Annotated in this window: 60 protein-coding genes, 1 tRNA gene and 1 pseudogene (2 of these 62 only partly in view); 34 read left to right on the top strand and 28 right to left on the bottom strand. The window is 73.4% G+C overall.

The features are described 5' to 3' along the window. From AB0637_RS09070 to AB0637_RS09085, 4 genes are all read left to right on the top strand, one after another. Positions 1-148: the 3' end of an HDOD domain-containing protein gene (locus AB0637_RS09070; RefSeq protein ID WP_366171478.1), read on the top strand. Its footprint begins 1,145 nt before the window's first position; the window shows 148 of its 1,293 coding nt (coding positions 1,146-1,293); its start codon lies off the left edge, out of view; its stop codon occupies positions 146-148. Positions 149-257: 109 nt separating this feature from the next. Continuing rightward, complete coding sequence (locus tag AB0637_RS09075) at positions 258-680, top strand: ankyrin repeat domain-containing protein (protein ID WP_366171673.1); 423 nt, start codon at positions 258-260, stop codon at positions 678-680. Between the two features lie 104 nt (positions 681-784). Further along, positions 785-2,143, top strand: coding sequence for a potassium transporter TrkG (locus tag AB0637_RS09080; protein WP_366171480.1), 1,359 nt, complete (start codon positions 785-787; stop codon positions 2,141-2,143). Further along, on the top strand, positions 2,136-2,816 hold the full coding sequence (locus AB0637_RS09085) for a TrkA family potassium uptake protein (protein WP_366171482.1): 681 nt from the start codon (positions 2,136-2,138) through the stop codon (positions 2,814-2,816). Before AB0637_RS09080 ends, AB0637_RS09085 begins: the two co-directional genes overlap by 8 nt. Before the next feature lie 117 nt (positions 2,817-2,933). On the opposite strand, the gene AB0637_RS09090 is transcribed toward AB0637_RS09085, so the two are convergent. Further along, complete coding sequence (locus AB0637_RS09090) at positions 2,934-3,137, bottom strand: hypothetical protein (protein WP_366171484.1); 204 nt, start codon at positions 3,135-3,137, stop codon at positions 2,934-2,936. A gap of 83 nt (positions 3,138-3,220) precedes the next feature. Between AB0637_RS09090 and AB0637_RS09095 the strand changes: the two genes are divergently transcribed. From AB0637_RS09095 to AB0637_RS09105, 3 genes are all read left to right on the top strand, one after another. Next, positions 3,221-3,670, top strand: a complete 450-nt coding sequence (locus AB0637_RS09095) for a MarR family transcriptional regulator (protein WP_366171486.1) — start codon at positions 3,221-3,223, stop codon at positions 3,668-3,670. Next, positions 3,660-4,913, top strand: coding sequence for an MFS transporter (locus AB0637_RS09100; RefSeq protein WP_366171488.1), 1,254 nt, complete (start codon positions 3,660-3,662; stop codon positions 4,911-4,913). Before AB0637_RS09095 ends, AB0637_RS09100 begins: the two co-directional genes overlap by 11 nt. 183 nt (positions 4,914-5,096) lie before the next feature. After that, entirely contained in the window at positions 5,097-5,753 is a 657-nt protein-coding gene (locus AB0637_RS09105) for a thymidine kinase (RefSeq protein ID WP_366171490.1), read from the top strand. On the opposite strand, the gene AB0637_RS09110 is transcribed toward AB0637_RS09105, so the two are convergent. From AB0637_RS09110 to AB0637_RS09120, 3 genes are read right to left on the bottom strand one after another with little or no spacing between them, the layout of a single operon-like run. Next, positions 5,741-6,220 carry a MarR family transcriptional regulator gene (locus AB0637_RS09110; RefSeq protein ID WP_366171492.1) on the bottom strand — a complete coding sequence of 160 codons (480 nt, stop codon included), beginning with the start codon at positions 6,218-6,220 and terminating at the stop codon, positions 5,741-5,743. The genes AB0637_RS09105 and AB0637_RS09110 overlap by 13 nt on opposite strands. A 36-nt stretch (positions 6,221-6,256) precedes the next feature. After that, positions 6,257-6,700 (bottom strand): VOC family protein, encoded by a 444-nt coding sequence (locus tag AB0637_RS09115; protein WP_366171494.1) that lies wholly within the window; start codon positions 6,698-6,700, stop codon positions 6,257-6,259. Further along, positions 6,666-7,547 carry a helix-turn-helix domain-containing protein gene (locus AB0637_RS09120; RefSeq protein ID WP_366171496.1) on the bottom strand — a complete coding sequence of 294 codons (882 nt, stop codon included), beginning with the start codon at positions 7,545-7,547 and terminating at the stop codon, positions 6,666-6,668. The genes AB0637_RS09115 and AB0637_RS09120 overlap by 35 nt, the downstream gene beginning before the upstream one ends. 174 nt (positions 7,548-7,721) lie before the next feature. On the opposite strand from AB0637_RS09120, the gene AB0637_RS09125 reads away from it, so the two are divergent. From AB0637_RS09125 to AB0637_RS09140, 4 genes and pseudogenes are all read left to right on the top strand, one after another. Beyond that, a complete protein-coding gene (locus AB0637_RS09125; protein WP_366171498.1) occupies positions 7,722-7,967 on the top strand; it encodes a DUF2630 family protein in 246 nt (81 codons plus the stop codon). Between the two features lie 49 nt (positions 7,968-8,016). Next, positions 8,017-8,775, top strand: coding sequence for an SDR family oxidoreductase (locus tag AB0637_RS09130; protein WP_366171500.1), 759 nt, complete (start codon positions 8,017-8,019; stop codon positions 8,773-8,775). A 154-nt stretch (positions 8,776-8,929) separates the two neighbouring features. Next, positions 8,930-9,505: pseudogene (locus AB0637_RS09135) on the top strand (ATP-dependent Clp protease proteolytic subunit); the annotation flags it as partial. Beyond that, positions 9,505-10,107 (top strand): ATP-dependent Clp protease proteolytic subunit, encoded by a 603-nt coding sequence (locus AB0637_RS09140; protein WP_366171502.1) that lies wholly within the window; start codon positions 9,505-9,507, stop codon positions 10,105-10,107. The pseudogene AB0637_RS09135 and the gene AB0637_RS09140, both read left to right, overlap by 1 nt. A 3-nt stretch (positions 10,108-10,110) precedes the next feature. Here the strand turns inward: AB0637_RS09140 and AB0637_RS09145 are convergent, their stop codons facing one another. Continuing rightward, a complete protein-coding gene (locus AB0637_RS09145; RefSeq protein ID WP_366171504.1) occupies positions 10,111-11,064 on the bottom strand; it encodes an ABC transporter ATP-binding protein in 954 nt (317 codons plus the stop codon). 186 nt (positions 11,065-11,250) lie between these two features. Here AB0637_RS09145 and AB0637_RS09150 point away from each other — a divergent pair, with 186 nt between their 5' ends. After that, positions 11,251-12,030, top strand: a complete 780-nt coding sequence (locus AB0637_RS09150; protein ID WP_366171506.1) for a GntR family transcriptional regulator — start codon at positions 11,251-11,253, stop codon at positions 12,028-12,030. A 23-nt stretch (positions 12,031-12,053) separates the two neighbouring features. Here AB0637_RS09150 and AB0637_RS09155 read toward each other — a convergent pair whose 3' ends face one another. The 12 genes from AB0637_RS09155 to AB0637_RS09210 all read right to left on the bottom strand — a co-directional run bounded on the left by AB0637_RS09155 (position 12,054) and on the right by AB0637_RS09210 (position 26,800). After that, a complete protein-coding gene (locus AB0637_RS09155; protein ID WP_366171508.1) occupies positions 12,054-13,340 on the bottom strand; it encodes an NtaA/DmoA family FMN-dependent monooxygenase in 1,287 nt (428 codons plus the stop codon). Further along, positions 13,340-14,296 carry an LLM class flavin-dependent oxidoreductase gene (locus AB0637_RS09160; protein ID WP_366171510.1) on the bottom strand — a complete coding sequence of 319 codons (957 nt, stop codon included), beginning with the start codon at positions 14,294-14,296 and terminating at the stop codon, positions 13,340-13,342. Before AB0637_RS09160 ends, AB0637_RS09155 begins: the two co-directional genes overlap by 1 nt. Beyond that, the gene (locus tag AB0637_RS09165) at positions 14,293-15,582 is read right to left on the bottom strand and encodes an LLM class flavin-dependent oxidoreductase (protein ID WP_366171512.1); all 1,290 of its coding nucleotides are present in this window, start codon (positions 15,580-15,582) and stop codon (positions 14,293-14,295) included. The genes AB0637_RS09160 and AB0637_RS09165 overlap by 4 nt, the downstream gene beginning before the upstream one ends. Next, positions 15,582-16,865 (bottom strand): NtaA/DmoA family FMN-dependent monooxygenase, encoded by a 1,284-nt coding sequence (locus tag AB0637_RS09170; protein ID WP_366171675.1) that lies wholly within the window; start codon positions 16,863-16,865, stop codon positions 15,582-15,584. Before AB0637_RS09170 ends, AB0637_RS09165 begins: the two co-directional genes overlap by 1 nt. Positions 16,866-16,886: 21 nt before the next feature. Further along, positions 16,887-18,308, bottom strand: coding sequence for an MFS transporter (locus AB0637_RS09175; protein WP_366171514.1), 1,422 nt, complete (start codon positions 18,306-18,308; stop codon positions 16,887-16,889). Positions 18,309-18,313: 5 nt separating this feature from the next. After that, the gene (locus AB0637_RS09180; RefSeq protein WP_366171517.1) at positions 18,314-19,606 is read right to left on the bottom strand and encodes an NtaA/DmoA family FMN-dependent monooxygenase; all 1,293 of its coding nucleotides are present in this window, start codon (positions 19,604-19,606) and stop codon (positions 18,314-18,316) included. 28 nt (positions 19,607-19,634) lie between these two features. Beyond that, complete coding sequence (locus AB0637_RS09185; protein ID WP_366171519.1) at positions 19,635-20,945, bottom strand: NtaA/DmoA family FMN-dependent monooxygenase; 1,311 nt, start codon at positions 20,943-20,945, stop codon at positions 19,635-19,637. A gap of 14 nt (positions 20,946-20,959) precedes the next feature. Next, complete coding sequence (locus AB0637_RS09190) at positions 20,960-22,273, bottom strand: NtaA/DmoA family FMN-dependent monooxygenase (RefSeq protein WP_366171521.1); 1,314 nt, start codon at positions 22,271-22,273, stop codon at positions 20,960-20,962. Further along, positions 22,270-23,934: an ABC transporter substrate-binding protein gene (locus AB0637_RS09195; protein ID WP_366171523.1), complete on the bottom strand. Its 1,665-nt coding sequence runs from the start codon at positions 23,932-23,934 to the stop codon at positions 22,270-22,272. Before AB0637_RS09195 ends, AB0637_RS09190 begins: the two co-directional genes overlap by 4 nt. Before the next feature lie 117 nt (positions 23,935-24,051). Further along, complete coding sequence (locus AB0637_RS09200; RefSeq protein ID WP_366171525.1) at positions 24,052-24,957, bottom strand: ABC transporter permease; 906 nt, start codon at positions 24,955-24,957, stop codon at positions 24,052-24,054. Then, positions 24,954-25,997, bottom strand: a complete 1,044-nt coding sequence (locus tag AB0637_RS09205; RefSeq protein WP_366171527.1) for an ABC transporter permease — start codon at positions 25,995-25,997, stop codon at positions 24,954-24,956. Before AB0637_RS09205 ends, AB0637_RS09200 begins: the two co-directional genes overlap by 4 nt. Further along, positions 25,994-26,800, bottom strand: a complete 807-nt coding sequence (locus AB0637_RS09210; protein WP_366171529.1) for an ATP-binding cassette domain-containing protein — start codon at positions 26,798-26,800, stop codon at positions 25,994-25,996. Before AB0637_RS09210 ends, AB0637_RS09205 begins: the two co-directional genes overlap by 4 nt. Positions 26,801-27,154: 354 nt before the next feature. On the opposite strand from AB0637_RS09210, the gene AB0637_RS09215 reads away from it, so the two are divergent. The 7 genes from AB0637_RS09215 to AB0637_RS09245 all read left to right on the top strand — a co-directional run bounded on the left by AB0637_RS09215 (position 27,155) and on the right by AB0637_RS09245 (position 32,720). After that, entirely contained in the window at positions 27,155-28,462 is a 1,308-nt protein-coding gene (locus tag AB0637_RS09215; protein ID WP_366171531.1) for an NtaA/DmoA family FMN-dependent monooxygenase, read from the top strand. 38 nt (positions 28,463-28,500) lie between these two features. Beyond that, positions 28,501-29,019 carry a riboflavin kinase gene (locus AB0637_RS09220; protein WP_366171533.1) on the top strand — a complete coding sequence of 173 codons (519 nt, stop codon included), beginning with the start codon at positions 28,501-28,503 and terminating at the stop codon, positions 29,017-29,019. Continuing rightward, positions 29,016-29,327 carry a hypothetical protein gene (locus AB0637_RS09225; protein ID WP_366171535.1) on the top strand — a complete coding sequence of 104 codons (312 nt, stop codon included), beginning with the start codon at positions 29,016-29,018 and terminating at the stop codon, positions 29,325-29,327. Before AB0637_RS09220 ends, AB0637_RS09225 begins: the two co-directional genes overlap by 4 nt. Next, complete coding sequence (locus tag AB0637_RS09230; protein WP_366171537.1) at positions 29,324-29,935, top strand: flavin reductase family protein; 612 nt, start codon at positions 29,324-29,326, stop codon at positions 29,933-29,935. The genes AB0637_RS09225 and AB0637_RS09230 overlap by 4 nt, the downstream gene beginning before the upstream one ends. Continuing rightward, a complete protein-coding gene (locus tag AB0637_RS09235; RefSeq protein ID WP_366171539.1) occupies positions 29,932-30,486 on the top strand; it encodes an NAD(P)H-dependent oxidoreductase in 555 nt (184 codons plus the stop codon). The genes AB0637_RS09230 and AB0637_RS09235 overlap by 4 nt, the downstream gene beginning before the upstream one ends. A 96-nt stretch (positions 30,487-30,582) precedes the next feature. After that, positions 30,583-31,503, top strand: coding sequence for a helix-turn-helix transcriptional regulator (locus AB0637_RS09240; RefSeq protein ID WP_366171541.1), 921 nt, complete (start codon positions 30,583-30,585; stop codon positions 31,501-31,503). Next, positions 31,500-32,720 carry a multidrug effflux MFS transporter gene (locus AB0637_RS09245; RefSeq protein ID WP_366171543.1) on the top strand — a complete coding sequence of 407 codons (1,221 nt, stop codon included), beginning with the start codon at positions 31,500-31,502 and terminating at the stop codon, positions 32,718-32,720. Before AB0637_RS09240 ends, AB0637_RS09245 begins: the two co-directional genes overlap by 4 nt. A gap of 48 nt (positions 32,721-32,768) precedes the next feature. Here AB0637_RS09245 and AB0637_RS09250 read toward each other — a convergent pair whose 3' ends face one another. After that, a complete protein-coding gene (locus AB0637_RS09250; RefSeq protein WP_366171677.1) occupies positions 32,769-33,524 on the bottom strand; it encodes an SDR family NAD(P)-dependent oxidoreductase in 756 nt (251 codons plus the stop codon). A 125-nt stretch (positions 33,525-33,649) separates the two neighbouring features. Here AB0637_RS09250 and AB0637_RS09255 point away from each other — a divergent pair, with 125 nt between their 5' ends. Next, positions 33,650-34,237 carry a TetR family transcriptional regulator gene (locus AB0637_RS09255; RefSeq protein ID WP_366171545.1) on the top strand — a complete coding sequence of 196 codons (588 nt, stop codon included), beginning with the start codon at positions 33,650-33,652 and terminating at the stop codon, positions 34,235-34,237. Positions 34,238-34,369: 132 nt separating this feature from the next. Then, on the top strand, positions 34,370-35,488 hold the full coding sequence (locus tag AB0637_RS09260) for an ABC transporter substrate-binding protein (protein ID WP_366171547.1): 1,119 nt from the start codon (positions 34,370-34,372) through the stop codon (positions 35,486-35,488). A 12-nt stretch (positions 35,489-35,500) separates the two neighbouring features. Here the strand turns inward: AB0637_RS09260 and AB0637_RS09265 are convergent, their stop codons facing one another. From AB0637_RS09265 to AB0637_RS09285, 5 genes are all read right to left on the bottom strand, one after another. Further along, positions 35,501-35,857: a helix-turn-helix transcriptional regulator gene (locus tag AB0637_RS09265; protein ID WP_366171549.1), complete on the bottom strand. Its 357-nt coding sequence runs from the start codon at positions 35,855-35,857 to the stop codon at positions 35,501-35,503. Between the two features lie 101 nt (positions 35,858-35,958). Further along, a complete protein-coding gene (locus tag AB0637_RS09270) occupies positions 35,959-37,512 on the bottom strand; it encodes a methyl-accepting chemotaxis protein (RefSeq protein ID WP_366171551.1) in 1,554 nt (517 codons plus the stop codon). An 84-nt stretch (positions 37,513-37,596) separates the two neighbouring features. Beyond that, a complete protein-coding gene (locus AB0637_RS09275) occupies positions 37,597-38,124 on the bottom strand; it encodes a SigE family RNA polymerase sigma factor (protein WP_366171553.1) in 528 nt (175 codons plus the stop codon). Further along, entirely contained in the window at positions 38,121-38,942 is an 822-nt protein-coding gene (locus tag AB0637_RS09280) for a hypothetical protein (protein ID WP_366171555.1), read from the bottom strand. Before AB0637_RS09280 ends, AB0637_RS09275 begins: the two co-directional genes overlap by 4 nt. A 99-nt stretch (positions 38,943-39,041) precedes the next feature. Continuing rightward, positions 39,042-39,725 (bottom strand): NUDIX domain-containing protein, encoded by a 684-nt coding sequence (locus tag AB0637_RS09285; RefSeq protein WP_366171557.1) that lies wholly within the window; start codon positions 39,723-39,725, stop codon positions 39,042-39,044. A gap of 62 nt (positions 39,726-39,787) precedes the next feature. On the opposite strand from AB0637_RS09285, the gene AB0637_RS09290 reads away from it, so the two are divergent. Continuing rightward, positions 39,788-40,543, top strand: a complete 756-nt coding sequence (locus AB0637_RS09290) for a DeoR/GlpR family DNA-binding transcription regulator (protein ID WP_366171559.1) — start codon at positions 39,788-39,790, stop codon at positions 40,541-40,543. Positions 40,544-40,602: 59 nt separating this feature from the next. On the opposite strand, the gene AB0637_RS09295 is transcribed toward AB0637_RS09290, so the two are convergent. Both AB0637_RS09295 and AB0637_RS09300 read right to left on the bottom strand, forming a co-directional pair. After that, a tRNA-Glu gene (locus tag AB0637_RS09295) sits at positions 40,603-40,675 on the bottom strand. Positions 40,676-40,752: 77 nt separating this feature from the next. Next, positions 40,753-41,622, bottom strand: a complete 870-nt coding sequence (locus AB0637_RS09300) for an NAD(P)-dependent oxidoreductase (RefSeq protein WP_366171561.1) — start codon at positions 41,620-41,622, stop codon at positions 40,753-40,755. Between the two features lie 129 nt (positions 41,623-41,751). On the opposite strand from AB0637_RS09300, the gene AB0637_RS09305 reads away from it, so the two are divergent. The 12 genes from AB0637_RS09305 to AB0637_RS09360 all read left to right on the top strand — a co-directional run bounded on the left by AB0637_RS09305 (position 41,752) and on the right by AB0637_RS09360 (position 51,870). Beyond that, positions 41,752-43,098 (top strand): histidine kinase, encoded by a 1,347-nt coding sequence (locus AB0637_RS09305; protein ID WP_366171563.1) that lies wholly within the window; start codon positions 41,752-41,754, stop codon positions 43,096-43,098. A gap of 38 nt (positions 43,099-43,136) precedes the next feature. After that, positions 43,137-43,814, top strand: coding sequence for a response regulator transcription factor (locus AB0637_RS09310; RefSeq protein WP_366171565.1), 678 nt, complete (start codon positions 43,137-43,139; stop codon positions 43,812-43,814). 67 nt (positions 43,815-43,881) lie between these two features. Then, positions 43,882-44,049, top strand: a complete 168-nt coding sequence (locus AB0637_RS09315) for a CopG family transcriptional regulator (protein ID WP_366171567.1) — start codon at positions 43,882-43,884, stop codon at positions 44,047-44,049. Continuing rightward, positions 44,046-44,417 (top strand): VOC family protein, encoded by a 372-nt coding sequence (locus tag AB0637_RS09320; protein ID WP_366171569.1) that lies wholly within the window; start codon positions 44,046-44,048, stop codon positions 44,415-44,417. Before AB0637_RS09315 ends, AB0637_RS09320 begins: the two co-directional genes overlap by 4 nt. Before the next feature lie 330 nt (positions 44,418-44,747). Beyond that, positions 44,748-46,085 carry an MFS transporter gene (locus tag AB0637_RS09325; RefSeq protein WP_366171571.1) on the top strand — a complete coding sequence of 446 codons (1,338 nt, stop codon included), beginning with the start codon at positions 44,748-44,750 and terminating at the stop codon, positions 46,083-46,085. A 25-nt stretch (positions 46,086-46,110) separates the two neighbouring features. After that, positions 46,111-47,112: an aldo/keto reductase gene (locus AB0637_RS09330; RefSeq protein WP_366171573.1), complete on the top strand. Its 1,002-nt coding sequence runs from the start codon at positions 46,111-46,113 to the stop codon at positions 47,110-47,112. A 266-nt stretch (positions 47,113-47,378) separates the two neighbouring features. Continuing rightward, entirely contained in the window at positions 47,379-48,488 is a 1,110-nt protein-coding gene (locus AB0637_RS09335; RefSeq protein ID WP_366171575.1) for an alpha/beta hydrolase, read from the top strand. Positions 48,489-48,769: 281 nt separating this feature from the next. Continuing rightward, entirely contained in the window at positions 48,770-49,795 is a 1,026-nt protein-coding gene (locus AB0637_RS09340; protein ID WP_366171577.1) for a zinc-dependent alcohol dehydrogenase family protein, read from the top strand. 61 nt (positions 49,796-49,856) lie between these two features. Beyond that, complete coding sequence (locus AB0637_RS09345; protein ID WP_366171679.1) at positions 49,857-50,234, top strand: cupin domain-containing protein; 378 nt, start codon at positions 49,857-49,859, stop codon at positions 50,232-50,234. Between the two features lie 237 nt (positions 50,235-50,471). After that, positions 50,472-50,888, top strand: a complete 417-nt coding sequence (locus AB0637_RS09350; RefSeq protein ID WP_366171579.1) for a cyclophilin-like fold protein — start codon at positions 50,472-50,474, stop codon at positions 50,886-50,888. 173 nt (positions 50,889-51,061) lie between these two features. Next, positions 51,062-51,436 (top strand): VOC family protein, encoded by a 375-nt coding sequence (locus tag AB0637_RS09355; RefSeq protein ID WP_366171581.1) that lies wholly within the window; start codon positions 51,062-51,064, stop codon positions 51,434-51,436. 5 nt (positions 51,437-51,441) lie between these two features. Next, positions 51,442-51,870, top strand: a complete 429-nt coding sequence (locus AB0637_RS09360) for a hypothetical protein (RefSeq protein WP_366171582.1) — start codon at positions 51,442-51,444, stop codon at positions 51,868-51,870. A gap of 10 nt (positions 51,871-51,880) precedes the next feature. Here the strand turns inward: AB0637_RS09360 and AB0637_RS09365 are convergent, their stop codons facing one another. The 3 genes in view from AB0637_RS09365 to AB0637_RS09375 are tightly spaced (at most 46 nt apart) and all read right to left on the bottom strand, a layout consistent with a single transcriptional unit that may run on beyond the window. Then, on the bottom strand, positions 51,881-52,570 hold the full coding sequence (locus AB0637_RS09365; RefSeq protein ID WP_366171583.1) for an O-methyltransferase: 690 nt from the start codon (positions 52,568-52,570) through the stop codon (positions 51,881-51,883). A gap of 41 nt (positions 52,571-52,611) precedes the next feature. Further along, entirely contained in the window at positions 52,612-54,696 is a 2,085-nt protein-coding gene (locus tag AB0637_RS09370; RefSeq protein WP_366171585.1) for an alpha/beta fold hydrolase, read from the bottom strand. Between the two features lie 46 nt (positions 54,697-54,742). Further along, positions 54,743-55,876: the 3' portion of a methyl-accepting chemotaxis protein gene (locus tag AB0637_RS09375; RefSeq protein ID WP_366171587.1), read on the bottom strand. Its footprint extends 474 nt past the window's final position; 1,134 of the gene's 1,608 nt are visible here — the last part of the coding sequence; its start codon lies beyond the right edge, outside the window; it ends in the stop codon at positions 54,743-54,745.

The raw sequence follows: 55,876 nt of genomic DNA on the forward strand, positions 1-55,876 counted from the left end.
GGCCCTGCGCGCGGTCCTCGCGTACGAGGAGGACGACCCCTTCGTCATCACCGACGCCGGCCACGCGGTCTACGAGGTGTCCCGCGCGTACCTGACAGCGCTGAGTGGCGCCATGGTCACCGTCGGTTCGGTCATGGAGCGCGTGTGACCGCGGACACGCGACGGGCGTGCACACTGCGTGCAGCGGGACCTACCCTGACGCCGTGACACGCGAGCGGGAGGACCCCGGCTCCGGGTCGGCGGACGCCGGCACCGCGGTGGGAGCCGTCCCCTCGGGCCCGGCGGACGAGGGCGAGGAACGGGCGCTCGCGCTCGCCCACCGCGTCTTCGAGCACGCCCGCAACGGCCGGGTGCGCGAACTGTGCGGCTACCTCGACCTCGGCGTCCCGGTGAACTCCACCGACAGCGACGGCAACACGCTCCTCATGCTCGCGGCCTACCACGGGCACCCGCGGACGGTCCTGGCCCTGCTGGAACGCGGCGCCGACCCCGACCGCGCCAACAGCCGGGGCCAGACCCCCCTGGCCGGCGCCGTCTTCAAGGGCGAGGTGGAGGTCGTGGCCGCCCTCGTCGGCGCCGACGCCGACCCCTACCTCGGCTCCCCGAACGCGCTGGAGGCCGCGCGCTTCTTCGGCCGCGAGGACCTGCTGGAACTGCTCGAGGTCCCCGAACCGGACTGACCGTCCCTCCCCGCCGCCGCGGCCCCGTTAGCCTGGCCTCGGTCGGCGCGCCCGCGTCGTGCGCGGGCGCACCCGTGCTGGCACGATGCAGGCGGAGGCACCTCGTGGCGGAAGTCCCCGCGACCCGCCGGCGTCAGCGCATCTTCCGGCACCCCGCCCAGGTCGTGGCGATCGGCTTCGCCGCGGCCGTCGCGCTCGGGACCGCCCTGCTGTGGCTGCCCGTCGCGCGCCGGGGTCCGGGGTCGGCCACGTTCGTCGAGGCCCTCTTCACGGCCGTCAGCGCGCTGTGCGTCACGGGGCACGTCGTCGTCGACACGCGCGAGCACTGGTCGACGTTCGGCCTCGTCGTCATCCTCGCCCTCGCCCAGGTCGGCGGGTTCGGGATCATGACCTCGGCCTCGCTGCTGGGCGTCTTCGCCTCCCGCCGCCTCGGTCTGCGGTCGCGGATGCTCACGGCGACGGAGTCCCGGGGGCTGAACCTCGGGGACGTCCGCTCGGTGCTGCTGGGCGTCGTGCGCGTCTCCCTGCTCGTCGAGGCGGTCGTGGCGGTCCTGCTGACGTCCCGGCTCCTCGCCGGGTACGGCAGGACCCCGGGCCAGGCGGCGTGGGAGGGGTCGTTCCTCGCCATCTCGTCGTTCAACAACGCCGGGTTCGTGCTGCGCTCGGACAGCATGACGGACTTCGTGTCCGACCCCTGGATGTGCCTGCCGGTCATCGTGGGCTCGTTCCTCGGCGGGCTGGGTTTCCCGGTCCTGCTGGAGCTGCGCAAGCAGTTCCGCTTCCCGCAGCGCTGGTCCCTGCACACCAAGCTCACGCTCGTCACGACGATCCCGCTGCTGCTGATCGGGGCCGTCTTCCTGACGGTCAACGAGTGGCGCAACCCCGCGACGCTGGCCGGGTTGGACTGGTGGGCCCGGCCGCTGGCGGGCCTGTTCCAGGCTGCCGCGACGCGCAGTTCGGGCTTCAACTCGATCGACATCACGAGCATGAACGGCGGGTCCTGGCTCGTCATGGACGTGCTGATGTTCATCGGGGGCGGGTCGGCCTCGACCGCCGGCGGCATCAAGGTGACGACGTTCGCGCTCCTGGCCGTCGCGGTCTACGCCGAGTTCCGCGGCGAGCCCACCGTCACCCTCTTCCAGCGCAAGGTCGCCGACCGCGTCGTCCGGCAGGCGCTCACCGTGGCGCTGGCCTCGCTGGGTGTCGTCGTCGTGTCGACGGTGGTGCTCGTGGAGATGACGCGGGCCCCGCTGGACATGGTCGTCTTCGAGGTCGTGTCCTCGTTCGCCACGGTCGGCCTCAGCTCCGGGCTGCTGGTGCAGCTGCCGGACTCCGGACAGGTCATCCTGGCCCTGCTGATGTTCCTCGGCCGCATCGGGCCGATCACGCTCGGCGCCGCCCTGGCGCTGCGCGAACGCACGCGTCTGTACGAGTACCCCGAGGGAAGGCCGATCATTGGGTAGCAAGCGTTCCGCTCTGGCCAGCCCGCGGTCGGTCGTGGTCATCGGCCTCGGCCGCTTCGGCCGCTCGTTGGCCCTGGAGCTCATGGAGGACGGTCAGGTCGACGTCCTGGGCATCGACAACGACGCGAGCCTCGTCGACGAGCTCGCCGGCTCCCTGACCCACGCCGTCGTCGCCGACTCCACGAAGGAGGAGGCGCTGCGGCAGCTGTCGGTCCACGAGTTCGACCGCGCCGTCGTCGGCATCGGGACGAACCTCGAGGCGAGCATCCTGACGGTCTCGACGCTGCTGCAGTTCGGCATCCGGAACGTGTGGGCCAAGGCCATCAGCGAGTCCCACGCGCGGATCCTGACCCAGCTCGGCGCCCACAAGGTCATCCGCCCCGAGCACGAGATGGGACTGCGCGTCGCCCACCTCGTGCGCGGCCGGATGCTCGACTACATCGAGTTCGACGACGGCTACGCCATGGTCAAGACGACGCCGCCGAGCCCCATCGTCGGCAAGAGCCTGGGGCAGGTGAGGCTCCGCAGCACCTACAAGGTGACGGTCGTCGCCCACCACCGGGCGGGCGACGGCTTCACGTACGCCACGCCCGAGACGGTGCTCGCCGCCGACGACGTGATCATCGTGTCCGGGCAGATCCGGGACGTCGAGGCCTTCAGCGCCCTCTCCTGACCCCCGCTCGACCCCGCCACCCTCGCGGCGGAAAACACTCTTTCCGCCCCCTGGAACCGTTCCCGGAGGGCGGAAGGAGTGTTCTCCGCCGATGGGTGGGGGCGGGGTGGGGGCGGGTCAGCGGCCCTCGGTGTCCGGGTTGTCGCGGCGGTCGACGCCGGGGAGGCGGCGGCGTTCGGGCTCCCCGCGCTCGGCGCGCGTGAGGTCGATCGTCGTCCGGCGGTCGACGCGCTGGCGACGGTTCTCCTCGCTCTCGCCGGTCGCGTCGTCCACGTCCGAAGCCTCGACCTCGTCAGGCCGCTCGGCCCCTTCGTCACTCACGTCACCACCTCACCACGCAGCGTGTCCCCCTGTCACGCCGCCGCCGCATTGCTTGCCTGGGGCTACCGATCTATAGTGTCCCTATGCAACTTGATGAGGACCTGGCCGAGCGGCTGCTCCTCAGCTGCTCCGCCCTGACGCGGGGGGCCGCCGCCGTCGCCGACGGCACACGCCTGTCCCTCACCCAGGCCCGGGTCCTCGGCACCCTCCACCGCGACGGCCCCCTGCGCGTGAGCCGCCTCGCCGACCTGGAGGGCTGCGCGCAGCCGAGCATGACCGGGCTCGTCTCGCGCCTGGCCGACGCCGGCCTCGTCACCCGCACCACCGACCCCGCCGACGCCCGCGCCGTGCTCGTCGCGCTCACCGACGAGGGCCGGACCGCCCTGCTGGCGAACCGCCGCGCCCTGCGCGCCCCGCTGGCCCGGGCCCTGCACGACCTGCCGGTCACCCCCGGCGACCTCGAACGACTCACCGGCCTGCTCGAGGAGATCACCACCGAACTCGTCTCAGGAAGGACCCTCCGTGTCGGCTGACACCACGACGCACACCGGGACCGACGCACGCCCCGGCCTGCTCAAGCAGCCCGTCGCCGTGTGGGCGGTCGCGTTCGCCGCCGTCGTCTCGTTCATGGGCATCGGTCTCGTCGACCCGATCCTGCCCGCCATCGCCGGGGAGCTCGGCGCCACCAAGGCGCAGACGCTGCTCCTGTTCACGTCCTACCTCGGCATCACGGGCCTCGCCATGCTGCTGACCGGCTGGATCTCCAGCCGGTTCGGCGCCAAGAAGACCCTCATGGCCGGGCTCGCCCTCAACGTCGTCTTCGCCGCACTGGCCGGGTCGTCGTCCTCGATCGGCGAGATCGTCGGGTTCCGCGCCGGCTGGGGCCTGGGCAACGCGCTGTTCATCGCCACCGCCCTGGCCACCATCGTCGGCGCCGCCAGCGGTGGGATGTCGAACGCGATCATCCTCTACGAGGCGGCCCTCGGCCTCGGCATCGCGACCGGACCGCTCGTCGGTGGCCTGCTCGGTGAGGTCTCCTGGCGCGGACCGTTCTTCGGCACCGCCGTCCTCATGGCCATCGCCTTCACCGCGATCGTGACGCTGCTGCCCTCGACGCCGAAACCCGCTGTGCGCTCGAAGATCTCGGACCCGATCCGCGCCCTGCGCCACAAGGGGCTCGCGACCGTCGCGGCCATGGCCTTCCTCTACAACTTCGGGTTCTTCACCCTGCTGGCCTACACGCCCTTCGCGCTCGGGATCTCCTCGCCCATCAAGCTCGGGCTCGTGTTCTTCGGCTGGGGCCTCTGCCTGGCCATCGCCTCCGTGGCCCTGGCCCCGCGGCTCCAGCGGCGGTTCGGGTCCGTGGCCGTCGTCTCGACCATGCTCGCGCTCTTCGCGATCGTCCTCGTCGTCGAGGCCGTGTTCGTCCAGCACCCGGCCGTCCTCGTCGTCGGCACGATCGTCGCCGGGCTGTTCCTCGGCGTGAACAACACGATCGTCACCGAACTCGTCATGGAGGTCTCCCCCGTCCAGCGCTCCACGGCGTCGGCGTCCTACTCCTTCGTCCGGTTCATCGGTGGCGCGATCGCCGCGTGGGCGGCGGGTGAGCTCGGCGAGGTCCTCGCCGACTGGGCGCCCTTCGTCCTCGGCGCCGTCGGCGTGCTCGTGGGCCTGCTCGTGCTGCGGCGCGGCCGCCGCCACCTCGTCGTCGTGCACGACGAACCCGCACCGCACTCGCCCGCCGAGGCCCAGGCCGTCACCGCCGGCGACGCCTGAGGCGCCCCCGCCGGGGAGGGATCGTCGCCACGTCGGGCTCCTAGGGTGAGCCGGACGTGACAACGAGCCCACCCCGGCCCCGCCGCGCAGGAGGGATCGTCGTCACGTCGGGCTCCTAGGGTGAGCCGGATGCGTCTACGAGCCCACCCCCGCCGGGCCGGGCGTGCGGCACAATCGACGCCCGTGGCTGAGCTGGTGTTCTTCTCCGGGACGATGGACTGCGGGAAGTCGACGCTCGCGCTGCAGACCGACCACAACCACCGGGTGCAGGGGCGACGGGGCCTGCTGTTCACCCGGTTCGACCGGGCGGGGCGGGCCGTCATCTCCAGCCGCATCGGGCTCGCCCGGGCCGCGCTGGAGGTGGGCGACGGCACGGACCTGTGGGTCGAGGTGAGCCGGCGGCACGCGGCGGACCCGGTCGACTACGTCGTGTGCGACGAAGCCCAGTTCTACGACCCCGACCAGGTCGACCAGCTGGCCCGGGTCGTCGACGACCTCGACGTCGACGTCTTCGCGTTCGGCATCACCTCCGACTTCCGCACCCGGCTCTTCCCCGGGTCGGCCCGCTTCATCGAGCTCGCCGACAGAGTGCAGGTGCCGCAGGTCGAGGCGCTCTGCTGGTGCGGCCGGCGCGCCACCCACAACGCCCGCACCGTCGACGGGGAGATGGTCGTCGCGGGTGAGCAGGTCGTCGTCGGGGACGTCAGCGGCCAGGAGGGGACGCTGGACGTCGGGCCCGTCGGCACGGTCGAGTACGAGGTGCTGTGCCGCCGCCACCACACGCGCCGGCAGACCAAGGCCCACCGGGAGATCGACGTGCGGGAACGTCAGCTCTCGTAGCCGAGGGTCGTCGCCTCGGGCATGTCGGTGTCCCCGGCGGCCTCGGCGAACCGCGCGAAACCGTCGCGCACCGCCGCGCGGCCGTCGTCGTCCATGCGCTCCAGGACGGCCTCGAACTCGGCCCGGCGCCGCGCGAGCACCTGGTCCACGAGCACGCGCGCCCGTTCCGTCGGGGCCACGAGGACCTCGCGGCGCGTGTCGGGGTTGTCCTCGCGGGTCACCCAGCCACCCGCGACCAGCCGGTCGACGGCCCGCGTGAACGTGGAGGGGTGGACGCCGATGGCGGCCGCGAGGGCCCCGCTGCGCAGCGGCCCGCGCGAGCAGATGAGCACGAGCACGCGGTACTGCTGCAGCGTCAGGGACTCCATCGCCTCCGCGAGCGAGCGCACGCTGATGCCCACGACGGCCCGGGAACCCGCGAGCACGGCTTCGACGTCCTCGTCGACCTGCTGTCCGGTGGGGATCACGCCAGGGATGCTAGTAGTTCCGGTCCCCGTTGCGAACTAGAACACTCCGGTTCGCGGTTCCCCGCGGTAGGTGCCGAAGGACCAGTGGTTGCCCTCGGGGTCGCGGGCGGTGAACTCACGGGAGCCGTAGTCCTGCGCGACGACGTCGGTCACGGACGCGCCCGCCGCCGCGGCGCGGGCGTGCAGCGCGTCGAGGGCCGCGTCGTCCGGGACGACGACGTAGCAGCCGGCGCCGCCCGCGGCGACGTGCCAGCCCGTGCCCGGGCGTTCGGACCCGAGCATCACACCACCCCCGTGCGGCCAGGTCAGCTGCGCGTGGGCGACGAGGTCACCGTCCCCCGGCACGACCAGCGTCTCCTCGAACCCGAACGCGTCGACGAGGAAGGCGATGAGCGCGCGGGCGTCGCGAGCGCGGAAGGCCGGCCACACGGTGGGGGCGGGTGCGTCAGGTGTCCGAGGTGTCCCCGGTGTGTGCGTCATGCGCCGAGCCTGCCGCCAGCAGGGGGTCGCTGTCGTGGACGGATCGGAACTCCTGCGCCCGCCACACCGTGGGCGCGACCCCGGCGAGGTCGCGGAAGTCGCGCACGAGGTGGGAGGCGTCGCAGTGCCCGGACAGGGCGGCGACGTCGCTGACGCCCAGGCCGGGCCGGCGCTGCAGGAGCCGGCGGGCCCGGTCGAAGCGGGCGACGCGGCCGAACTCACGGGGCGACAGCCCCGTCTCCCGCCGCACGAGCGTCGTCAGGTGCCGGGCGCTCCACCCCACCTCCCGGGCCACCTCGCCCACCCGGTCCCCGCGCGCGAGGCGACGGCAGGCCGTCCCGATCCCGGCGGGCAGACCGGCGGTCGGTGCCGCGAGCCGGTGCCCGACCCAGCGGTCGAGCTCGGCGAACCGCTCCTCCCAGTCCAGGCCGGACAGCTTGTCCCGCAACCGGTCCACCGCAGGTCCCAGGAGGGCGTCGGCCGGCAGGTCGAGGGACGCCATCTCCCCCGCGGGGGCCCCGAGGACGGCCCGGGCGGCCAGCGGGTGCAGGGCGACCTGGATCCCGGACTGCCGTCCCCCGTGGGCGATGACGGCAGGACGGAGGTGCAGGCCGCCGACGAGCGCGTCGTAGCGGCCGCCCGGCTGGGCGGGGTCGGGGTGGCTCACGACGTGGAGGGGGTCGTCGAGCGTCACCACGACCGTGAGCCACGGCGACGGCAACCCCAGGTGCCGCACCGGCGGCACCCCCCGCTGCCGGTAGCCGCTCCACGCACCGACCCAGGGCCGCAGCGCGGGGGCGGGCGCGCGCACCACGTACTCGTCGAGGCTCCCGGTGAGCTCGTCCACCCCGCGATGGTCCACCGGCTCGCGCGCACCGTCCAGCACCTCGTGCCCCAGCACGTCCCGTTCCGGGTCGCCGGGGCACGTCACGACCAGGTGGCACGACGGACGGTCGGCCACCCCGTGCCGGTGAACCCACCCTCGCTCGCGGTCCGGCACCGGCCGCGGCAGGATCCGGGCATGGACGAGCACGACATCCACCAGCGGATCAGCGACCTGGTCGCCACCGAGCACCGCCTGCGCGAGGCGCTGCAGAAGGGCGAACTCTCGGCCGACGAGGAGCACGCGCAGCTGCGGGCCGCGGAGGAGGCCCTCGACCAGTGCTGGGACCTGCTGCGCCAGCGCGACGCGCGCCGCACGGCCGGGCAGGACCCCGAGGGTGCGGCGGCCCGACCCGTCGACGAGGTCGAGCACTACCAGCAGTAGCGGGAAACCCGTTGCGCTCCCCACCCCGGTCCCCGCCAGGGTGGGGGCCATGGCGCAGCGATCGGTGGTGCTCGTGACGGGGGTCGGACGGCGGGTCGGCATCGGTGCCGGCATCGCCGCTCAACTGGCGCGCGACGGCTGGGACGTCGCCACCAGCCACTGGGCGCCGTACGACGAGCGGATGCCGTGGGGGCCGCAGCCGGACGACCCCGAGCACGTGCACGCGGGCCTGCGGGCGGCCGGGGCGCGGACCGTCGCCGTGGCGGCCGACCTGGCCGACCCCGCCGCGCCCGCGCGGTTGTTCGAGACGGTGGAGGAGGCACTGGGCGCCGTGACGGCGCTCGTGATGTGCCACTGCGAGTCAGTGGACTCCTCGATCCTCGACACCACGGTCGAGAGCTTCGACCGGCACATGGCGGTCAACGCGCGGGCGACGTGGCTGCTCGTCGCGGAGTTCTCGCGGCGCCTGCGGGTGGAGCCCGGCACCGGTCGCATCGTCGCGATCACGAGCGACCACTACGTCCACAACCTCCCCTACGGCGCGAGCAAGGGCGCGATGGACCGGATCGTCCTGGCCGCGGCCCGCGAACTCCAGGACCAGCGGATCACGGCCAACGTCGTGAACCCCGGCCCCGTCGACACGGGCTGGATGGACGACGCGGTCCGCGAGGCCGCGCTGACCCCGAACCCGCGCGGGCGGCTCGGGACCCCGCAGGACACGGCCGACCTCGTCGCGTTCCTGCTGTCCGCCCGGGGCGGCTGGGTCAACGGTCAGCTGCTGTTCTCCGACGGCGGCTGGAAGGCCTGAGCGCCGCCCGTCGTCGCCCCGTGTTCGCCCGCGGTGGATCTCCTGCGGGCAGAACGACCTTCCCGGGAACGGCCCGCGGGCCGACGGTGGTGGGACGCACCGCACCACCGTCAGCAGAGGAGAACCCATGTCCACCACGACCCTGGCCGGACCGTTCGACGACCAGTTGTCCGGGCGACTGCTGTTCCAGCGCATCGTCGTCCTCGGGCAGGAGGTCGACGACGCCGTCGCGAACCGGATCACGGCCCAGCTGCTGCTGCTCTCGGCCGACGACCCGCGCGCCGACATCGCCCTGTACGTCAACTCCCCCGGGGGTTCGGTGACGGCGGGGCTCGCGATCTACGACACCATGCGGCTCATCCCGAACGACGTCTCGACGCTCGTCATGGGGATGGCGGCGAGCATGGGGCAGTTCCTGCTGTGCGCGGGGACGGCGGGCAAGCGCTACGCCCTGCCGCACGCGCGGGTCATGATGCACCAGCCCTCGGGCGGCATCGGGGGAACCGCCGCCGACATCGCCATCCAGGCCGAGAACCTCGAGCACACCCGGAACGTCCTGACGCGCCTGACCGCGCAGCACACGGGGCAGGACGAGGCCACCATCACCGCGGACTCCGAACGCGACCGGTGGTTCACCGCGGAGGAGGCCCTGCAGTACGGCATGGTCGACCACGTCGTCACCGGCGTCGCGGACGTCCGGCTCGGCGCGGCCCGGAAGGTGGGGCTGTGATGAGCTACCCGATCCCGTACGTCGTCGAGTCCACGCCCCGTGGGGACCGCACGTCCGACGTGTTCAGCAGGTTGCTGTCGGACCGGATCGTGTTCCTGCACGGCGAGATCGACGACGCCGTCGCCAACGTCGTCATCGCCCAGCTGGTCCACCTCGCCTCGGAGTCCGCCACGGCCGACGTGAACCTCTACATCAACTCCCCCGGGGGTTCGGCCAGCGCGCTCATGGCCGTCTACGACACGATGCAGTTCGTCCAGCCCGACGTCGCGACGTTCTGCGTCGGCCAGGCCGCCTCGGCCGCGGCGGTGCTGCTGGCCGCGGGCGCCCCCGGGAAGCGCTCGGTCCTGGAGCACTCCCGCGTCCTGCTGCACCAACCGTCGGGCGGGGCGCAGGGAACGGCCGCGGACCTGCAGATCCAGGCCCGGGAGGTGCTGCGGATCCGTTCGGAGATCGAGGAGGTGCTGTCCCGGCACACCGGCCGCGACGTCGAGCAGTTGCGGCGGGACCTCGACCGCGACCTCGTCCTGCCCGGTGCGGCGGCCATCGCCTACGGCGTGGCCGACCGCGTCATCTCCCCCGCGGGGGTGCTGACGCCCGGGTGAGGCTCAGCTCGCCACGGGACCGGCACCGGCGTCCGCGAGCGTCGGCAACCGGTCCCGGCCGCGGTCGGCCAGCGTCGGCACGCAGGCGACGAGACCGCGGGTGTAAGGGTGCCGGGCGTGCTCGCGCAGGTCGGCCGAACGGCCCAGTTCGACGAGCTCGCCGCCCTGGAGCACGCCGACGACGTCGGTGTGCTCCAGGCTCAGCAGGATGTCGTGACTGATGACGAGCAGCGCGATCCCCTCCGAGCGGGTGAGCTCGTCGAGCAGTTCCATCGTCCCCCGCGCGAGGGAGGCGTCCAGGGCGCTCGTGGGTTCGTCGGCGACGAGCAACCGGGGCCGGCCCGCCAGCGCGACCGCGATCATCACGCGCTGGCGCATGCCGCCGGACAGTTCGTGCGGCCGGGACCGGGACACCCGGCGAACGTCGGTCAGGCCCACGCGGCGCAACCACTCCCCGCACAGCTCGCGCCGGGCCCGTCCGCGCACCCCGGTCGTCGCCACGACGCTCGCCAGTTGCGCCCCGACCGGGCGGACGGGGTCCAGCGCCGTCATGGCGTCCTGGAACACCATCGAGACGCCGGGGGTGCGCACCGGCACGCTCGAGGCGTGCCGGGTGCGGACGGGGGTGCCGGCGACGGTGAGTTCCGCGGCGCTGATCTCGACGTCGGCGGAGGCGCTGAGCAACCCCGTGACCGCCAGCGCGAGCGTCGACTTGCCGGACCCGGACTGCCCGACGAGGGCCATCCGCTGCCCGGCGAGGAGGTCGAAGGAGACGCCGTCCACCGCGACGTGACCGGCACCGTCCGCGGCGCGGTACCGCACGCGCAGGTCGCGCACGCGCAGCACGGGCGGCGCCTCCCGCGAGGACTGCTCGGGGATGCGCGCGGACTCGGGGCCGGCGGTGGGGACGGACGTCGGCAGGGACGTGGGGGCGGCGGGCTGGCGGGGTTCGGGCATCGGGGTTCTCCTCACGGGTCGGGCGGACGACTACCTTGGGGTCGAGCCGGGGTCCTGAAGGTGGCCCGGAGGCGGGAGGAACCCCACGTGGACGAGGGTAGGGACCCGGACAGGGTCCGGGACCAGGACAGGGACCAGGAGCGGCGCCGGGCCTACCAGCGGAGTCGGCAGCCTCGCACCGAGGACGTGTCGACGTCGCCGCGGCACGTCTACGAACTCATCCGCTCGATGATCCGACGCGGCACGATGCCGCACGACACCCTCCTCGAGGAGACGAACCTCGTGAGCCGGCTGGGAGCCAGCCGGAACGCCGTCCGACGTGCGCTGCAGATGCTGGCCGACGACGGGGTGGTCGTGCGCCAGCGCCGCGCCGGGACGAACGTGGCCCACGACATCGTCGCCGTCCGCGACGGCGAGATCGGCCCGCGCGCCTACCCCGGTGCGGCGGACGAGGGCCGCCTGCGCGTGGTGACGCTGGAGTGCCGCCGCATCACGGCGCCGGAACCGGTCCGGGCCGCGCTGGGCCAGGAGGTCGACAGCGTCGTCCTGCTGGAGCAGGTCGGGTACGTCGGCGGCTCCCCGCTCTACCTGCGGGTCGGCTACTGCGTCACCGACCTCGACGAGGCGGCGTTCCTGCGCCGCATCGAGGCGAACCACGTCGACTACCCGCCGGTGCCCGTCGTGTTCCGCAGCCTGTTCGACGTGCCCTACGGCAGCAGCAGTTCCGTCGTCGAGGCGATCTCCTGCCAGGAACGCGCCGCGGAACTCCTCGGCATCCCCGTGGGCGCTCCGGTCCTGTTGCGGGAGCTGATGACCCGCACGACGGACGGGACCCCGCGCGAGATGAGCTTCACGCACTTCCGCGGCGACCGGGTGGCGGTCTTCGGCGGCGACCACGCGCACCTCCCCCCGGTCCGGTCGGCGTCGGAGGAGGGCGCACCGGAGATCGGGATGCCGCAACCCTGAGATGGGCACGCGGGCGGCGCCCGTCACGTCGACAGCAGGTTGTCGCGGAACGTCGCGTGCTCGTAGCGGTGCCGCAGCACGCCGCGGCGGCGCAGCGCAGGGGCCAGACCGTCGGTGATCTCCGTGACGTTCTTGCGGGTCACGGGCGCGGCGATGAGGAACCCGTCGCCGCCGACCTCGGCCATGACCTCCTCCATCCGGTCGGCCACGGTCTCGACCGAACCGCACAGCTCGATCGACTCGGTCGCCTTGTGGGTCGTCGCGATCTCCCGCAGCGTCTTGCCGGTGCGGACCATGTCCGCGACGGTGCCCTGGTGCCCGTTGTTGCCGCTGAGGTCCGGCAGCGGGGCGTCGACGTCGAACTGGGAGAAGTCCATGCTCGTGAAGTACGACAGGGCGGCCAGCACCCGGTCGACGTGCCCGGACTGCACCTGCCGCAACCGGTCGCGCTTGCGGAACGCGTCGTCGTCGGTGTCCCCGAGGATGGGGTTGACGAGGTAGAGGACCTTCGCGTCCTCGGGTTTGCGGCCGTTCTCCAGCAGCCGGCGGGAGATGTCCTCGCGGTAGGCGCGCATGGCGTCCACCCCCGTCTGCGCCGCGATGATCGTGTCCGCGTGCCGGGCGCCGAAGGCCCGTCCCGCCGGCGAGGCGCCGGCCTGGCAGATCACGGGCCGACCCTGCGGGCCGGGCGGCAGGTTGAGCGGGCCGCGGGAGGAGTAGTGCTCCCCCACGTGGTCGATCGTGTGGATCCTCTCGTGGTCGGCGAAGGCGCCCCCCGGTTCCAGGGTGAGCGCGTCGCGGTCCCAGGAGGACCACAGCTCCTTGCAGACGGTGATCCACTCGTCCGCCATCTCGTAGCGGCGGTCGTGCTCGACGTGCTTGGTCAGGCCGTAGTTCTGCGCCGCGCCGTCGGCGCTGGCCGTGACGAGGTTCAGCCCCACCCGACCGCCCGAGAGGTGGTCGAGCGTCGCGAAGAGGCGGGCGGCCAGGAACGGCGGGTAGAACGTCGTCGCGACCGTCGCCACGATGCCGAGGTGCTGCGTGGCGTTCGCCAGCAGCGGGACCAGCGGCACCGGGTCGAACCGCACGTGCGTCCCGCGGCGGACCGAGCTCTCGAAGGTCCCGCGGTACACGTCGGGCAGGACCGAGGAGTCCTCGAGCATGAGGTAGTCGAAGCCGGCCCGTTCCAGCGACGTGGCGAGGTCGACGAACAACCCCGGCCGGCCGAGGTCGGAGGCGACGTTCCCCGCCCAGGGGTCCTCCCAGCCGTAGACGCCGAAACCGGTCGTCGCGAACCATCCGAGGTGCATCAGTTCTCCTCCAGCAGTCGTCGGCGCAGGCCGTGCTCGGCCGGCCGGGGGGCGAGGTGGCCGCGCGCGGACAGGACGCGCACGAGGTCGGCCGTCGCCGCGGTGAGGCGGTGCTCGACCTCGTGCGCCGCCGCGGCGGCGGGGACGTCGACGAGGAAGCCGTCGGCGCCGCAGGACCGGACGACGGCCTCGACGGCGTCCGGGTCGGTCGTCGCGACGCGCACGAGCGCGAGGCAGTCCCCGGGACCGCGGCCGGCGCGGACGAGCCCCGCGCGCAGCCGGGCCACCGTGTCGGCCCGGGTGTCGGACCCGGTGGCGGCCGACCGCCCGTCGAGCACCAGGACGTCGGCCCAGCGGGCCGCGAGGGCGACGCTGCGTTCCCCGTCGTCCGAGACGACGAGCAGGGGACGGCCCTGCGGCGACGGCACGGTGTTGAGCGGGCCGCGCACCGCGTAGTGCGGCCCGCGGTGGTCGACGGCGTGGACCTTCGTGTGGTCGGCGTACGCACCGCCCGCGACGTCCCCCACGACGGCGTCGGGTTCCCACGACTCCCACAGCGCCCGCAGCACCGCCGCGTGCTCCTCGGCCCGGCCCACGGGCAGACCCGCCGTGCCCGTGCACCACCAGCCGCTGCGACCGCGGTGCAGGTGGTCGAGCGAGGCCGTGCGCCGGGCGAGCTGGTAGGGCGGGACGTCGTCGACGGCGCCACCGGGGACGACCCCGGCCGCCGCCGTGCGCAGGGAACTCGTGAACCCCGCGAGCGAGGTCGTGTCGTGGGAGTCGACGCCGTCGGGTCCGGGTTCGAGCAGGACGAGGTCGGCGCCGGCGGCGTCGACCCGGCGCACGACCTCGAGGGCGCGGCGCGGGTCCGGGCTGCCCGCGGGGAACCCCGTGACGGCACCCCACCGCCAGGTCCGGGTCCCCGTCGCCTTCGTGGTCGTGGTGGGCGCGCTCACCGGAGCACCCCCTCGCGGCGACGGTCCCGCAACCGGTCCCGCAGCGTCGCCCCCGGCCGGTCGTCCCCGGGGACGCCGGCCAGACCGCGGCGGCGCAGTTCCGGCATGAGCCCGTCGCACAGCTCGCGGACGTACCGGCGCGTCAGGACCCCGCCACCCCCGCCGAAGAGCAGGAACCCGTCCCCGCCGACCTGCGCGAGCACGTCCTCCATCTGGTCGGCGACCGAGGCGGCCGTGCCGACGAGGCGCACCGCCTCGCTGCGCTGGCTGCCGATGAACTCCCGCAGGGTCCGCCCGGCGGCCACGCGGCGCAGGTTGTCGAGGATGCTGCGGCTGCCCTCGGTGCTGACGTCGTCGGGCAGCGGCGCGTCGAGGTCGAAGGCGGAGAAGTCGACGTCGCCGGACATCTGGACGAGGCGACGGCGCACGGCCGCGTCGGTGGGGTCGTAGTAGCGGGCCGCCGCCTCGGCCGCGAGCTCCTCGGTCTCGCCGAGGTGCGGGGTGACGAGGTAGAGGACCTGCACGTCGTCCGGGTCGCGGCCGGCGGCCTCCGCGGCCGCGCGCACCTGGTCGCGGAACTCGCGCATCGCCTCCACACCCGGCGGGTAGGAGACGACGACGTCGGCGAAGCGGCCGGCCAGCGCCGTCCCCGCGGCCGAGGCCCCCGCCTGGCAGACGACGGGCCGGCCCGCGGCCGGGGTGCGCGTCCCGGTGCGGCCGCTGACCTCGAGGTGCTCACCGTGGTGCTCGACGCTGCCGTCGCGCCAGAGCGCGTGGACGACTTCGAGGTACTCCGCGGCGGTCGCGTAGCGGGTCGCGTGCCCCGGCAGGGCGTCGAGCCCGAAGTTCTGCGCCGCCCGGTCACCGGTGGAGGTGACGACGTTCCAGCCGACCCGGCCGCCGGTGAGGTGGTCCAACGTCGCGTAGGTCCGCGCGAGCTCGACGGGCGGCCAGAACGTCGTCGACGCGGTGGCGATGAGCCCGATGCGCTCGGTCTCGGCCGCGAGCCGGCTCATGAGGACGACGGGGTCGTGCTTGGGTGCCCGCGCCGTCGTGCGCAGTTCCTGCTCGAACGTGCCGCCGACGACGTCGGAGAGGTAGTTCAGGTCCTCCATGACGACGAGGTCGACCCCGGCGCGTTCGAGGTCGCGGACGGTCTCGACGGTGAACGTGCCGTCGACCCACGACTGCACCGCGTCACCGGCCCAGGGCCCGGACCAGTCGGGGACGCCCCATCCCGCGAACCAGCCGACGGTGAAGGGCGCTGGGGTGGCGCTGGACGTCATCAGAACTCCAGGAGGTTGTCGCGGAAGGTCTCGTGGGCGTACTCCGTGCGGGTCAGGCCCCGCCGTTGCAGCGCGGGCACGAGGCCGTCGGTGATGCCGGAGACGAAGCGGCGGCCGATGTTGCCGGTGATGAGGTAGCCGTCACCACCGACGGCGGCCATGTCCTCCCCCATCGCCTCGGCCACGGTCTCGGGGGTCCCGACGTAGTGCGCGTTCCCCGTCAGCCAGCCGATGGCCGCCTCCCGCGCCGTGCGGCCGTGCTTGAGGAACTGGGCCAGGGTCGTGCGGTGGCCGTTGGTCTGCAGGTCGCCGAGGGGGGCGTCGAGGTCGAGCGTGGAGAAGTCGATCTCGGTGACCGCGGACATGTGGGCCAGGGCCACCTCGATCTTCAGCGGGTCCGGCGTCCGGGCGGCGTCGGCCCGCGCCCGGGCCTCCTCGACGGTGTCGGCCAGGACCGGGGAGGTGACGAACATGACCTTCACGGCGTCCGGGTCGCGGCCGGCGGCCACTGCCCGGGCGCGGACGTCGTCGCGGAACTCCTTCATCTGCTCCGGACCGGCCGCCATCGCCAGGACGGTGTCGGCGTGCCGGGCGGCGAGGTCCCGACCGCGCGGGGAACCCCCGGCCTGGCAGAGCACGGGGCGGCCCTGCGGCGGTCGCTGCAGGTTCAACGGTCCGCGCGAGGCGTGGAACTTCCCGCGGAAGTCCAGGGTGTGGACCTTGGTGTGGTCGACGTAGACCCCGCGGTCGCGGTCCAGCACCTGGGCGTCGGGTTCCCAGCTCTCCCAGAGCTTCTCGACGAGGTCGACGAACTCCTCGGCCCGTTCGTAGCGCTCGTCGTGCGGCGGGAGGCCGTCGAGGCCGTGGTTCTGCGCGGCCCGGTCCTCGCTCGACGTCACGACGTTCCAGCCGGCCCGGCCGTGCGAGACGTGGTCCAGGGTCGCGAACCGGCGGGCCAGCAGGTACGGCGGGTAGAACGACGTCGAGGCCGTGGCGATGATGCCGATGCGCGACGTGGCGGCCGCCAGCAGCGGGGCGAGCACGACGGGGTCGTGCTTGGGGGCGTAGAGGCCGTGGGCGAGGTCGGCGCGGGTGGACCCCTCGTAGGCGTCGCTCACCATCGAGGAGTCCTCGAGCATGACGTAGTCGAAGCAGGCCCGTTCGAGGGCCTGGACGAACTCGACGTGCGCGCGGCCGCGGGGCCAGTCGCGGCCCTCGGTGCCCGCCCAGGCGTGGTTCCACGGCGGGTTGCTGAAGTTGGTGAACCACCCGAGGTGGAACATCGACACGGGGAACCTCCAGGGTCAGGCGACGAGTTGCGGGTCGGCGGCGGATCGGCGATCGCCACGGCGGTGGAAGGGTTCGTCGGTGTGCAGGCCGCGACCCCAGGCCGGCGCGACCGCGGCCAGGGACAGGCCCGCCAGCACGGCGAAGCAGACGACGACCCCCGCGGTGTCGGTGATCGCGAGGCCGAGGGCGACGGCGACGGTGACGGCGGTGTTGTCGACGGCGACCCGCAGGCCGTTGACCATCCCCGCCCCCCGGGCGTCGCCGCCGACGTTGAGGGCGGCGGCGTTGGCGGTCTTGAAGATCCCGCCGGTGAGTCCGATGGCGCACAGCAGCGCCCACAGCGGCACCACCTCCGCGGGCCCGGCGAAGTGCAGGGCGATGAGGAGGAGGACGACCGTGGACCCGCTGACGGCGGTCGCGGTGAGGGCCCGGCCCGAGAACCGCGGCGCCAGCCGGCCCGCGACGACCGAGGCGACCGCGGTGCCCACGGCCAGCGCGGTGACCTGCACCCCGGCGTCGAGCGGGGAGAACCCCTCGTCCTGCTGCAGGTGCCAGACGACGACGACGGCGACGGACCCCTCGGCCAGCGTCGACAGACCCGTCGCGCCGTAGGCGGACCCCCGGAACCGCTCGCGGAGCAGGCCCAGGTCGACGACCGGGTCCGCGGCGCGGCGTTCCACCAGGACCAGGACGACGCCGGCGGCGGCCGCGGCCACGAGCGCCCCGACGGCCGTCACCGTCCACCCGGACGCTCCGGCCTGGTTCGCGCCGAAGACCACGCCGGCCATGAGCGTCGCCGAGGCCAGGGCGCCCGCGAGGTCCGGCCGGCCCGACCGCCGGGGAACCCTCAGGACCCGCGGCAGGGCGAACCCCGCCCAGACGACCCCCACCAGTCCCAGCGGTGCCCCGACCGCGAACACCGCGCGCCAGCCGACGCCCTCGGTCAGGGCCCCGCTGACGAGCGGGCCGATCGCGGTCGCGACCGACATGATGCCGATGTTCGCGCCGATCCCGACGGCGAGCCGGCTCGGGGGGAACACCTCCACCAGCAGCGCCGTCGAGTTCGTGATGACGCAGGCCGCCCCGAGCCCCTGCAGACCCCGCAGCACCACGACCAGCCAGGGGTCGGCGGCGAACGTGATCCCCGCGACCGACAGCGTGCACAGCGCCAGCCCCGTCAGGTAGACCGGGCGGCGGCCGAACGCGTCCGCCACCCTCCCGGCGACGAGGATGGACGCCGAGCAGGCCAGCAGGTACGCGAGCAGGAACCACTGCCCCTGGACGACGCTGGCGTCCAGGTCGTCGATCATCGCGGGCAGCGCGACCGGGACCATGCTCACGCTGGCGAACGCCACGACGAGCCCGAGGGCCGTCGAAGACAGGGTGAGCCAGGCCGCGCGCGGGATCCGCGCGAGGACGGGGCGGTCGGAGGGCACGCGGATCAGAACTCCAGCAGGTTGTCGCGGAACTGCTCGTGGGTGTACCCGTCGCGGGTCAGCCCGCGCTTGCGGAGCTCGGGGACGAGGCCTTCGGTGATCTCCGCGACGTAGCGGCGGTTGACGTTGCCGGAGATGAGGAACCCGTCGCCACCGACCTCGTCGACGATCTCGCCCATCTGGGAGGCCACCGCGTCGGGCGTGCCGACGAGTTCCACCGAGCGGCGCACGTTCGACTCGGCCGCCTGGCGCAGCGTCATGCCCTGGGCGTTCACCGACATCATGACCATCGAGGACCGGGTCGCGTTGGTCCCGGACAGGTCGGGGAACGGTGCGTCGAGGTCGTACTGCGCGAAGTCGACCCCGCTGGCGTAGGACATGTTCGCGAGGTTCACCGAGATGTCGGCCTTGAACCCGGCCAGCACCCGCTCGTTCTTGGCCTCGGCGTCCGCCTGGGTCTCCCCCAGCACGGGCGAGACGATGAACAGCACCTTGCAGGAGTCCGGATCGCGTCCCGCCTCGACCATGCGGGCACGGACGTCGGCCCGGTACTCCTTCATGGCCTCGACGGACTCCACCTGGGCCAGCAAGGTGTCGCAGTGCCGGGCCGCCAGGGCCCGCCCGGGGCCGGAACCCCCCGCCTGGCAGACGACGGGACTGCCCTGCGGCGGGGCCAGCGTGTTGAGCGGCCCCCGGCTGCGGTGCCACTTCCCCTGGAAGTCGACGGGCCGGACCCTCGACCCGTCCACGTAGACGTTGCGCTCGCGGTCCTGCACGAGGGCGTCGGCGTCCCACGAACCCCACAGCTGCTTGACCAGGTCGATCCACTCGTCGGCCATGTCGTAGCGCAGGTCGTGCTCGAAGATGTCGTCGTGCCCGAAGTTCTGCGCGGTGCGGGTGTTGTGCGAGGTGACGAGGTTGACCCCCGCGCGACCGTGGCTGAGGTGGTCCACGGTCGCCGCGGTGCGCGCCGCCATGAAGGGCGGGTAGAAGGACGTCGACATCGTCCCGACGAGGCCGAGGCGCTCGGTGTGCTGGGCCAGGACGGGCAGCAGCTGCCACGGGTCCTGCTTGGGCACCGACCGGGCCCGGGCCAGCCACCAGTCGTGGTTGCCGCCGTAGGAGTCCGGCACGAAGGCGCCGTCCTCGAACATGACGTAGTCGAACCCGGCCCGCTCGAGCGACCTCGTCATGTCGACGTAGAGCTCGGGGTGGTTCCACTCGGTCCCACCCTCACCGGACCACATCCCGTTCCAGCTCTGCACCTGCCAGCTGAGGAACCACGCGAGGTGGAACATCGCTACTCACTCTCTCGTCGGGGGTGGGTCAGAACGCGCGCAGGTTGTCGCGGAACAACTGGTGCTCGTAGCGGTCACGGGTCAGCCCGCGGCGCTTGAGGACCGGTACGAGACCGTCGGTCACCTCGGCGACGTAGCGGCGGTTCAGCGGGGCGCCGGCGATGAGGAACCCGTCACCGCCCACGTCCTGCATCACCCCCTCCATCTGGTCGGCGACGTCCTCGGGGGTGCCGACGAACTCGATGGTGTCGATCGCGGAGTGGTCGATGAGCCGCTCGCGCAGGGTCTGCGTCCCGTCCCCCTTGAACTCCTCGAAGCTGCTGCGGTGCCCGTTGCTCACGAGGTCCGCCGGCAGCGGGGCGTCCAGGTCGAACTGCGACAGGTCGATGCCCGACAGGTGCGAACGCCCGGCGAGGAGACCGTCGATGTTCTTCGACATCGCGTCCTTGCGGCGCTGCAGCTTGCCCTTGGCCTCCGCCGTCGTCTCCCCGAGCACCGGGGAGATGAGGTAGAGGACCTTGACGTGGTCGGGGTCACGGCCCTGCTCGGCCGCGAGCGTGCGGACCTCGTCCCGGTAGGCCCGCATCTTCGAGGTCCCGTGCGGGTTGGAGATGATGGCCTCGGCCCAGCGGGCGGCGAACGCCTTGCCGGCGCTGGAGCCGCCGGCCTGGAGGATGACCGGAGAACCCTGCGGACTGGGGACGGTGTTCAGCGGGCCGCGGGAGGCGTAGTGCTTGCCCTGGAAGTCCAGCCGGTGGACCTTCTCGTGGTCGGCGTAGACGCCGTTCTCCACGTCGGCCAGGACCGCGTCGTTCTCCCAGGTGTCCCAGAGCTTGTGCGCGAGCTCGACGAACTCGTCGGCCATCTCGTAGCGGACGTCGTGCTCGGGCATGTCGAAGCCGTAGTTCTGCGCGGCCCGGGTGTTGGAACCGGTGACGACGTTCCACCCGATGCGGCCCTTGGCGATGTGGTCGAGCGTCGTCATCATCCGGGCGACGGTGTACGGGTGGTAGAAGGTGGTCGTCAGCGTCGGGATGATCCCGAGGTGCTTCGTCTCGTGGGCGAGGATCGCGGCCAGCACCGCCGGGTCGTGCTTCGGAGCGGCCGAGGCGGTGCGCAGGTAGTACTCCATCGACCCCTTGTAGGTGTCGGACACCTGGACGGAGTCCTCCATGATGAGGAAGTCGAAGCAGGCCCGTTCGAGGCTGTGCGCGAGGTCGACGTACTGGTCCGGCAGCATCCAGTCGTGCGCACCGGTGCCGGACCAGGGCTGGTTCCAGCTCTGGACGCCGAAGCCGGCGCCGAGGAACCAGCCGAGGTGGAACTTCGAGGTGGTCATGGGGAGTGGCCTTCCTAGAACTCGAGGAGGTTGTCGCGCAGCTGCGTGCTGCTGAACCCGGTGCGGACGAGGCCGCGGCGTTGCAGGGCGGGGACCAGGCCGTCGCAGACCTCGGTGACGTACTGCCGGGTCGGGGGCTGGCTCCACAGCATGAAACCGTCGCCGCCGACCTCCTCCGCGATCGCGCCCATCTGGTCGGCGACGGAGTCGGGGGTGCCGACGAGTTCCACGGCCTCGGTGCGGTAGGCCTCCACCGCCTGGCGCAGGGTGCGGTCCCCGGCCCAGGTGCGGAACGTCTCCAGCGTCGACTGGTGCCCATTCGTCCGCGCGTCCGCCGGCAGGGGTTCGTCGAGGTCGAAGCGCGAGAAGTCGATCTCCATGCTGCCCGACCAGCCGATGAGCTGACCCGTCGGGTCGTCCCGCACAGCCTGCCGGCGGCGCTCGAACCGCTCGGCGGCCTCGGCCTCGGTGGCGCCGAGGACCGGGGAGACGATGAACATGACCTTGACGTCGTCGGGGTCGCGACCGAACGCCTCGGCCCGCGCCCGGATGTCGTCCCGGTAGGCCTTCATCGCGGGCACGCCCTTGGGCAGCGCCATGACGAGGTCCGCCGTGCGGGCCGCGAGGTCACGGCCCTTCGGCGACCCGCCCGCCTGGCTGACGAGGGGCCGGCCCTGCGGTGCGGGCAGCGTGTTGAGGGGTCCGCGGGACCGGTGGTAGCGGCCCTCGAAGTGCACGGGGTGGACCTTCTCGTGGTCGACGTACACCCCGGTCTCGCGGTCCATGACGAGGGCGTCCGGTTCCCAGGACGACCAGAGGCGGTCGACGAGGTCGATGAACTCCTCGGCCCGCTCGTAGCGCTCGTCGTGCTGCGGCAGCCCGTCGAGGCCGAAGTTCTGCGCGGCGCGGTCCTCGCTGGAGGTCACGACGTTCCAGCCGGCCCGGCCGCCGGAGAGGTGGTCGAGGGTGCTGAACGCCCGGGCGAGCACGTAGGGCGGGTAGAAGCTCGTGGAGGCCGTCACCGAGATGCCGAGGTGCTCGGTGGCCTCGGTGAGCAGGGGCGCCAGCGCGAGCGGGTCGCCCTTGGGGGCCCAGACGCCGCGGGCCAGCGTCGCCTCGGACGTCCCGCCGTAGGTGTCGGACACCATGGAGGAGTCCTCCAGCAGGAGCACGTCGAAGCAGGCCCGGTCCAGCGCCCGCGCCAGGTCCACGTGGAAGGTGCCGTCCAGCCACTCGCGGTGGCTCGCCTCCGTGCCCTCGAAGGGCTGGTTCCAGCCGTGCGGGACGAAGGCGCCGAACCACCCGAGGTGGAACCTGTCCGCCGTCACGACCGCTCCAGGTGGGAGTAGTCGATGCGGAAGTCGGTGCGCTGGGCGAAGCCCTCGACGTCGGCGCGCAGGACGGCGGCGGGCTTGATCCGGGCGATCATGACGTAGGGCGCCTGCTGGACCATCCGGAGTTCCGCGGCTTGCCAGTGCTCCATGGCCTCCGGGCTCAGGGCGTCCCCGGCGTCGAGCCCGGCCTGCACCTCGGCGAGGAAGGGCGGGTCGTTCCACAGCGCGGTGTTGGAACCGCCGCCGGGCTGGGTGAGGAGCTGGAGCATGTAGGGCGGGGTCATCGTGACGGACGACCCGACGCTGAGGGAGGCCTGCAGCTTGCCCTCGAGGCTGTCCTGGTTGAGCTGGGCCGCCGGCAGTTCGCGGATCTCGACGGTGATGCCGGCGTCGGCCATCGCGGACTGGACCTGGATCGCCGTGTCCTGCACGGACGGCATCTGGTTGTTGACGCTGAGGGTGAAGGACAGGTTGCTCACGCCCGCCGCCGCGAGCAGCGACTTCGCGTGCGCAGGGTCGTAGGTGAACTCCGGGAGTGCGCTCGCGTCGTACCCGGGGGCGGTGTCGTCCAGGACGTGGGTGTACGCGTAGGCACGGTCGGAGTAGACGTCGGAGATGATCTTGCCGTACGGCACGGCGAAGGCCATGGCGTAGCGGACGGCGGGGTTGTCGAAGGGGGCCCGCGTCGTGTTCATCGCCATGAGCAGGAAGGAGTTCGTCCGGGTGTCGGGGACGAACACCCCGCTGTCGGACTCCAGCGCCTTCTGGTCCGACGGCCGCAGGCCGAGGGCCACGTCCGCGTCCCCGCTGCGCACCATGTTGGCGCGGGTGGCGGCGTCCTCGACGAGGCGGCGCGTCATGCGGGTGATGGCGGGGGCGCCGAGCACGAAGTCGGGGTTGGAGACCATGACGATCTCCTGGCCGGGGGTGACCGACTCGAGCTTGTACGCACCGAACCCGACGTTCCCCCGGAGCATGTCCTGCACGCCCCACTGCACGGCGTAGGGGTCCGCGGGCGTCGCGTGCTGCTTGAGGTACGTGCTGTCGTAGATGGAGCCGATGTTCTCGGCGAGGTTGGCCAGCAGCGTCAGCCCGTAACCGGCCTTCTCCACGGTGAACGTCACGGTGTGGTCGTCGACCTTGGTGATCTGCTGCGCCGGGTCGGTGAGCATGGGCTTGTAGTAGCCCGCCATGCCGCCGCCGGGGGTGGCGAACTTGCGCTCGAAGGACCAGAGGACGTCGTCGGCGGTGAGCTCGTTGCCCTGCTGGCTCTTGACGCCCTGCTTGAGGTGGAACGTGAACGTCAGGCCGTCGGGGCTCGTCTCGTAGCTCTCGCAGAGGTAGGGGTCGAACGTGTAGAGGTCCTGGTTCTCGGCGTTGCCGTCCTCGACGTAGGGCTTGCGCAGGAGCTGGGCGTGCAGGTTGTTCGTGACGTCCTGGTTGTCCGTGCCCGCCGTGTAGCCGTAGTCGCGGACGACGTTCGACGCCTGGTCGGGCGTGACGACGACGAGCGTCGTGTTCTTCGCGCCGGTGTCGCCGGCGGGAGCCTCGTCGGCGCAGGCGCTCAGCCCGACGACGACGCCGCCGGCGGTCAGCAGGGCGAGCGCCTGGCGGCGGCTCGGGCCGGTGGCCGGGACGTGGCGCGCGGGGGGCATGGGGTCTCCTCGGGGAGTCGGTGGGGGGAGCGGCGGGGTGGAGCGCGGGCAGGGTGGAGCGCTCGACCGGCGGGGAACCGCCCGGTCGGGTCGGAAGGGTCGGGTGGGGAGGGTCGGTCAGCGGCTCAGGTCGGCCGCGAGTCGCCGGCCGAAGACGGCCACGGAGGCGACGGCGAGGCAGAGGGCGGCGGCGGGAGCTCCCGCGGCCCAGAACTTGCCGACGGCGGCGTCCCCGGCCCCCCGGGTGATCATCGCGCCCCACTCCGGGCTCGGCGGCGGCAGACCGACGCCGAGGAACCCGAGGGCCGCGGTGAGGATGATCGTCACCCCGAACAGGACGGGGGCGTTCTGCAGCGCCGGGGTGGTCGCGTTCGGCAGCACGTGCCGCAGGACGAGCCGGACCTCGCTGAGACCGGCCTGCCGCGCCGCGTCGAGGTAGGCGTCGTGCCGCACCCGCAGCACCTCGGTGCGGACGAGACGGGCCTGCAGCGGCGCGAGGATGACCGAGAGGGTCACGACCATCGTCGGGGTGCTGGTCCCGAAGAACGAGACCACGACGAGGGCGACGATGACGGTGGGGACGGCCTCGAGGAGGTCCATCCCCCGGGTCGCCGCCCGGGCGGCCGCGCCCCGCAGTCCGCCGTGCTCCTCGTTCATCCCGACGACGAGGCCCACGAGCGCCCCGACGGCTGTGGCGAGCAGGGTCGCGAGGGTCGCGATGACGACGTCGACGCGGGCGCCGGCCAGGGTGCGCGAGAAGACGTCGAGACCGGCGTTGTCTGTGCCGAGCAGGAACTCACCCCCCGGGGGCAGGGACGGGGTCCCGACGACGCGGGTGGGGTCGTGCGGGGTGATCCAGGGTCCGACCACCGCGAGCAGGACGAGCGCGAGGACGGGGACCGCGGCCACGAGGGTCCCGGTGCGGATCCTGCGCCGGCGAGGGCTCAGGACCCCGGTGACCTCGGGGGCCGCGGGCTTGGAGCCGGTGTGGATGTCGGTGTCGGGAGTTCGGACGTCGCTCACGCGGACCTCACCTGTCGTCCCGGCTTGCGCCGGGGATCCAGCAGCATGTTGACGATGTCGACGAGCAGGAACACGACCATCGAGAGTGCGCCGATGACGAGCAGCGCACCCTGCAGCGCGACGAGGTCGGTGGTCCCCACCGCGTCGACGGCGTAGGTGCCCATCCCGCCGAGGCCGAAGAGGGACTCGAGGATGACGGCGCCCCCCACGAGGGAGCCGAAGACGTTGCCCGCCATGGTGACCACGGGGGGCAGGGCGCGGCGGTAGGCGGCGGCCCAGACGACGCGGCGGGGGGTTCCGACGGCGACGGCGAACTGGGTGGACAGCGCCGCCGTGCTGTCCTCCAGCGCCGACAGCAACTGCTTCAGCAGGACCGGGCACACCGAGACGACGAGGACCGCGATGGGCAGCAGCAGCCGCGAGGACATGGAGGAGACGACGAGGGTGTCGCCCCGCAGCACGGCGTCCAGCCAGGGGAAACCGGTGAGCGGCTCGGCGGCCGCGAGCCCCGGACGGGTGCGGCCCGTGGGGGCCGGCACGACGTGCAGGGTGGCGTAGAAGAGGAAGATCCCGAACACCGCCACGACGAACTCCGGGACGGCACCGGCCGCCTGGGAGTACCCGCGGACGAGGGTCGCCGCGAACGAGCGGGGCCGCGCGGTCACGACGGTCGACAGCAGCAGGGTCACGACGACGAGCCATGTGAAGGCCATGACGGCGAGTTCCAGCGTCCCGGGCAACCGGTCGGCGATGTCCGCCGTCACCGAGCGGCCCGTGGCGATCCCCTCGCCGAGGTCGAGGTGGACGAGGTGGCCGAGGTAGGTCCACAACTGCTCGGGCAGCGAGCCGTCGAGGCCGAGCCGTTGCCGGGTGGCCAGGTACTCCGCTTCGCTCGCCTCCGGCCCGACGACCTCGCGCGCCGGGTCGCCCGGGATGAGGCGGACGAGGAAGAACGTGGCGACGGCGAAGAGGAACAGGTGCAGCGGAAGGGCCAGCAGCCGGGTGAACCACCACCGCTGCCGGGTCGCCCAGCTCCTCACGAGGCCACCCCCAGCTGCGGTGTCCCGCCGTGCGCCAGCAGGAGGTGCCGCGTGTACTCGTGGCGCGGCGCCGTGACGACGTCCTCGACCGGGCCCTCCTCGACGACCTCGCCGCGGTGGACCACCGCCAGGGTGGTGGCGACGAACGCGGTGGCCGGCAGGCCGTGCGAGACGAACACCAGGCCGCAGCCGGCGCTGCGGCAGTAGTCCTTGAGGTGGTTCAGGACGCTGCCCTGCACCGAGACGTCCAGGGCGGACACCACCTCGTCGCAGACGAGGACGCGCGGTTCGACGACGAGGGCCCGGGCGATCGCGAACCGCTGCCGCTGGCCGCCGGAGACCTGTCGCGGGCGGCGGTCGGCCAGGGCGGGGTCGACCTCGAGGGACGTGAGGACCTCGTCGACCCGCCGGTCGGCGGCCGCGCGTCCCAGGCCGTGGAGGCGTTCGAGGGGTTGGCGGACGGAGTCGCGCAGGGACCGCCGGGGGTCGAAGGAGGAACTCGTGTCCTGGGCGACGTACTGGACCGTCCGCCGGAACGCCGTGCGCCCGGTCCGGGTGCTCAGCAGGTGCGCGACGGGCTGGCCGTCGAGCAGGACGCGGCCACTGGAGGGGGGTTCCAGACCGGCGAGCATGCGCGACAGGGTCGACTTGCCCGATCCGCTCTCCCCGACGATCCCCAGTGCGGTGTCCGGCCGGATGCGCAGGTCGATCCCCGCGACCGCCGTGGGGGCCCCGCGACGGTAGGACTTCGTGACCCGCTCGGCGGACAGCTCGGTGAAGGGGCTCGACTGGACGTGGGGCATGGCACCTCCCGGGGTGCGCCGGTGGAAGAGGGGTGCAGGACGGCTCGGGCCGGTCGACTGCGTGGCCGTCAGGTTGTCGGTGCGGCGTTACCGCTCCGCGTCGAACCGGTTAACCTCGTGTTTCGCCACCCGTCACCGCAGGTCAGGGGCCTGCAGCGGCCAACAACGCCGGTCCGGGTTCGAGCCGCGACGGTCGTCGGCGGCGTTGTCCCGCCGGATCCGTTGCCGTGCAACGCGTCTGCTCTGGCGCAACACCACGTTCACAAATCCGACGCCTGTCGGAAACAACTCGTTCCCAGAATCAAGGGGACCGGTGACCACAACGACGCCGACAACCCGGAACGAGGGACGACGATGAGCGCGCCACGCAGGATGCACCTGGGGTGGTTCATGAACTTCACCCGGCCGGCGTGGACGACGCCCTGGGTGAGCGACGCCGAGGCCCGCGAGTGGACCGACGGGGAGTACCACGTCGACTGGATCCGGGCCATGGAGCGGGCGAAGCTCGACTTCATGATGCTGGAGGACTCCTCCATGGTCTCCGACGGTTTCCGCGGAACCATGGACGCCGACCTCAAGCACTCGCTCTACGCCCCCAAGCACGACCCGCTCGCGCTCGCCCCCGTCCTGGCCCGCGAGACCCGGAACATCGGGATCGTCGTCACGGCCTCGACGTCGTTCTACCCACCGTTCCTGCTCGCGCGGTCGATGTCCACCATCGACCACCTCTCTCGCGGTCGGATCGGCTGGAACATCGTCACCTCCTCGGAGGACCGGGCCGCGCAGAACTTCGGCCTCGACACCCTCTACGAGCACGACGCCCGCTACGACCGTGCCGACGAGTTCGTCGAGGTCGTCGAAGGTCTGTGGGGTTCCTGGAAGCCCGGCGCCCTCGTCGCCGACCGCGCCACCGGGACCTACGTCGACGCCTCGCGCGTGGCGCCCATCCACCACGAGGGCCGGTTCTACAAGGTCCGCGGCCCCCTGAACACCCTGCCCTCCCCCCAGGGCCGGCCGGTCTACCTGCAGGCCGGGGGGTCCCCCCGCGGCCGGGAGTTCGCCGCCCGCCACGCCGACGCCGTCATCTGTGCGGCACAGGGCGTCCCGGCGATGCGGGAGTTCCGCGACGACGTCCGCACCCGCGCCAAGGCGTACGGCCGCGACCCGGACGACGTCAAGGTCATGTTCATCACCCTGCCGGTCGTGGCGGCCTCCCGCCGCGAGGCGCAGCAGCTGTTCGAGGAGATGCAGAACCCCAGCGAGACCGCGGTCGAGATCTCCCTCGGCCACATGGGCGCCCTCACCGAGATCGACTTCTCCACCGTCGACCCCGACGCCCCGCTGGGGGACCTGCAGACCAACGGCCACCGCACGACGCTCGAGAAGTTCACCGGGCTCGGCGGGACGCTGCGCGAGGCGACGGGCCGCTGGGCCACCCGCTACACGAACCCGGCCTTCGTCGGGACCCCCGACGAGGTCGCCGCCGCCATGGCCGAGGAGTTCGACGAGGTCGGGGGCGACGGGTACCTCATCACCGGTGGGGGCAGCCGGCGCGCGATCGCCGAACTCACCGACGGCCTCGTCGGGTCCCTCTCGGACCTGGGCCGGGTGCGCCGCACGTACGAGCACGACCTGTTCCGCGACAACCTCCTGGCCTTCTGACCCACCCGTCAGCTGCACCCACTCCCCGAGGAGTCCGCATGCCCACCCGACCGAGCCCGTCCACCACGACCGCCCCCGCACCCGCGGACCTGCAGCTGCCCACCCCCCGGGGTGTCGACGTCGTGCTGCGCGTCGAGGGCGTCGTCGAGCACGGCGACGAACGCGGCCGCCTCCTCGGTTTCCCCACCGCGAACGTGGCCGTCCCCCCGCACGGTCTGCGCGACGGGGTCTGGGCCGGCACCGTGCGCATCGGCGGTGGCGGCGGACGCCACGGCGGCACCGTGCACGTCGCGGCCGTCAGCGTCGGGCACCGCCCGACGTACTACGGCAAGGACGGCGAACGTCTGCTCGAGGCCAACCTCCTCGACTTCGCCGGCGACCTCTACGGGCTCAGCGTCCGGATCGACCTCCACGCCCGACTGCGCCCGCAGCGGCGCTACCCCGGGTCCGAGGAACTCGTCGCGCAGCTGCGCCAGGACGTGGCCGACACCCGGCGGTGGGCCGTGGACGCGGGCCTCGGGCACCTCCTGGCCGACGGTCCGGCAACCGGACGGTGACGAGCCCCACCACCCGGCACGCCGGCCGGCGCCACCCCGTCGGCGCCTCCCGGCACCGGCGGACCACCGGCCCCGAGGCGTCGTCGCAGGACCCGCAGCAAAGGTGGCGACACCGGGCCGCCCGACGCGCGCTCCTGGTCCGGCAGGCGGTCCAGGACCTCGGCCGGGCCGGCGACCTCACGCACGAGGCCGTCGCCGCCCGCACCGGACTGCCCCTCGGTCAGCTCCGGTGGGCCTACCCCACCGTCGTCGACCTGGCCCACGCCGGCACCGAAACCCACCCCCTCCAGAGGAGTTCCGACCGATGACCGACACCACGACCGACACCACGACCGGCACCACCGGGCTCACCGTGGTGACCGACCCGACCGGTGCCGTCCCGATGACGCCCGTCGCCGCCGACCCGATGGCGCTGCGCACGACGTCGGCCCTGTTCCCCTCCGGCGTCGCGGCCCTGTCCGCCGTCGTGGAGGGCGAGGACGGTCCCGAACCCGTCGTCCTCGTCGCCTCCTCCTTCCAGGTCGGCATCTCCCTCGACCCGCCCCTGGTGCTGTTCGCCGTGCAGCACACGTCGACGAGCTGGCCGAAGCTGCGAGCGGCCGTGCAGGCCGGCGGGAAGCTGGGGGTCTCGGTGCTCGGCGAGGCGCACGACGTGGCAGCCCGCACGCTGGCCTCCCGCGCGTTGCGCGCGGCCGAGCGGTTCGACGGCCTGGACACCACGACGCTGCCGTCCGGCGCCCACTTCGTCCACGGGGCCCCGGTGTGGCTGGAGTGCAGCATCCACTCCGAGGTGCCGGCCGGGGACCACGACGTCGTCCTGCTGGAGGTCCACTCCCTCGGCGGGGTCCCCGAGACCGAGCCGCTCGTGTGGCACTCCTCCGGGTTCCGCACCCTCACCCCCAAGGCCGACGCGTGACCGCACTCCGCACCGTCGTCGTCGTCGGCAACCCCAAACCGGCCTCCAGGACGCTGACCGCCGCCCGCACCGCCGCCGAACTCCTCGCCCAAGGCCCCGTCGACCACGTCCTGGACGTCACCACCCTGGGCCCCGGACTCCTCGGCTGGGGCGACCCCACCGTCCAGCAAGCCGTCACCGACGTCGCCACCGCCGACCTCCTCGTCGTCGCCTCCCCCACCTACAAGGCCACCTACACCGGACTGCTCAAACTCTTCCTCGACCAGTTCGCCGGCGGCGAAGGCCTGCGCGGCGTCACCGCCGTCCCCCTCATGCTCGGCGCCGCCCCCACCCACGCCCTGGCCCCCGACCTCCTCCTCAAACCCGTCCTGGCCGAACTCGGCGCCGCCTGCCCCGCCCCCGGGCTCTACCTCATCGACAAGGACGCCGAAGCCCACGGCGCCGACACCCCCGCCCTGGCGGCGTACGCCGAACGCTGGGGCGCCACGCTGCGGGCCAGCGCGTCCACTCGGGCGGGAACCCCGGTCCCCGTCGGGGCCGTGCCGTCCTGACGCGTGCCGACAGGGTGCCCTGCTGAGGGGTGCACTCCTGGTGCACCTCTCAGCGGTGACTTCCTCACGCTCTGGTCTGCGCCTAGCGTCGTCGTCGTGGACAACCGCGACGAGGTCAGGGACTTCCTCACCACCCGCCGGGCCAAGCTGACGCCGGCCGCCGCCGGGCTCCCGGACGTCGGGCGGCGCCGTGTGCCCGGCCTGCGCCGGGCCGAGGCGGCCGCGCTGGCCGGCATCAGCGTCGAGTACTACGCCAAGCTCGAACGGGGTGCGCTGGCGGGGGTCTCGGCCTCGGTGCTGGAGTCCCTCGCCCGCGCGCTGCGGCTGGACGAGGCCGAACGCACCCACCTCTTCGACCTGGCCAGCGCCGCCGACGGGACGAGCGCCCTGGCCCGGCCCCGTCGTCGTTCCACCGCCCGCTGGTCGCCGCGGCCGGCGCTGCAGTGGGCCCTCGACGCGTTCGGCGCGGGACCGGCCATCGTCCGCAACGGACGCATGGACCTGCTGGCCACCAACACCCTCGGCTGGGCGATGCACTCCTCGGTGTACGCCTCGCTGGAGGCCGCCGGGGGCGGGAACCACCCCAACTTCGCCCGGTACACGTTCCTGGACCCCGACTCCCGCCGGTTCTACCCCGACTGGGCGACCGCGGCGGCCACCTGCGTCTCGATCCTGCGCACCGAGGCCGGTCGGGACCTGCACGACAAGGGCATGCACGACCTCGTCGGGGAACTGTCCACCCGCAGCGAGGAGTTCCGCGCCCTGTGGACGTCCCACGACGTCCGCCTGCACGGCGCGGGCACCAAGCACTTCCACCACACCGCGGTCGGTGACCTGGTCCTGGCCTACGAGTCGTTGGAGATGGTCGCCGAACCCGGCCTGACCCTCACCCTCTACGCCGCCGAACCGGCCAGCCCCACGGCGCAGGCCCTCACCCTGCTGTCGGCCTGGGCCGCCACCGAGCGCCCGACCACCCCCTCGACGGCCGACGACACCGAGCGGAGCCCCGCCCCGTGACCAGCCCCACCACGACGACGCAGGGTTCCCCGACCGCGCGGCCGGTCTCGGCCGCGCTGATCGGTGCGGTCGTGCTGCTGACGGGGATCGCCCCGCTGGCCACCGACATGTACGTCCCGGCCTTCCCCGACGTCGCCCGCGACCTGGGCACCTCGGCCACGGCGGTGCAGCTGACCCTCACCACGTTCTTCACCGGCATGGCCCTGGGGCAGTTGGTCGGTGGGCCGTTCTCGGACCAGCGGGGCCGGCGCGCGCCGCTGCTCGCGGCCGTCGCCGTCGTCCTGCTGGCCTCCGTGGCGTGCGCGATCGCGCCGTCGATTACCGCCATGGGTGCGGCCCGCTTCGTGCAGGGTTTCGCCGGCGGCTGGGCCATGGTCATCGGCCGCGCCGTCGTCGTCGACCTGGCCAGCGGTCCGCAACTGGTCCGCTCCCTCAACCTCGTCCAGGGCGTCGGCGGCATCGCCCCCGTCGTCGCGCCGCTGCTGGGCGGGGTCGTCCTGCAGCTGTCGAACTGGCGGGCCCCGTTCTGGGTGATCGCCGTCATCACCGCCGTCACCGCCGTCGTCGTCTGGTGCGTCGTCCCGGAGTCCCTGCCGGTGGAGCGCCGGCACGCCGGGGGGCTGCGGGCCTTCGGGACCGCGGCGCGGCAGGTCCTGGGGAACCGGTCCTACGTGGGCTACCTGCTGGTGTGCTCGGCGATGATGGTCGCCCTGTTCGCCTACGTCGCGACGTCGGCGTTCGTGCTGCGGTCGATGAACGGGTTGTCACCCTTGGAGTACTCGGCCTCCTTCGCGACCAACGCGGGCGGCATGACCGTGGCCGCCCTGGTCTCGGCGCGCCTGGCCGGGAGGGTGGCGACCCGCGCGGTCATCGTCGTCGGCCAGGTCCTGGCGTTGGCCGCCGGGCTGGCCCTGCTGACCGGGGCGTTGTTCTGGGGCACCCCGCTCCTGCTCGCCCTCGTCTGCTTCTTCCTGCTCATGGTCGCCATCGGGTTGACCATCGGGAACTCCGGCGCGCTGGCCAACGCCGCCGTGCCCGACCACCCGGGAACGGGTTCGGCGGTGCTGGGGATGGTGCAGTGGGGAACCGCCGGCGTCGCGGCACCGCTGGCCGGTCTGGGCGGGGAACACACGGCCGTGCCCGTCGCGGTCCTCGTGTCGCTGGGTGCCGCCGCCTCCCTCGCCGCCCTCGCCGTCGTGGCGCGGCACCCCGCCTGACCCCACCCCTCCACGCCGTGAGGGGACCTGGAGTTGGACCCCGACGCGTCAGACGGCCGACCACCCTCCGTCCGAGGGCAGCACGACCCCGTTGACGTTCACGGCGTCGTCGCTGAGCAGCCACGTGATGCTCGCGGCGAGCTGGTCGGCGGTGGCGGGCGCGGGCACGACCGTCTGGAGCACGGGGCCGACGCGGCGGGCCGCGAGCTCGGAGCGCACCGGCGCCTCGATGTTCGTCGCGACGGCCCCCGGGGCGACGGCGTTGGCGCGGATCCCCTGCGGCCCGTGGAAGAACGCGATGCTCTTGGTGAGGCCGTTCACGGCGTGCTTGGAGGCCGTGTACGCGACACCCGACGCCGACGCGCGCAGGCTGGCCTCGGAGGAGACGTTGACGATGGCGCCCTTCCCGACGGCCGTCATCGCGGGCAGGACCGCGCGGACCAGCCGCATCGGGGCGGTGAGGTTGACGGCGAGGACGCGGTCCCAGGTGGCGTCGTCGACCTCCGACGGGGGCAGGAACGCGTCCATGATCCCGGCGACGTTGGCGAGGGCGTCGATGCGCTCGCCCGCGGCCGCGACGACGGCGGACACCCCGGTCTCGCTCGTGACGTCGCCCACGACGGGCACGAGGTCGAGGGCGGGAAACTCCGCGACGAGGGCGTCGAGGCGTTCGGCCGAGACGTCGGCGGCGACGACCCGGGCACCCTCCCTCGCCAGGCGCAGGGCCGTGGCCCGGCCGATGCCGGAGCCGGCACCGGTGACGATCGCGGTGCGGCCCTCGAAGCGGCCGGGCACGGTGGGCAGGTCGGGGACAGCGGGAGACTGGGCGGGGAACTCGGCGGTGGAACGGGCGGGGGTGGACACGACGTCCTCCTTCGGACGGGATGGGAGCACCATTGAAGCACTCAGTGCATCAAACGGACCAGGGGGTGGAGCGGTCGCGTCCGCGGGGTCGCCCCCCGGCCACGTCGGCGTCCGCCATCGCCGCGACGGCGCTGCGCCTGTTCGCCGAGCGGGGGTACGAGGCGACGACGATGGACGACGTGGCGAAGGCCTGCGGCATCGCCCGGCGCACCCTGTTCAGCTACTACCCCTCCAAGGGCGCGATCGTCTGGGAGGGGCGTCCCGAGGCCACCGGGGCGATCGCGGCCGCCCTCGCCGCCGTCCCCGCCGCGACGCCCTGGCGCACCGCGCTCGTCGAGACCCTGCCCACCGCCCTGGTGTTCCCGGACGGGGACGAGGCGTTGCTGCGTGCGCGGCTGGCGCTCATCGCGGGGAACGCGGACCTGCAGTCGCACCTTTTCGTCGAGCAGTCCTCGTTCACGGACGGGCTCGTCGCCTTCGTCGCGGCCCGGGAACCCGGTGACGAGCTGGGCGCCGCGGTCGCCGCCCACACCACGCTGGCCGCCCTGTCCGCCGCCCTGCAGTGGTGGGCCACGACCGAGGGGCACGACCTGCGGGCGACGTTGCGCAGGGCGCTGACCCAGGTCCTCGCACCGGGTTCCCCAGCCTCCTGACGGCCCCCTGGCGGCACTCCCGGCGGAACCTGGGCACCCGACGTGTGAACTCCCCCGACCCCACGCCGTGTCCCGGGCGGAGACATCGCGACGACCGGCCGTGGTGCCCCGAACTGAGGTAGAGGTCCGCCCGTGACGTTCTCGCGTCGTGGGCTCCTGTCGTCCGGAGCCGTGGGAGCTGCCGGCCTGACCGTGGCGGCGGCCACCGGGGCGCAGGCCGCGCCCGGTGGTCCCCGCGAGGAGACGAAACCCCTGGAGCAGTTGCACCGGGAGGCCGTCGCGGAAGGCGGTCGCGTCGTCGTCTACGCCGGCGGGGACACCCCGACGCAGCAGGACGCGACGAAGACGGCGTTCGAGGCGGCGTTCCCGGGGGTGACGATGGACGTCGTCGTGGACTACAGCAAGTTCCACGACGTCCGCGTCGACCACCAGCTCGCCGCCCACCGCCTCGTCCCCGACGTCGTGCAACTGCAGACGCTGCAGGACTTCCCGCGCTGGAAGCAGCAGGGCGTCCTGCAGAACTACCGCCCCGCCGGGTTCTCGGAGGTGCACCCGGCTTTCGTCGACCCCGACGGCGCGTGGACGGGCGTGACGAGCCTGTCGTTCTCCCTCGCGTACGACAGCCGGCAGGTCGGGTCGAACGTTCCGCGCACCGCGACGGACCTGCTCGACCCGCGGTGGAAGGGCCGGATCGCCTCGACGTTCCCGAACGACGACGACGCCGTCCTGCACCTGTACGAACGGGCCGTGACCCGGCACGGGTGGGACTGGCTGGAACGCCTCGTCGCCCAGGACGTGCACTGGGTCCGCGGGACGCAGTCGCCGGCGGACCAGGTCGCGGCCGGAACCAAGGCGCTGGCCTACGGCGTCGCCGTTCCGGTCGTGCCCTACCCCGGGCAGACGTCCCGGTTCGTCGTCCCCGCCCAGGACGAACCGTTCGTCTCGTGGGGACAGCGCGCGGCGCTGCTCAGGGGGGCGCACCGACCGGCCGCCGCCAAGCTCTACCTGAACTGGGCGATCTCGCTGCCCGTCCAGCAGGCGTCGTTCCAGTGGTCGGTCCGCACGGACGTGGAACCCCCGAAGGGTTTCCGGCGGATCTGGGAGTACCGCAACGCGGGCATCGCGAGCTTCGAGCAGTTCATGGCCGACCGGGCGCGCGTCGAACGGTTCCGCCAGCACCTGACGCTGATCGTCGGCGAGGTGTCCGGTCCGCCCTCGCCGGGCTGGTTGGGCCTGTACCCGGGCGCCTGATCCCCGGCGGCGTCAGGCGACCAGCGACAGCACCGGACCCGACGGCACGGACGCGTGACCGGCGGCGGAACTCACCGTCGCCCCGGTCGTGAGGTCGAGCACGTGGTTCCTGGTGCGCAGCAGCAGGTCCGCGAGGTCGAGGTCGAGGGCGCCGCAGATCGCGGCGAGCACCTCCGAGGAGGGTTCCTTCCGACCGCGTTCGACCTCGGACAGGTGCGGCAACGACACCCGCGCACGGGCGGCGACGTCGGACAGGGTGCGTCCCTGGGCGGACCGTTCCGCGCGCAGCACCGCCCCCAGGGCGTCGCGCAGCAGGGGGTCCGGGCGGCGACGCACCCGACGCGTCGGGACCACGGTGAGCTGGGGCACGGGAACCTCCGGCGGTCGGTTCCCACCGACGCTACGCCGGAGGTTGGGGCCGCCGCACCGCCGTCCGCTCTGAGCGGACGACGGTGCGGCGGGTCAGGGGGTCAGCGTCGCCCGGGACGCTCGTACGCGGTCGCCATGGCGACCTGCTCGTCGATGACCTCGGAGATCCGCGCCTGGACGGCGTCGAGCTCGCGGATGATCGCGGCGGTCTCGTTGATGCCGACGGAGACGGCGGAACTCGACGCCTGGATCCCGGAGACCTGCTGGGAGACGCGCTGGGTGGCGTCGGCGGTCTCGCGGGCGAGGTCCTTGACCTCGCTGGCGACGACGGCGAAACCCCGGCCGAGTTCGCCGGCGCGGGCGGCCTCGATCGTCGCGTTGAGCGCCAGCAGGTTCGTCTGGTCGGCGATGCCGGAGATGATCTTGATGACCTCCCCGACGGCGGCCGACGCCTGCGTCAGCGCGTCGACCTCGCTCGTCATCGTCGAGGCCTGGCCGACGGCGGCGTCCGCGACGCGGCCCGCGTCGTTGACCGCGTCGCGCAGCCGGGAGACCGTGTCGAGGAGTTCGTGCGAGCGGGCGGCGTCGTGCTCGCTGCGGCGCAGCACGTCCAGCCGCTGCGACACGAGCTGCTGCACGTTGCGCAGCGAGGACGCGCGGGAGTCGGACAACTCGATGACGTCGGTGGCGAAGAAGTCCATCGTCCCGACGACGCGGCCCTCGGACAGGATCGGGAAGCAGACGCCCGACTTCACCCCCGCGCGCTGGGCCGCGGGGGCGCGGACGCAGTCGGTCATCTCGGCGAGGTCGCGGACGTAGACGAGGTCGCGCTGGCGCCAGGCGCGGCCGGACAACCCGACGCCCTCGGCGAAGCTGGCGGACAGGGTGACGCGGCGGAACTCCTCGCCCGCCGACCCGGACTCGACGGCGAACTTCAGCGACGCGCTGTCCTCGTCGAGCGCCCAGTACGAGCCGTACGCCCAGCCGAACGCCTCCCGGACCGTCTCCAGCGCGGTGCGCAGGGCGCCCTCCTGGTTCGCGGAGGCCCCCACCTTCGTCACGACGGTGGTCACGGCCGCGCGGTCGTTGAGGGTCTCCTGCAGCGCGGCCGTGTCCAACGCGCGGCGGCGGGCGTGCGCGGCGACGCGGCCGATGGCCGACCACTTCTCCGCGCGACCGCCGAAGAAGGGGAGCTCGTCGCGCGAGTAGTACTCGTGCAGGGCCACGACGCGACCGTTCTCGACGACGGGCAGCTGACCACCGGACTGCGCGCCCGCGGCGCGCGCGGCGCGCCAGCGCTCGCAGGCCATCGCCTCGGTGGAGTCGTCGCACTGCACCGGTTCGCGGGAGGTGACGGCCTTGCCGCCGCACCCGTCCCCCGCCCCGACGGCGAGCGCCCGGGTCGAGGCCAGCGCCGCGACCATCGGGCCGACCTCGCTGGCGAGCTGGAAACGGCCGTCGGGTCCGGGCAGCCAGACCCCGCCGTAGCTCAGGTCCAGGGCCTCGGCCAGCGCCTTGACGCAGGCGAGCTGCGCCTCGAGCTCGGTGGTGATGCCGGAGTCGAGAGCGGCCAGGACGGCTTCCAACGCCTCCACGTCGCGCGGCATCGGTCCCGTGGCGACGTGGCCGACGGCGACCTTCTGGCGTCCGAACACTGCGATCCCCCCACACCGGGTGACGAAACTTCTAGAAGCGATGCTCCTGTGAGTGTTTCGGCGGGAAGTGCCGCGAACTTGACCTCACCCTGCGCGAGCGGCTCCGAGCTGCGCGCGGAGCGCCGCGAGACCGCGGTGGGCGTTGCTGCGGACGGTCCCCGTGGTCACGTCGAGGAGGTCGGCGATCTGCTCGTCCGAGCAGTCCTCGAAGTGCCGCAGGACGAGCACGGTGCGCTGCTTGGCCGGCAACCGGCGCAGGGCCGTGAGCAGCTCGTCGCGGTCGGCGACCTGCCCGCTGCGGTCCGCGGAGGCGGCCTCGGGGAGGTCGTCGGTGGGCCGTTCCCGGCGCGCGGCGCGGCGCCAGAACGACGTCGAGGCGTTGACGACCATGCGGTTCACGTACGCGACGGGGTCGTCGGCGGCGCTCACGCGGCCCCACTGCAGCAGGGCCTTGGCGAGGACGTCCTGGACGACGTCCTCGGCGGCGTGCGGGTCCCGCAGCAGGCCGCGGGCCAACCGCACGAGCGCCGCACCGCGAGCGGCGACGAAGTCCTCGAAGGTGAGGACAGCGGTCTCCTCCTCCGTGGGGGGTGAGGTCCTGGAGGAGGTCACCGGGCGCCACCCCCGGCGTCGGTGAGCTCCGCGGCCAGGTCGAGCTCCCGCGAGACCAGCGCCGAGGCCTGGTCGAGGGCCGTCTGCCCGTCGGGCTGGTAGGTCGTCGTCGTGACCTTGACGACGAGCTGGCCCTGGCGCGCGACGACGGTCGCGTTCCACGACGGGTCGGCGCCGAGCGTCGCGGGCCGGTAGCCGGCGACCACCTGCTCGGCCCCCACGGCCGCGGGGGCCAGCGTCCACGCCGCGCCCTCGAGCTGGGTCGTCGTGCAGTCCTGCGCGTCCTGTTCGGTGGCGGCCATCCAGTCCTGCGCGGCCGTGCCGCGGAAGAGCAGGACCCGCAGGCTGACGTCCTCGGGCGGACCGGAGCGCGCCGTCGGCGACCCGCCCCAGCCCGCCGCGCGGCTGTCGACCACGGTGCGCGTCCCGTCGTAGGCGTCGTCCTGGCAGAACCCCGACCCCGCCGTGACGGTCTGCCCCAGCAGCGCCAGCCCGGGGACGACGGTGTCGACGTCCTGCGTCGTCAGCAGGGCCTCGTTGGGGACCGCGGTCGCGGTCGGGCTGGGGGTGGCGGGCACCACGGGACGCACGACGGTGGGGTCCCCGCCCCACTGGGACACCCCGAACGGGACCCCGAGGGCGAGGACCGCGACGACGCCGGCCACCCCCTGCCGGCGTCGTCGCAGGGTGCGGGCGCGCCCCCGCGCCCCCGCGACGAGAGCGGACACGTCGACCCCGGCGTCGGCCGAGCCCGCGCGCCGCAGCGCGCGGACCAGGTCGTCCTCCGCCGGGTCGGCTCCCCTCCGGTGCTCGCTCATGCCGTCCTCCCCCTCCGTGCCCTCGGGTCCCCACCGGCCCGGTGCCGGTCCCGACCAGCAGACGCCTGTCGGGCCGCCCACGTTGCACGCGCGCCGGGTTCAGCGCGCCGACGGGGCGAACGGTCCGTCCAGCACGGCCCACTGCAGCAGGGTCACGGTCTTGCCGTCGCGGATGCGCCCGTCGCGGCACATCGCGAGCGCCGTGTCGACGTCGAGTTCGACGACCTCGATGTCCTCCCCCTCCTCGGCGACACCGCCACCGTCCTGCGTGCGGTCGGTCGGGCGGTAGGGCGCGGCGAAGAAGTGCAGGCGCTCGGTCACCGACCCGGGGCTCATGAAGAGGTCGAAGAGGCGCTCGACGGTGCCGAGGTCCACCCCCAGCTCCTCGGCGGCCTCGCGCCGCACGGCCGTCTCGGGGTCGTCCGCGTCGAGCAGACCGGCGGCGGCCTCGAGCAGGAGGCCGTCGGGGTGGCCGTTGACGTAGGCCGGGTAGCGGAACTGGCGGGTCAGCAGCACGGTCCGGCGCGCGGCGTCGTAGGGCAGGAGGACGGCCCCGTCGCCGCGGTCGTAGGTCTCGCGCTGCTGCACCGTCCACGTGCCGTCGCGTCGGCGAAGGTCGAAGGTGGTGCGGCGCAGCACGTGCCAGCCGTCCGAGGTCACCTCGACGTCGCGGACGACGACGTCCGGGTTGCCGTGCAGGTCCCGTCCGACCCGGTCGAGCCCGGTGCGGCCGCGGCCGTCCGGGACGTCGACCCCGCGGCGGGGTGGGGTGGCCTGCGTCATGGCGCCATCCTAGACTCATCGTGCAGAAACGTGCAGGAACTTCGACCAACGTGGAGGATGGCGTGCTGGCAGCGCAGCGACGGGAATGGCTCCTGGCCCGGCTGGCCCGCGACGGGCGGCTCGTCGCCAAGGACGTCGCCCACGAGCTCGCCGTCTCCGAGGACTCCGTCCGGCGCGACCTGCGCGACCTCGCCGCCGCCGGGCTGTGCCAGCGCGTCTACGGCGGCGCCCTGCCCGCGTCCCCCGCCGTCGCCGACTACGCCGCGCGCACCCGGCTGGCCACCGACAGCAAGGACCGCGTCGCCCGACGCGCCGTGCAGCTCGTCCCCCCGGGGTCGACCGTGGTGCTCGACGGCGGGACCACGACGCTGGCGGTCGCCCGGGCCTTGCCGCCGGACCTGGTGTGCACGGTCGTCACGCACAGCCCGACGATCGCGGCGGCCCTCGTCGAGCACCCGTCCGTCGACGTCTTCGTCCTCGGCGGTCGCCTCTTCAAGCACAGCGCGGTGACGTGCGGGGCCGCGACGGCCGAGGCAGCGCAGCGCGTCAGCGCCGACCTGTTCCTCCTCGGGGTGACCGGCGTGCACCCCGACCGCGGCCTCACCACCGGGGACCCGGACGAGGCGGCGGTCAAGCGGCTGCTGGCCGGGCGCTCGGCCGAGACGTGGGTCCTCGCCTCGAGCGAGAAGGTCGGGGCGGTCTCACCGCACGCGGTGCTGCCGCTGGACGCCGTGGCGGGCGTCGTCACCGACACCGTCGACGAGGGGGCCGTGCGGGAGCTGGAGGGGCGCGGTGTCCGGGTGCTGCGCGCGGAGTGAGGACGCCACGCTGGGACGCGAGAAGGCCCCCGGTCACGTGGACCGGAGGCCTTCCTCGGTAGCCCCGACGGGATTCGAACCCGCGCTACCGCCGTGAGAGGGCGGCGTGCTGGGCCGCTACACAACGGGGCCCCAGCGTCGATCCCGTTCCCGGAACCGGCAAGCAGGAGTCTACCCGCTGCGCGTCGGTGCCCTGGACACCGTGCGGCTCAGCGGGGTTCGTCCCGGGCGACGACGGAGAAGTCGTCGTCGCCGTGCCCGGCCTGCTGGGCGGCCAACAACCCCTGGGCCGCGACGGTGAGCGCGGGCAAGGGAAAACGCGTCGTGGACGTCATGAGCCCGGTGTCCTTCAGGAGCAGGTCGGCCGAGAACTGGGTGTCCCCGAACTCCCCGGTCCGCAGGTTCTGCCCCTTCATCGCCGCGATCGGGCCGAGCCCGGTGCCCTGGAGCGTCGTCAGGACCTGCTCGACGTCCAGCCCTCCGGAGGCGCCGAGCCGGACGGCCTCGACGAGGCCCTGGAAGGAGACGGCGAGCGCCAGGTTCGCGACGAGCTTGCCGGTCGCGGCCGCGGACGCCTCGGGCAGCACCTGCAGGCGGTCGGGGTCGGCCCACAGCGAGACGAACGGGACCGCACGCTCGGCCCGCGGTCCGCCGGCCAGGACCCCCAGGGAGCGGTTCGCGGCCGGGCCCAGGGACCCCACGACGGGCGCGTGGACGTGGTCGACGCCGCAGTCGGCGGCCCAGCGCGCGTGCTCGGCGGCGTCGGCGGGTGCGACGGTCGTGATGTCGATCCACAGCGTCCCGGCCGCCGGGGACAGGCCGTCGAGGACGACCTCGCGGACGGCGGGCGGCCCGAACAGCGCCGTCACGAGGACGTCGGCGCCGTCCAGGGCCTGCGCCGGCGAGCTCGCGGCCGTGGCCCCCGCGGCGACGAGGTCGCCGTCCCGGCCGGGGGTGCGGTTCCAGACGCGGACGTGGTGGCCGGTGTCGAGGAGGTGGCCGGCCAGGACGCGGCCCATCCGGCCGAGGCCGAGGAAGGCGATCGTCGAGGGGTGCTCAGCGGGAGCAGGAGGGTTCACAGGGCGGTTCCTCGCGGACGGGCGCACACGCTGGGTGATGCGCGGAGTGACGGCGTGCGACGGATGCGGGAGGAGCGCAGGGACGATCGGGGGACGCCGGACGCTCAACCACCTCCCTACCCTGAGGCGGTGAGTCAGCTCGCGCACCCCGTCGCTCCGCCCACCGACCCGTGGGTGACGCGATGGCGGTTCGCCCCGCGGCTGCGCGACGTCGTCGCCGTGCTCCTGGCCCTGTTCTTCGCCGTGGCGTGGTTCCACTCCGTCGTCGTGGGCCCGGTGCGCAACCAGCCCGGCGGCCCCGTCTTCCCCGACGGGCTCACCTGGGTCGCGCAGGCCCGGGCGCCGGAGGTCCTCGCCTGCGCCCTGGTCGTCGTGAGCTGCCTGGCCCTGTGGTGGCGGCGGGACCACCCGGTCCTGCTCTGCCTGGTGTCGCTGGCGGTGGCGGGGGTGCTGGCCTTCGACGGAGCCCTCTACTTCGCGCTCCTCACGCTGGCGGTGCGCCGTCGCGACCGCCTGCTCGTCCTGCTGTCGGCGGCGGCCGGTGTCGTCGTGACGGTGGCGTCGCTGCGCACGACCGAGAACGGGCTGGGCTGGTCGCTGACGTCCGCGGTCGTCGGGGTCTCGCTGTGCGTGTTCGTGGGCGCCTTCGTCGGAGCGCGCCGCGACCTCGTGACCTCCCTGCGCGAGCGCGCCGAACGGGCCGAGCACGAGCAGGTCCTGCGCGCCGAGCAGGCCAGGCTGGCCGAGCGGACCCGCATCGCCCGCGAGATGCACGACGTCCTGGCGCACCGGATCTCCCTCGTCGCCCTGCACGCCGGCGGGCTGGAGGTGCGGCCGGACGTCGGTGCGGACCAGGTCGAGGCGACGGCCGCGACGATCCGCGAGACCGCCCGCACCGCACTGGAGGACCTGCGCCGCGTGCTCGGCGTGCTGCGCGCCCCGGGCACGGGCTCGGCCGCCGCCGAGGCGGCGGAACTGGCGCCGCAGCCGACCCTCGTCGACGTCCGCCGGCTCGTGGAGTCCACGCGGGAGGCGGGGGTCGCGGCCGAGTTCCGCACGGACGTCCCCGTGCACGCCGACGTCCCCGCCGAACTCGGGCGCACCGTCTACCGGGTGGTGCAGGAGGCGCTGACGAACGTCCACAAGCACGCGCCGTCGGCGCAGACCGTCGTCACGGTCTCCGGCGAGGTCGGGCGCGAGATGCTCGTCTCGGTCGTCAACGCCCGCCCGCACGGGACGTCGGCGGGACTGCCGGGCGCCGGGTCCGGACTCGTCGGGCTGTCCGAGCGCGTGGGGCTGGCCGATGGCACGATCACGTCGGGCCCCGAACCGGGTGGGGGGTTCGCCGTGCGCGCGCGGTTGCCGTGGCAGGCCGCGGACGGACGGCCCCGCACCGGTGCCTCCACCGCGTGGACACCCCCGGATGCGAGGATCGTGCGCACCCCCGCCGGGTCGACGGCGACCCAGGAAGGGTGAGGGGGACTGTCGAGGTGGAGGCGAGCGGAGTCGTGGGCGTGGACGAGCAGCAGGGCAGGCCGACGAGGGTCCTGCTGGTGGACGACGACGCACTGGTCCGCGCCGGGCTGCGGATGATCCTGTCCAGCGCCGAGGACATCGAGGTCGTCGGCGAGGCCGAGAACGGGGCCCAGGCCGTGGAGGCCGTGGCGGCGCACCGGCCCGACATCGTGCTCATGGACGTCCGGATGCCCGTCATGGACGGGCTGACCGCGGCGAAGGCCATCACCGAGCGCCCACAGGCCCCGAGCGTCGTCATGCTGACGACGTTCGACCTCGACGAGTACGTGTTCCAGGCGCTGCAGGCGGGTGCGACGGGGTTCCTGCTCAAGGACACCCCGCCGCGCGAACTCGTCTCCGCGGTCCGGGTCGTCGCGGCCGGTGAGGCGATGCTCTCCCCCACCGTGACGCGCCGGCTCGTCGGCCACTACGCCGCGGACACCGTGAACCCGCGTCGCCGGGAGGCCGCGGAACGGCTGCAGCTGCTGACCGACCGCGAGCGCGAGGTGCTCGGCGCCGTCGGCCGGGGACTGTCGAACGCCGAGATCGGCCGGGAGCTGTTCATGAGCGAGGCGACGGTGAAGACCCACGTCTCGCGCCTGCTCACCAAGCTCGAGGCGCACAACCGCGTGCAGGTCGCGATCGTGGCCCACGACGCGGGGCTCCTCGACGCCTGATCGGCTGACGGCGGACCCACCGAGCTCACCCTCGACGGACGGGATCTAGGTTGCTAGCATCCTAGCCATGCCCGAACGACCCTCGAAGGTGCAGTTCAACGTCTACCTCCCCGCCGATCTCGTCGTGCAGGTCAAGCACGCGTGCATCGACGAGGGGATGTCGTTGTCCGCCTTCGTCGAGCGGGCCATGCGCCGTGCCGTGCAGGACACTTCGAGCGAAGGTGGAAACCAGTGAAGGTCACTCCCGTCCGTTTCACGAACGACCTCGTCGCCATGCGCCGCTTCCTCGTGGCTCTCGGGCTCACGAGCACCCTGAGTTCCGACTCCGGGAACTGGATGAGCCTCGAAGGTTCCGGCGGCGAGGTCGGACTGCACTCGGTCGACAGCGCGGCGAACCCGCAGAAGGCCGGGTCGACGGGTCTGTCGTTCACGACCGACGAGCCCCTCGAGACCGTCGCCCGCCGACTCGACGCAGCCGGTTTCCCGGCCGTGGTCGTGGACGAGGCCTTCGGTCGCGTCCTGCAGGTCACCGATCCCGACGGGCAGGAGATCGAGGTCCACGCGACGATGACGGACCTGCACGGGTACTCCGAGGGCGGCTGACGTCGTGGGAACCCACGACTGAGGGGCACCGCTCCCGGACGCGGTGGGCGAGGACGGTCCCGGCTGCGTGGCCGCCTGAAGGGCGTACTGACAGGGCATCCCTCCGGCGTCGGGACCGGCCTAGCCTGGTGGGGTGGACGACGACGCCGGTGGGACGACGGCGCGGTTGCGCCGGTCGGGCAGCCACCGCTGAGCCGTCGACCGCCGCGACGTCCAGCTCACCCGGGTCCCGCACCGGTCCCGGCGAGACGCTCCACCCGGAAGAGGTCCCTCCTGTCCAGCACCAGACCGTCGACGACGACGTCCGAGGGGTCGCACGCCTCCACAGCGGTGCGGGACGCCCCCCGCTCCCGAGTGGTCATCACGATCGCTTCACTGGGGTTCTTCCTCGTCACGCTCGACATCTCCATCGTCAACGTCGCCCTGTCGAGCATCCGCGACGAGCTCGGCGGCGGAGTCGTCGGGCAGCAGTGGATCATCGACGGCTACACCCTGCTGTTCGCGTGCCTGCTGCTGTCCGCCGGCAACCTCTCCGACCGCATCGGCGCCAAACGAGCCCTGGCCGCGGGGATCGTCGTCTTCACCCTCACCTCCGCCGCCTGCGCGTTGGCCCCGAGCACCGCCGGCCTCATCGCAGCTCGGTGCTTCCAGGGCGCCGGGGCCGCGATCATGCTGCCCGCCTCGATGGCCCTGGTCCGCGAGGCGTTCCCCGACGCGGGGCGACGGGCCCGGGCGTTGGGCGTCTGGGCCGTGGGGGGCGCGGTGGCCGGTCTCGTGGGGCAGCCACTGGGCGGTCTGCTCACCACCGTCGACTGGCGGTGGGTGTTCACCATCAACGTGCCCGTCGGCGTCGGGATGCTCGTCCCCCTCAGCCTCGTGGCGACCTCGCCGCGTCGGCCTCGCCCCTTCGACTGGGCGGGTCAGGTCCTCGCCGTCGTCGGGCTGTCGGCCCTGGTGTTCGGGTTGATCGACGGTGGGCACTCGGGTTTCGGTTCCCCGGTCGTCGTCCTCGCCCTCGCCCTCGCGGTGCTCGCGATCGCGGGGTTCCTCGCGGTCCAGGCCCGGGTCGAGCACCCGATGGTGCCGCTGGACCTCTTCCACGCCCGAGGGGTGCGGATCGCGTTGCCGGTGGGCTTCGCGTTCATGGTCGGCAACTTCGGCAACGTCTTCGTGGTCAGCCTCTACCTGCAGCAGCACCTGGGACTCCCACCCCTGCAGGCGGGGCTGGTGTTCGTCCCCTCCGCCGTCGTCGCCATCGCCGGGAACCTGTGCAGCGGCGTCGTCACCAACCGCTTCGGGGCCCGGGTGGCGGTCGTGGCCGGGTTGTCGTCGATGGTGGTGGGTCTGGTCGGGCTCGCAGCGACGGTGGGACGTGGTCCGGTCGTGCTCACGGCGGTCTGCGTCTGCTTCATCGGGGCGGGTGGCTCGGTGGCGATGCCGTCGGTCACCTCGGTCGTGCTGGAGGGCGTCCCGCCCGAGCAGGCCGGCACCGCCAGCGCCGTCTTCAACACGTTCCGCCAGGTCGGCGGGGCCGTCGCCATCGCCGTCTTCGGCGCCCTCGTCGCCGGGGACTTCCTCGTCGGCGCCCGCACCAGCTTCGTGACCGCCGCCGCACTGCTCCTGGGCGCCGCCCTCGTGAGCCTGCGCGTCCCGGCACGGAAACCCTGACCACCCGCACCCACCGGAGGAACTCGTGGACACCAGGATTCTCGGGCACGACCTGACCGTCTCGGCGATCGGTCTCGGCTGCATGACGACCACCGGCGGGTACGGGGGGACACCGGACCGGCACGAGATGGTCGCCCACGTGCGGTCCGCGGTGGACCTCGGCGTGACGTTCTTCGACACAGCCGAGGTCTACGGGCCGCACGAGAACGAGGAACTCGTCGGTGAGGCCCTGCGCCAGGTGCGCGCGCAGCGCGACGACGTCGTCGTCGCGACGAAGTTCGCGCAGCACATCGACCCGGTCGAGCGGACGGCGACGGGGCGGATGCTGCGCCCCGACGAGCTCGCGACCGCCGCCGAGGGTTCCCTGCGCCGGCTGGGGACGGACGTGATCGACCTCTACTACCAGCACCGCGTCCACCCCGACATCGCGATCGAGGAGTTCGCCGGTGCCGTGAAGGACCTCATCACCGCGGGCAAGGTCAAGCGCTACGGGCTCTCCGAAGCGGCAGCCGACACCATCGTCCGAGCCCACGCCGTCCAGCCGGTGACCGCCGTCCAGAGCGAGTACTCGCTGTGGTGGCGGCGTCCGGAGGAGGGCGTCCTCGCCGTCTGCGACGAGCTCGGCATCGGGTTCGTCCCCTTCAGCCCGCTCGGCAAGGGTTTCCTCACCGGTTCGATCACCGCGGGCACGTCGTTCACCGAGGGGGCCGACCTGCGGGCCTCGATCCCGCGGTTCGCCCCCGAGGCTCAACAGCAGAACCAGGTCGTGGTGGAGCTGGTGCGGGGGTTCGCCACCGCGAAGGGGTGCACCCCAGGCCAGGTCGCCCTGGCCTGGCTGCTGGCCCAGCGGTCGTGGATCGTCCCGATCCCGGGGACGACCAACCCGGCGCGGCTGCGGGAGAACGTCGGTGCGGCGGAGGTGGTCCTCACGCAGGACGAGATCGACCGCCTGTCCCGGGAGTCGGCCGCGATCCAGATCGAGGGCGGACGCTACCCGGACTGGCTCGAGGCCCAGACCAACCTCTGACCCGTCCTGACGCGGAGCCGTCGACACCGCACGCGCGTCGCGAACCGCGATCGCCCGAGGCCGTCGGGCAGCCGGGAACCTCCACGCGCCAGAGCACCTCTGGTCTCCCCACGGGAGGGAGGGGAACGACGACGACGGCACTCTCGTTCCCGACTGATGCACTGCAGGGGTACCCCACCGGTACCTCCACCGGTGGTGACTTCCCCGCCGAGGCCTCCAGCGCTTGGTTGGAGGCACGACGATCCGTGAACTCCAGGAAGGCCACCATGACCTCGACGTCCCGTGAGTCCCGCACCGCCGAACTGCTCCCGACGGGAGTGTCCCGCCGACGCCTCCTCGCCCTCAGCGGTGTGGCCGCCGCGACCGGAACCCTCACCGCGGTGCAGGGGCCCCCCGCGGCCCACGCCGACGACACCGACCGGGACGACGCGTGGGACAAGACGTTCCCCCGCAGCGCCGCCGTCGACCACCAGAAGGTGACCTTCACCAACCGCCTCGGGATCGAACTGGTCGCCGACCTCTACCGTCCCCGGAACGTCGCCCACCCGAGGGCGGCCCTCGTGGTGGGGCACCCCTTCGGCGGGGTGAAGGAGCAGACCTCGGGTCTGTACGCCCAGACCATGGCCGAGCGCGGTTTCGTCACGCTCGCCCATGACGCGTCCTACAACGGCGAGAGCAGCGGGTGGCCACGCCACATCGCCTCCCTCGAGGCCTTCGTCGAGGACTTCAGCGCCGCGGTCGACTTCCTCGGGACCCGTCCCTACGTCGACCGGGACCGGATCGGGGTCATCGGAGTCTGCGCCAGCGGCGGTTTCGCCCTCTCCGCGGCACAGGTCGACCCGCGCCTCAAGGCGGTCGCCACCGTGAGCATGTACGACATGGGTCGCGCGTACCGGGACGGTCTGGGGTACGCGCCGGTCCCGAGCGAGGTCAACACCGTCGAGGAACGTCAGCTCGCCCTGGCGGAGGCGGCCGAGCAACGCTGGGCGGAGTTCGAGGGCGCTGACGTCCGCTACGGAGGCGGGGACGCCGTGGCGCTGAAACCCTCCCAGCAGGCAGCGGCCGACGAGTTCGCGACCTACTACACGACCCCGCGAGGTTTCCACCCCCGCTCGCACGCCCTGTCCCTCACCAGCCTCGGCGCGATCACCAACTTCACGCCGCTCGCCCAGCTCGAACTCACGGCACCGCGACCCCTGCTGCTCGTCGCCGGCGAGCACGCCCACTCGCGCTGCTACACCGAGGACGCCTACGCCCAGGCGCCGGAACCCAAGGAACTGCTCGTCGTCCCCGGAGCCGGGCACGTCGACCTCTACGACCGGAGGGACCTGATCCCCTGGGACGCGCTCACGTCCTTCTTCGGCGAGCACCTCTGACCCCCACCGCAGACCGGTCCGGAGCCAGTGAGAAGAGGTTGCCTTGTCCGTGGTGGCGACGGCAGGTGTCCGGGAAACCTGTCGACACCCCCCGGGCGCACCCTGGCGAAGGGTGCACTGCCGGTGAATCCCTCACCAGGGCACCTCTCACGGAGGGTGCGGTGGCCCGACGGGGGTCACCATCGTGGGGTGCCCGGAAACACCTCGCGATCCGGGCACCCGACCAGTCCCACCCCCGCCCCGCCCTCCCGGCCCGAGCGGATGACCAGAGGAGCGACCCTGTGCGCGCTGTCGTGATGCACGCCCCCGGAGACGTCCGTGTCGAGGACGTCGCCGAACCCACCGTCGTGGAACCCACCGACGCGATCATCCGCCTGGCCGCGACCTGCATCTGCGGTTCGGACCTGTGGCCCTACCGCGGCGCCGACGAGGTCACCGAGCCCCTCCACATGGGCCACGAGTACGCCGGTGTCGTGGAGGAGGTGGGCGCCGACGTGCGCAACGTCAAGATCGGCGACTTCGTCGTCGGCTCCTTCTTCGCCTCCGACGGAACCTGCGAGATCTGCCTGGCCGGTTACCAGACGTCCTGCGTGCACCGGCAGGTCCTCGGCACGTCCGGCGGCGCCCAGGCCGAGCGCATGCGCGTCCCGCTCGCCGACGGCACCCTGGTCGCCACCCCGGGCCACCCCGACGAGGACCTCGTCCCCTCCCTGCTGGCCGCCTCCGACGTCCTCGGGACCGGATGGTTCGGAGCGGTCGCCGCCGAGGCCGGTCCCGGCAAGACCGTCGCCGTCGTCGGTGACGGCGCGGTCGGGCTGTGCGCGGTCCTGGCCGCCGCGCAGCTCGGAGCGGAGCGGATCGTCATCTCCAGCCGTCACCCCGACCGGCAGGCCCTGGCGCGGGAGTTCGGCGCCACCGACGTCGTCGCCGAGCGCGGGGAGGAGTTCATCGCCACGGTGAAGGAACTCACCGGTGGGCTCGGGGCGCACTCCGCGGTCGAGGCCGTGGGGACCCACGAGTCGATGCACCAGGCCATCGGCGCCACCCGTCCCGGCGGCCACGTCGGGTTCGTCGGCGTGCTGCACGACGTCGCCATCACCGGCGACGACATCTTCATGACCCACGTGCACCTGCACGGGGGGCCCGCCCCGGTCCGCCGTTTCCTGCCCGACCTCATCCAGCTCATCTGGGACCGCGCGATCGATCCCGGCAAGGTCTTCGACCTCGACCTCCCGCTCGAGGAGGCGGCCGAGGGCTACCGGGCCATGGACGAGCGACGGGCCACCAAGGTCCTCCTGCGCCCCTGAACCCCGCTCACCTCCGGAAGGACGTCCCGTGAAGCTCACCACCCCCGCAGCGACCCAGAAGATGACGGCCACGTTCACCGGCGACGTGCTGATGACTCCGATCGCCACGGGTGAGACGCCCTCGCGCGTCGGGGTCGCCCTCGTGCGGTTCACCCCCGGGGCGCGCACCCACTGGCACGTCCACCCGATGGGTCAGGTCCTGCACGTCACCGACGGCACGGCTCTGGTCGGCACGCGCGACGGAGCGGTGGTGCGGGCCCGCGCCGGTGACACCGTCGTGTGCTCCCCGGGCGAGGAGCACTGGCACGGCGCCACCGCCGACGCCTTCGCCGCACACCTGGCCATCCACGAGTCCGCGGACACCGCCGACGGCGGCACCAGCCCCGTCACCTGGCTCGAGCCGGTGAGCGACGAGGACTACCAGCGCGCCCAGGCGTGACGACCCGGCCCGGTGCGTCCCGCACCGGGCCGACGCCTAAGCCCCCCCTCCCACTGCACGTCGCACACCGTTCTCGAACCGCTCCCACGACGGAGGATCCCCCTGCGCACCCCACACCTGGCCGCCGGCTGTGCACTGGTCGCCCTCGTGGTGGCCGGGTGTGGTTCCGGCCCCGGCGACGCCCCCCGGACGGCCCGACCGACCACCCCGTCGACGACCTCCCCGGCAACGGCACCCGTGAGTTCCGCGCCACCCGCCGCCGTCCCGAGCACGCCCGGGCGGGACGGCACGGAGGGCACCGTCGTCCGCTTCTCCGGAGGCGGGACATCCGTGGACGTCACGCTCGGACCGGAGACACCCACGACACGGGACTTCGTGTCGCTGCTGCCGTTCAGGATGCGGCTGGAGGACTTCGCGGGCAGGGAGAAGCTGGGCGACCCCCCGCGCGAACTCGACGTGGACGGGACGCCGGGGTCGGACCCCGAGGACGGGGACCTCATCTACTTCGTCCCCTGGGGAAACCTGGGCTTCTACTACGACGCCTCCGGCATCGGCCACTCGGACGACACCCCGCACCTGGGGACCTACGACGCCACGCAGGAGCAGCTGTCCCAGCTGCAAGGTCAGCAGGTCACCGTGGAGGCCGTCGGATGAGCACGCCGTCCCCCGCGTCGTCGGTCGGGGTGGTTCCGGCCTCCTCCGGACTGACCTCCGGTGCCCGCGTCTGCCGGGGTCGGGTCGGAGGGGCACCGCGGCGCGACGGGCGGGCGACCTGCCGGACCGGCATGATCGTCCGGCAGCTCGCCCCGATGGAAGGTGGAACCCCCGTGAAGGTCACTCCCGTCCGCTTCACCCAGGACGTCCCCGCCATGCGGCGCTTCCTCGTCGCCCTCGGCCTCACGAGCACCTCGAGCTCCGCGGACGGGGGCTGGGTCAGCCTGGAGGCCGCGGGGGGCGGTGAGGTGGGGCTGCACAGCACCGCGACGGCGACCACGGCGACGCCCGCCGGGTCGACGGAACTGGCCTTCTCGACGAACGAACCGCTGGAGGTCGTGGCGCGGCGGCTGCAGGACGCCGGGTTCGACTCGCACGTCGTCGAGGAGCCCTACGGCCGGGTCCTGCGCGTCACCGACCCCGACGGTCGCGAGCTGGAGGTGCAGGGGACGGCCGTCGACCTGCACGGGTACTCCGAGGGCGACTGACGGGCGTGGGCACCCCGCTCATCGACGCGCTGAACGTCCCGGCGATCACGGCCTACGAGCTCGACGACGGCACCACCACCCCGGGGCTGCGGTCCCTGGGGGCGGTGCTGGCGCTGCACGGCATCTCCGTGAACGGCGGCCTCGTCGGGGGAGGCGTCGAAAACCTGTTCTTCACCGAGAGACTCCACACCGTCGACGACGCAGCCGCCGGCTTGCGCTGGCTCGGCCTGGACGACGTCGCCGACCTCGTCCTGCGGGCCCGCGGGGAGTTCCTGCGCTTCCGGCCCACCGGCCACGAGGAGCTGTCCGACGCCGACGCGGCCGTGTGGGAACGGCTGGACGGCGAGTTCGAGGCGCTGGCCACGGACGAGCGTCTCGAGGCAGCCGTCGCGGCCCGTCTCGAAGAGATCGCGCCGGAGCCGGCCTCCTCCTGAGGCGGGGACGTCAGCGCACGAGGGCGAGGGCGAACCCGTCCCAGCCCTTCGATCCGACGGTCTGCAGGGCGGTGACCTCCAGCCGAGGGTCCTCGCCGAGGGCCTCGAGGAAGGAGCGGGTCCCGGTGACCGTGCGGTCCGTGCTCGCCTCCTCGGCGACCAGCCCCCCGCGCACGACGTTGTCCCCGACGATGAGGCTGCCGGGGCGGGTGAGCCGCAGGGCCCACTCCAGGTACCGCGGGTTGTTCGGCTTGTCGGCGTCGATGAAGACGAGGTCGAACGGGTCGCCACCCTCCGCCTCGAGCTGCGGCAGCGTGTCGAGGGCGGCACCGACGCGGACGTCCACGACGTCGGCGACGCCGGCGCGGTCGAGGTTCCGGCGCGCCACCTCCGCGTGCCGGGGCTCGTGCTCGCAGGTCACGACCCGACCCCCGGCCGGCAGCGCCCGCGCGAGGTGGATCGTGCTGAACCCGCCGAGCGTCCCGATCTCCAGGACGCGGCGGGCCCCGGTCATCCGCACGAGCAGCGAGAGCAGCGCCCCCTGCAGCGGGGAGACGTCGATGGCCGGCAGTCCGGCGGCCTGGTTCTCGTCGAGGACGAGCTCGAGCACCTCGTCCTCCGGCAGCAGCGTCTGGACGAGGTACTCGTCGACCTCCGTCCACGCCGAGCCGGGGTCGTGGTCACCGGTGGCAGAGCGCATGACCGCACTCTGCCACCGGCCCCACGGACCCCGGAACCCCGTCAGCGGAGCAGGTCGGGGGTCTCGAACGGCAGCCCGTGGACGTGGGTGGCGAGGAAGGCGAAGACCGTCTCGTACCAGAGGACCGCGTGCCGCGGTGTGAGCACCCAGTGGTTCTCGTCGGGGTAGTAGAGGAAGCGGTGCGGAAGGTCCGCCGGGTCACCCGTCCACTGCTCGTTGAGCACCCACCACAGCCGCAGGGCCTCCCCGATCGGGACGCGGTAGTCCTTGTCGCCGTGGACGACGAGCATCGGCGTGACGATGTTCGCGGCGTGCGCGGCCGGGTCGTTGGCCGCCACCATCGCGGGCGTCATCTCGCGCCGCCAGTAGTGCGCGGCGTCCGTCGTCGCCCCGAACTGCTCGAGGGCGAACAGGCTCGCGTGGGTGACGATCGCGCGGAACCGGTCGGTGTGACCGGCCACCCAGTTCGCCATGTAGCCGCCGAAGGAGCCGCCCATGGCGGCCGTGCGCTCTGGGTCGAGGTCGTCCCGCTCGAGCGCGACGTCCGTGACCGCCAGGAGGTCGGTGTACGGCTCGGCGCCCCACGCCCCCCAGCCGCGGGCCAGGAAGTCCGCGCCGTACCCCGTCGAGAGGCCCGGGTCGGGCAGCAGGACGGCGTACCCGCGGGCCACCGCCAGCCACGGGTTCCACCGCCAGGACCACGCGTTCCACGACGACAGCGGGCCGCCGTGGATCCACAGCAGGAGCGGGGCCCGGTGCTCGGGACCGGCGCCGGCCGGCAGGCACAGCCAGGCCCGGACCTCGGCGCCGTCGGCGGCCGTCGTGGACACCTCCGTCAGCGTTCCCGGCAGGTCCGGCCGCGGGGCCGGGCCGGGCAGCGCCAGCGGCTCCCCCGGAGTCGAGGCGTCGAGCCGGACGACGGCCGGGGGCGCGTCGACCGCCGACCGGACGGCGAAGACGGTCGCGCCGTCGGGTGCGACCTGCAGGTCGGAGTACGCCCCGTCGTCGGTGCTGAGCCGCCGGACCGTGCCCGTGCCGTCCGGGGTGAGGTCCACGCGCACCACCGGGGCGCGCCCGTGGTCGTCGACGGCCAGGAACAGGGCGTCCGACCCCGGCCCCCACTGCGGCGTGCCCGTGCCCCAGACCTCCCAGTCGGCGACGACGTCGCGGGGCGCGGCGGAGCCGTCGAACGGGACGAGGACCAGCCGCAGCGTCGGTGCCTGCGTGGGGGTCGAAAGGCTCTCGGCGACGGCGGCCACCCACCGGCCGTCCGGGGAGACCGAGGGCGAGGTGAACTCCCACTCCGGGTCGTCCGCCAGCACCCGCAGCGACCCGTCGGCGCGGTCGAGGACGACGAGCCGGACGCGCTGGGTCCCGCCCGGACCGGCGACGTTCTCCGTGCTCACGAGGGCCGAGCCGTCGGGGGTCAGGGCCGCGGAGGCCTCGTCGAAGCGGCGGCCCGGGACCGGGGTGAGGTCGCGCCAGCGCACGTCGAGCCGTTCGCCGGCGGAGGTCTCGGCCGGCAGGTCCAGGGTCAGCCAGCGCGGTTCGTCGGGCCCGAGGTCGGCGTCCCAGTAGCGGACGGGGTACCCGGTGTGCAGGACGGCCGAGACCTTCGCGTCCTTGCGGGCCTTGCGGCGCGCCGCGTCCGAGGTGGGGCCCTCGGTGCTGTCGTCGGCGCCGGGCAGCGTGTCCGAGGCGACGACGACGGCGGACGAGCTCCGGGCCGTGCGGGGGCCGGACACGCCACCCGGCCGGGACGCGACGCACCGCGCCTCCCCTGTCGGCGGCAGCGCCCACAGCGCGGCCGGCGGGTCGTCCGTCCCCTCCGCGTCGGCGTCGGGGCGGGCCGAGGTGAACAGCAGGGTGCCGTCGGGGGCGAACACCGGCGAGGACTCCGCCGCCGTCCCGCGCGTGAGCCGGCGGGCCGGGCGCTGCCCGGCCGGGTCGACCTCCCACAGCGCGCCGCGCCAGCGGGTGCGGTCGGGGGTGAGGGTCGCGACGGTCGTCACCAGGCGCGTCCCGTCGTGGGACAGGGCGAGACCGCTGACGCGCGGGAGCGCGGTGAAGGCGTCGAGGTCGGCGAACGCGGGCGTGGGGGCGGGGCTGCTGGGGGTGTCCGGCACGCGACCAGTCCTACTCCCGTCCCCCGACACAGGACCAGGGGGTTGATCACAGCCGGAAGGCGCCGACCGTCTCCCGCAGCCGGGCGGCACTGTCCCGCAACGACTCCACCGACCCGGTGACGAGCTGGAGGCTGACCCGGTCGTCGGCCCCGGAGGCGGCGACCCCCGCGAGCATGGTCGAGATGTCGTCCGCACCGGCCGCCGCACCGACCACGGTGCGGGCGAGGTCCGCGGTCACCGCGTTCTGCTCCTCCACGGCCGCAGAGATGGACGCCTGGTAGTCGTCGACGCGCCCGATGACCTCCGCGATGCGCGCGATCGCGGCAGCCGCCTCCTCGCTGCCCCGCTGGATGGCCGCGACCTTCCCGGCGATGTCCTCGGTCGCGGAGCCGGTCTCCTGCGCCAGTTCCTTGACCTCGCCGGCGACGACGGCGAACCCGCGGCCCGCCTCGCCGGCGCGAGCGGCCTCGATGGTCGCGTTGAGGGCCAGGAGGTTGGTCTGGGCGGCGATCGACGTGATCGTCTTGACGACGCTGGCGATGTCTCGGGTCGCCTCGCCGAGCCCGGCCACGGCCGTGCGCGTGGCCTCGGCCACCTCGACGGCCTCACGGGCCACCGACGCCGACGACGCCATGCCCGAGGAGATCTCGGCGATGGACGCACCGAGCTCCTCCGCACCCGCGGCCAAGGTGGCGACCTCGCCGGAGACAGCACCGGCCGACGTCGCAGCACGGTCGGTCTCGGCGCCCGTGCGGGCGTTCGCGGCGGACAGGGACGCCGCGCGGGAGGAGAGGTCGTCGGCCTGGCCCGCGACGGACTGGGCGTGCTCGACGACACCGGACACCGTGCGACGGGTCGCGGCGACCGCGGCCGCGAGGGCCTGCGCCATCTGCCGGAACTCGTCGCGACCGTCGACGACGGGCTCCACCGTCAGGTCGCCGTCGGCGATGCGGTCGAGGTCGGAGACGTTGCGGCGCAGCGGGACGACGATGCTGCGGGTGAGCGCGACGAGCAGCAGGACGACGAGCGCCACGGCTGCGGCGACGGCCGCCAGGACGAGCGTCCGGCTGCGCTCCGCGGCGGCGCGCCCCTCGGCCCGGACGGCGACGGCCCGCTTGGCCACCGAGTCGGTGAGCTCCTGCGTCTGGGTGAGGATGTCCGCGTAGACGACCCAGCTCTC

Source organism: Kineococcus sp. NPDC059986, assembly GCF_040702905.1.
GTDB lineage: Bacteria > Actinomycetota > Actinomycetes > Actinomycetales > Kineococcaceae > Kineococcus.

Bases quoted from the DNA above. Each gene is read 5' to 3' on its own strand.
- AB0637_RS09095 (WP_366171486.1), top strand. From the start codon at position 3,221: ATGCAACTTGATGAGGACCTGGCCGAGCGGCTGCTCCTCAGCTGCTCC.
- AB0637_RS09115 (WP_366171494.1), bottom strand. From the start codon at position 6,700: ATGACGCACACACCGGGGACACCTCGGACACCTGACGCACCCGCCCCC.
- AB0637_RS09125 (WP_366171498.1), top strand. From the start codon at position 7,722: ATGGACGAGCACGACATCCACCAGCGGATCAGCGACCTGGTCGCCACC.
- AB0637_RS09130 (WP_366171500.1), top strand. From the start codon at position 8,017: ATGGCGCAGCGATCGGTGGTGCTCGTGACGGGGGTCGGACGGCGGGTC.
- AB0637_RS09140 (WP_366171502.1), top strand. From the start codon at position 9,505: ATGAGCTACCCGATCCCGTACGTCGTCGAGTCCACGCCCCGTGGGGAC.
- AB0637_RS09145 (WP_366171504.1), bottom strand. From the start codon at position 11,064: ATGCCCGAACCCCGCCAGCCCGCCGCCCCCACGTCCCTGCCGACGTCC.
- AB0637_RS09155 (WP_366171508.1), bottom strand. From the start codon at position 13,340: ATGCACCTCGGATGGTTCGCGACGACCGGTTTCGGCGTCTACGGCTGG.
- AB0637_RS09165 (WP_366171512.1), bottom strand. From the start codon at position 15,582: ATGACGTCCAGCGCCACCCCAGCGCCCTTCACCGTCGGCTGGTTCGCG.
- AB0637_RS09170 (WP_366171675.1), bottom strand. From the start codon at position 16,865: ATGTTCCACCTCGGGTGGTTCACCAACTTCAGCAACCCGCCGTGGAAC.
- AB0637_RS09180 (WP_366171517.1), bottom strand. From the start codon at position 19,606: ATGTTCCACCTCGCGTGGTTCCTCAGCTGGCAGGTGCAGAGCTGGAAC.
- AB0637_RS09185 (WP_366171519.1), bottom strand. From the start codon at position 20,945: ATGACCACCTCGAAGTTCCACCTCGGCTGGTTCCTCGGCGCCGGCTTC.
- AB0637_RS09195 (WP_366171523.1), bottom strand. From the start codon at position 23,934: ATGCCCCCCGCGCGCCACGTCCCGGCCACCGGCCCGAGCCGCCGCCAG.
- AB0637_RS09210 (WP_366171529.1), bottom strand. From the start codon at position 26,800: ATGCCCCACGTCCAGTCGAGCCCCTTCACCGAGCTGTCCGCCGAGCGG.
- AB0637_RS09215 (WP_366171531.1), top strand. From the start codon at position 27,155: ATGAGCGCGCCACGCAGGATGCACCTGGGGTGGTTCATGAACTTCACC.
- AB0637_RS09220 (WP_366171533.1), top strand. From the start codon at position 28,501: ATGCCCACCCGACCGAGCCCGTCCACCACGACCGCCCCCGCACCCGCG.
- AB0637_RS09230 (WP_366171537.1), top strand. From the start codon at position 29,324: ATGACCGACACCACGACCGACACCACGACCGGCACCACCGGGCTCACC.
- AB0637_RS09280 (WP_366171555.1), bottom strand. From the start codon at position 38,942: ATGAGCGAGCACCGGAGGGGAGCCGACCCGGCGGAGGACGACCTGGTC.
- AB0637_RS09285 (WP_366171557.1), bottom strand. From the start codon at position 39,725: ATGACGCAGGCCACCCCACCCCGCCGCGGGGTCGACGTCCCGGACGGC.
- AB0637_RS09315 (WP_366171567.1), top strand. From the start codon at position 43,882: ATGCCCGAACGACCCTCGAAGGTGCAGTTCAACGTCTACCTCCCCGCC.
- AB0637_RS09335 (WP_366171575.1), top strand. From the start codon at position 47,379: ATGACCTCGACGTCCCGTGAGTCCCGCACCGCCGAACTGCTCCCGACG.
- AB0637_RS09345 (WP_366171679.1), top strand. From the start codon at position 49,857: ATGACGGCCACGTTCACCGGCGACGTGCTGATGACTCCGATCGCCACG.
- AB0637_RS09365 (WP_366171583.1), bottom strand. From the start codon at position 52,570: ATGCGCTCTGCCACCGGTGACCACGACCCCGGCTCGGCGTGGACGGAG.